The sequence below is a fragment of the Aeromonas sp. R7-2 genome (assembly GCF_040908105.1).
Taxonomy (GTDB): domain Bacteria; phylum Pseudomonadota; class Gammaproteobacteria; order Enterobacterales; family Aeromonadaceae; genus Aeromonas; species Aeromonas caviae.
Genome location: NZ_JBFODC010000024.1, coordinates 123,258 through 171,805 on the forward strand (window position 1 = coordinate 123,258; position 48,548 = coordinate 171,805).

The following is a 48,548-nucleotide window of genomic DNA, read 5'->3' on the forward strand; positions in this document are numbered from 1 at the left end:
AGTCGTTTTTATCAGAGCCATCTGGCTAACGCTACGCCCTCGGCCCGATCAGGCTTTCGCTGGCAGGCTCAGGCAGGCGACCACTTCCACCTGCATCGCGCGAGGGGAAGATCCCGAGCGACGATCAGGCCTTGGCAGGCAGGCTCAGGCGAGCAACGGCTTCCACGTGCATGGAGTGCGGGAACATGTCCACCGGCTGCACCTCCTCCAGCACGAAGCCCTGCTTGGCCAGCCAGGCGAGATCCCGGGCCAGGGTCTGGGGGTTGCAGGAGACATAGACCAGACGACGCGGCGCCATGGCCACCAGGGTCTGCAATACCGCCTTGTCACAGCCCTTGCGGGGCGGATCCATCACCACCACGTCGGCACTCACCCCGTCGGCATACAGGGCAGGCATCAGCTGCTCCGCCTTGCCCACGTGGAACTCGGTCTGCTCGATGCCGTTGAGGGCCGCATTGCGACGGGCGTCGCTGATGGCGCTCTCCACCGACTCGATCCCCACCACCTTGGCGGCCTTGCCTGCCAGGAACAGGGAGATGGTGCCGATGCCGCAATAGATGTCGAACACCGTCTCGCTGCCGGTCAGCTCGCAATACTCCAGCGCCTTGGAGTAGAGCACGTCGGTCTGGCTCGGGTTGTTCTGGAAGAAGGAGAGGGGCGAGATCTCGAATTCGAGCTCGTGGATCTTGTCGCGGATCACCCCGCTGCCCAGCAGCACCCGGTTCTTGTCACCCAGGATGCGGTTGGTACGCGCCTCGTTGATGTTCTGCACCAGGGTGGTGACCGGCAGATCCGCCAGGGCCGCCAGCAGCTCGGTTTCGAACGGCAGCGCTTCGCCCAGGGTCACCAGCACCACCATCAGCTCGCCGCTCTTGAAGCCCTTGCGGGTCATCAGGTTGCGCACGCAGCCGGTGTGGGCCACCTCGTCATAGGCCGCGATGTCGTGCTCGCGCATCCAGTTGCGTACCCGGGCATTGAGCTCCACGTGCAGCGAGTCCTGCACCGCGCAATCATCGGCGGTGATGAGGTCATGGGAGTGCTTGCGGTAGAAGCCGATCTCGGCGCCCGCCTCGCTGCCACGCACCGCGTACTGGGCCTTGTTGCGGTAGGCAAACGGCGTCTCCATGCCGAGGATGGGGTTGACCACGGCCTCACCCAGCCCGACCTGCTCCAGGGCGCTCTGCACCAGGCTCTGCTTGAGGGCAAGCTGGGCCGGATAGGCCAGCGGGCGCACCTGGCAGCCACCGCATTCGGTGTTGGGGCAAAAATCGGCCACCCGATCGGCAGAGGGCTGGGTCAACTCGACCAGCTTGCCGTGCAGGTAGTTCGGTTTGACCTCGGTCAACTCGACCAGCGCCTGCTCACCGGGCAGCAGACCCTCGACAAACAGGGGGCGATCGAACAGGCGACCCTTGCCATCCCCCTTGTCGGTCAGTTCCAGAATATCGATCTGATGTTGGTGTCCCACTAACGGCATGAGCGGCTCCGAAGGCATGAAAGAGAGGGTGACGACGGGGCAGACCCGGCGACCCCGAATAAAGGGTGGCAGAGTTTAGCGGAGATCCGCCCAAAATGCAGGCATAAAAGACCCCGCAAACACAAATAGCGACCCCGGCCACCAGCGGCCCGGTCCGGGCAGCCTGGCCAGTCCGCCCCAATAAAAAAACCGCCGGACGGGGCCGGCGGTATGACATTCATGGCAGCAGGATCAATGGCTGTAGGCTTTCTCGCCATGGCTGGTCACGTCCAGCCCTTCGCGCTCGGCATCTTCCTTCACCCTCAGACCGATCAGCAGGTCCACCAGCTTGTAGGCCACGGCCGAGACCAGGGCGGTCCAGACCACGGTCACCCCCACGCCGATGACCTGTACCTTGACCTGGGCCAGGATGGAGTATCCCTCGGCCACCTGGTTGGTCACATAGTCCCACACCCCGGTGCCGCCCAGATCCGGGCTGGCGAACACCCCGGTCAGCACGGCCCCCAGGATCCCGCACACCCCGTGCAGGCCGAACACGTCCAGGCTGTCATCGGCCCCCAGCAGACGCTTGAGACCGTGCACGCCCCACAAACCGGCCACACCGCTGAGCAGGCCGATGATGAGGGCGCCCCCCACACCGACGAAACCGGCGGCAGGGGTGATGGCGACCAGGCCCGCCACCGCACCGGACACGGCGCCAAGCAGGGAGGGACGGCCCTTCATCGCCCACTCGGCGAAGGTCCAGGAGAGGGCGGCAGCGGCCGGCGCGATCCAGGTGTTGGCGAAGGCCAGGGCCGCCGTGCCGTTGGCTTCGAGGGAGGAGCCGGCGTTGAAGCCGAACCAGCCGAACCACAGCAGGGCGGCACCGATCATGGTCATGGTCAGGCTGTGGGGGGTCATGGGGTCACGGCCATAGCCAACCCGTTTGCCCACCATGAAGGCCCCAACCAGACCGGCCACCGCGGCGTTGATGTGCACCACGGTGCCGCCGGCGAAGTCCAGAGCGCCGTGCTGGAACAGATAGCCTGCGGTGGCACCGGCCGCTTCGGCGGCGGCCGCATCCGTGTAGGCATCCGGACCCGCCCAGTACCACACCATGTGCGCCATCGGGATATAGGCGAAGGTGAACCAGATCACCGCGAACAGCAGCACCGCCGAGAACTTCATCCGCTCGGCAAAGCCGCCGACGATGAGCCCGCAGGTGATGGCGGCAAAGGCACCCTGGAACACCACGTAGATGAACTCGCTGATCCCGACCCCCTTGCTGAAGGTGGCGGCGATGGAATCCGGCGTCACCCCCATCAACAGCACCTTGTCGAAGGAGCCGTAGAAGGCGCCGCCCTCGGTGAAGGCCAGGGAGTAGCCGTAGACCACCCAGAGGACGGTGATGAGGCAGAACAGGGTGAACACCTGCATCAGCACGCTCAGCATGTTCTTGGCGCGCACCAGGCCGCCGTAGAAGAGGGCGAGGCCCGGCACGGACATCAGGATCACCAGGGCCGCCGCCACCATCAGCCAGGTATTGTCCCCCTTGTTGATGGTCACGGTCGCGGCCGCCTGTACCACATCGGCCTGCGCGGCCACCTCTTCGGCCCAGCCCGGGGCGGCCATGGTGGCGGCCAGCGCCAGCAGGCCAGTCATTACGAGTCTCTTGAACATACAGCCCTCTCCTTGTCGTCCCGGCATCCGGGTCCATTTCCTGATATGCATTTCCAACCTGGCCACCTGCCCACCGCACCTGTGTGGCTCACGGAGACATCATGGCGACATGACATGGGGAAAGCATAAAACAGGCCAAGAAAAATAATCCTTTTATTTCATGGCGTTATGTTTTTATCACATTCAACACGCACCATCTTGGCGCACGATGCCCGGTTACAGGGGGAAAATCGCACTTTGGCTGTGCATTGCCGGGAAAATGCACCAGGATGACCCAATCGCCTCACAATGACGGGGCGAACCCCTGGTGATGTCACCCTGGCAGGCTTATCTATCCCGCTAAGGTATTTATGAAATAAATGAAATGGGCCATACCATGGTGAAATCAAATGAGGCTGACGGCCAATATCCCCCCACCCGAGGGGCACAAGCACTTTAAGAGTGCAAACGCGCGCCATTCGTCTGGCCTGCCCCGAAATGCCCGGTCATACTGGCAAGCCATCTTCCCCTGTTCCCAGCGCCGCGAGGAGCCCATGCCCAATCTCAACGTGACCGAAATCAAGGCCTTCGTGCCTGCCCGGGATTTCACGCTGTCAAAGCAGTTCTATCAGGATCTCGGCTTTACCCTGGCCTCCGATGGCGACGGCGTGGCCTATTTTCATCTCGGCAACGCAAGCTTCCTGCTGCAGGATGGCAACCCCCCGGGGCTGGCCGAGCAGCTCATGATGCACCTCCTGGTGGAGGACGTGGCCGCCTGGCAGGCCCAAGTGGAGGCGAGCCAGGTCGCCGCCCGCTATGGCGTCCGGGTCACAGAGCTCGTCACCCAGCCGTGGCGCATGAAGGAGTTCTGTCTGTACGATCCCGCCGGCGTGCTGTGGCGCATCGCACAGAATATCGACTGAGGGGATGGCAGTCCGAGAGGCTGATGGCCTGAGAGCCTGAGAGCCTGTGGGTCTGAAGGTCTGAAGGTCTGAAGGTCTGAAGGTCTGAAGGTCTGAAGGTCTGAAGGTCTGAAGGTCTGAAGGTCTGAAGGTCTGAAGGTCTGAAGGTCTGAAGGTCTGAAGGTCTGAAGGTCTGAAGGTCTGAAGGTCTGAGGGTACACCTCTTCGCACCGCCCGGAAAAACAAAAGGCCATCCGCGAGGATGGCCTTTTGTCATGGAATCTGATGGTGCCCGGGGTCGGACTCGAACCGACACGTATTGCTACGGCGGATTTTGAATCCGCTGCGTCTACCGATTTCGCCACCCGGGCAGCTGCGAGGGATTATACGAATGGCGCTTGGCCATGCAAGGTGTTTTTCTTGCCCCCACCGTTGTTTGCTCATTTATTCAACGCCTTGCCGATGCCAGGCCAGTTACATAGAATGCCCGCATCATATTAATGGAATAATCATCATGGCCAAGCGCAAGACCCCCTCCCCTCTCCAGCCTGCTCCCCGGCATCCGTCTGCCGGTCTGCTGCGCCGTCTCGGCGCCCTGCTCTATGACTATCTGGTGGTGATTGCCCTGCTGATCATCGCCGGCTTCATCGGCATGGGGGTGGCCCACCTGCTGCTGGCCACCGGCATGGCGCACGTCCCCGAGGGCAAGGATGCCGCCTGGCTGCTCACCAGCCCCCTCTACAGCGCCTGGCTGGCCTTCGTCATCTGCGGTTTCTACACCTGGTTCTGGGTCCGCGCCGGCCAGACCATCGGCATGCGGGCCTGGCGCCTGCGCATCCAGAACCTGGACGGCAGCAACATTCGCGTCACCCAGGCCCTGATCCGGCTCGCTACCTCGGCCTTTGGCCTGGGCAACCTGCTGTGTGTGTTCAATCGCACCCGCCCCCGCGCCTTCCAGGACATCTGGGCCGAGTGCGAGGTGGTGGTGCTCGGCAAGACGGAAAACCTGGAGCAGCTCAATCGCTGATCCCAAGACGGCAACGCAAAAGGGCACCCCGAGGTGCCCTTTTTGTTGACCAGAACTGACTGCTTGCAGCCCAGAACCTTGACGGAAACGGTGCATCGAGAGCAATGGCCGCCTTTTGTCAGCAGCCCTCGCCCTTCAGGCTGCTACTGCTTGCGGCTCAGGATATAGAAGGAGATGCCGCCAAACAGCAGGCTGGGTGCGATGGCCGCGAGGATGGGCGGGACCGCATAGACCAGGCTGACCGGGCCGAACACCCTGTCGCTCACATAGACCGCGAAGCCGGTCATGATCCCCATCAGCATCCGCGCCCCCATGCTCACCGAGCGCAGCGGGCCGAAGATGAAGGAGGAGGCGAGCAGTATCATGGCCACCACGGAGAGCGGTGAGAGCAGCTTGCGCCACATCTCCAGCTTGTAGCGTCCGGCATCCTGCTTGTTGGCATCCAGATAACCGATGTAGTCCCGCAGCCCCGAGATGGGCAGGTTCTCGGGATCGATGCTGACCACCCCGAGCTGCTTGGGGGTCAGCTCGGATTGCCAGGCCATCTGGGCATGCTCTTCGTCCTGGATCCGGGTGGGATCGTCAAACCGGGTGATGTGCACCTGTTTCAGCAGCCAGTGGTGATCCTCGAACACGCCCTCCTTCGCCTGCACCACGTCGATCAGGTTGCGGGACGGAGTGAAGCGGTAGAGGGTGATGCCGGTCAGGGCGCCATCGTTGCGCACCCCGTTGATGTTGACGAAGTTGTTGCCATCCCGTGCCCAGACCCCGTAGGCCGAGACCGTAAGCCGCCCTTCCGACATGGCCCCCGCCTTGATGTCATCCGCCATCCGCTTGGCGGCCGGTGCGACGTACTCGCCCATCAGCCCCACCAGCAGCATCAGGGGAATGGCGGTCTTGAGCGCCGCCATGACGATGCTGATCTTGGAGCGTCCCGCCGCCTGCATCACCACCAGCTCGGAGCTGGTCGCGAGCTGGCCCAGACCGATGAGGCCACCGAGCAGGGCAGCCAGGGGGAAGAAGAGCACCGCCTCCTTGGGCATGGAGAGCAGCACGTAGTAGAGGGCGTTGAGCATGTCGTAGTTGCCTTCCCCGACCGCCTTCAACTGCTCCACGTACTTGATGAGCGCGGCGAGCCCGACCAGGGTCAGCTCGCACAGCAGGATCGACATGAAGATGACCCTGCCTATGTATCTATCGAGAATGCCGAACATCAGCAGAGACTCCCAGGTTGCAGCATCATGCTGACTTTCTCTTGAACAATTGCCCTTTGACCCCGTTCCACCAGCTGGTGCCCTGCAGGTTGAGAGGCAACCCTATCAGCAGCAGATAGACAAGGGGCACCAGGAACATCCCGGGCCAGTGGGGCAGACGCCCACTGTCGATGGCCGACCGGGCGGCGCTGAGCAGCAGGAAATAGGAGAGATAGAGCAGGATGGCCGGCAGCAGCTTGGCGTAACGCCCCTGACGGGGATTGACCCGCGCCATCGGCACCACCAGGAAGGTGAGCACCAGGATGGAGAGGGGCAGCGACAGGCGCCACTGCAATTCGGCCATCAGCTGATTGTCCTGGGTGCCGAGCAATGCCAGGGTCGGCTTGGCCGCCGCCTTGCGGTTGGATCGCTCCATCTCCTGTTGGCGGATCACCAGGCTGTATTCACGGAACTCCGAGACCTGGAACTGCTTGCCGGTGAAATGTCCCTCGTAGCGCGAGCCATCCTTCAGGGTCAGCCACTGCAAGCCGTTGCTGTCGGCGGTCACCTGCCCCTCGTTGGCCACCACCACTGACGGGGGTGAGCCACCCTCGGCCCGTTGCAGCACGAAGATTTTCTGCAACTCCGACCCCTTGTCGTTCAGATCCTGGATGTAGGCCACCAGGCGCCCCTTGTCGAGCTCCATGAAGCGGCCGGCCTGCAGGAAAGAGATACCGGGATCGGCCTTGAACTCGTCGATCACCTGGTACTCCCGCTCCTTGGCCTGGGGGGCGACCCAGCCGGTGTTGAACGCCGCGACGGCAGCGGTCAGCAAGGCCAGCACCAGGGCGCTGCCCATGATGAAACGGTGACTGAAACCCACCGCGTGCATCACCGTCATTTCGCTTTCAGCGTACAAACGGCCGTGAGCAAACAGAATGGCTAAAAACAGACTGATAGGCAGCATCAACAACGCCATATTCGGCAGGTTGAGCAGCAGGAGGGTGGATACCAGGCGCGTCGGCACCTCACCATCGGCGGCATCGCCAATGATCTGGATAAATTGCTGGCTGACGAAGATAAGCAGCAGCACGAACAGCACCGCCAGCTGGGTTTTCAGGGTCTCCCTGAACAAATATCGGAAAACGATCACAGTCATTCCCAAGTAAACTTGTGTTTTTAGTCGAATGCCTGAAAAATAGGGCCCTATATTGGATTTTTACCAGTTTGAACTGCGGAGCCTGTGACTGTTCGCTCCGCCTCTGATACCCCAACAAGCACCGCATTATTCAATAAATGGTGCCTTTTGTCTTTAGGATGTAGGAGATTCCATGGAGTTCAGTGTAAAGAGTGGCAGTCCTGAGAAGCAACGCAGTGCCTGCGTCGTGGTCGGCGTTTTTGAGCCCCGCCGCCTCTCTCCGGTTGCCGAACAGCTGGACAAGATCAGCGACGGCTACCTCAGCTCGCTGCTGCGCCGTGGCGACCTGGAAGGGAAACCGGGCCAGATGCTGCTGCTGCATCAAGTACCGGGCGTGCTCAGCGAGCGCGTACTGCTGGTCGGGTGCGGCAAGGAGCGCGAACTCGACGAGCGCCAGTACAAGCAGATCATCAACAAGACCATCACCACCCTGAACGAAACCGGCTCCATGGAAGCGGTCTGCTTCCTGACCGAGCTGCACGTCAAGGGTCGGGATACCTACTGGAAGGTGCGTCAGGCGGTGGAAACCACCAAGGCGGGCCTCTACAGCTTCGATCAGTTCAAGACCAACAAGGCCGAACCACGCCGTCCGCTGCGCAAGCTGGTCTTCAACGTGCCGACGCGTCGGGAACTGACCATAGGCGAGCGCGCCATCAACCACGGCCTGGCCGTGGCGAAAGGGGTGCGCATCTGCCGCGACGTGGCGAACATGCCGCCCAACGTCTGCAACCCCGCCTACCTCGCCTCCCAGGCCCGCCGTCTGGCGGATGCCTATGACAACATCACCACCAGGGTGGTGGGGGAGCAGGAGATGGCCGAGCTCGGCATGAACTCCTACCTCGCAGTGGCCCGCGGCTCCGAGAACGAAGCCATGATGGCCATCATCGAGTACAAGGGCAACGCCGACGCCAAGCCCATCGTGCTGGTGGGCAAGGGGCTGACCTTCGACTCCGGCGGCATCTCCATCAAGCCGGCAGACGGCATGGACGAGATGAAGTACGACATGGGTGGCGCCGCCTCCGTGCTCGGCACCATGCACGCCCTGGCCCAGTTGCAGCTGCCCATCAACGTCATCGGTGTGCTGGCGGGCTGCGAGAACATGCCGGGGGGCAACGCCTACCGCCCCGGTGACATCCTCACTACCATGTCCGGCCAGACCGTCGAGGTACTCAACACCGACGCCGAAGGCCGCCTGGTGCTGTGCGATGCCCTCACCTATGTGGACCGCTACGATCCCGAGACCGTGATCGACGTGGCGACCCTGACCGGTGCCTGCATCATCGCCCTTGGCCACCATACCTCTGGCCTCTTGGCGAACCACAACCCCCTGGCCCACGAGCTGCTCAACGCCTCCGAACAGGCCGGCGATCGCGCCTGGCGTCTGCCCCTGTTCGACGAGTATCAGGAGCAGCTGGAAAGCCCGTTCGCGGACATGGCCAACATCGGTGGCCGTCCGGCCGGTACCATCACCGCCGCCGCCTTCCTGTCGCGCTTCACCAAGAAGTACAACTGGGCCCACCTGGATATCGCAGGGACCGCCTGGAAGAGCGGCAAGGAGAAGGGCTCCACCGGCCGTCCTGTGCCCCTGCTGACCCAGTTCCTGCTCAACCGGGCCGGCGTGGCGGACGTCGAAGACAAGGAGTGATTCCCTTATCCATCGACTCGAAGAGCGATGCGAGAAGGCGTTACCCTGTATCACAAGGAAGAGGCCTGCCTCTTCCTTGTTTCATTGAGAGAATCCGGGAAGTCCGTGCCAGACGCGGCTCCCGAAGACGGCCAATCGCAGTCCGTCACAGCCAAACGGGACCGACCTGATGAGCCAAGTGACCTTTTACCTGATGAGCCAGCCCGATGATGCGGATGCCTCCGCCGTCGAGCGCCTCGCCTGCCAGCTTGCGGCCGATGGCTGGAGCGCAGGCCACCTCTATCTGCTGTGCGAGGACGAGGCCCAGGCCCTGCGTCTGGACGAACTGTTGTGGCAGTTGCCGCCCGATCGCTTCGTGCCGCACCAGTTGCAGGGGGAGAGCGGTCAGGCCCCGGTGGAGATAGGCTATCAGCCGCCACGGCGGCGCTATGCCAGCCTCATCAACCTGGCCCGGCAGACACCTTTGTTTGCAGGACACTTCGCTCAAGTGGTAGATTTTGTCCCCACTGACGAAACGCAAAAGCAGCAAGCCCGCGAGCGCTACAAGCACTATCGCCAGGCGGGCCATACCCTCGAGATGAGGGATCAGCCCGTCCTTGCCGCACCGGATCCGGCGCAGCCCTGACTGTGCCACCCTCGATCCACGACGAATCAACACCAGAATCCATCCATCCAGAATACGGCGAGACCATGGAAAAGACTTTTAATCACAACGCCATCGAACAGGCGCTCTACCAGCACTGGGAAGCCCAGGGTTACTTCAAGCCCCACGGCGACACCAGCAAAGACTCCTTCTGCATCATGATCCCGCCGCCGAACGTCACCGGCAGCCTGCACATGGGCCACGCCTTCCAGCAGACCCTGATGGACACCCTGATCCGCTACAACCGCATGCAGGGCAAGAACACCCTGTGGCAGGCGGGTACCGACCACGCTGGTATCGCCACCCAGATGGTGGTTGAGCGCAAGATCGCCGCCGAAGAGGGCAAGACCCGCCACGATTACGGCCGGGAAGCCTTCATCGACAAGATCTGGCAGTGGAAGGAAGAGTCCGGTGGCACCATCACCCGTCAGATGCGCCGTCTGGGTGACTCCGTGGACTGGGAGCGCGAGCGCTTCACCATGGATGAGGGCCTCTCCGCCGCCGTCCAGGAAGTGTTCGTGCGCCTGTACGAAGACGGCCTGATGTATCGCGGCAAGCGTCTGGTGAACTGGGATCCCAAGCTCAACACCGCCATCTCCGACCTGGAAGTGGAAAACCGCGAGATCAAGGGCCACATGTGGCACCTTCGCTACCCGCTGGCCAACGGTGCCAAGACCGCCGAAGGCAAGGATCACCTGATCGTCGCCACCACCCGTCCGGAAACCATGCTGGGCGATACCGCCGTGGCCGTGAACCCGGAAGACCCCCGCTACAAGGCGCTGATCGGCCAGCACATCCTGCTGCCGCTGGTGAACCGTCTGATCCCCATCGTTGCCGACGAACACGCCGACATGGAGAAGGGCACCGGCTGCGTGAAGATCACCCCGGCCCACGACTTCAACGACAACGAAGTGGGCAAGCGCCACAACCTGCCGATGATCAACATCTTCACCCTGGACGCCCACGTGCGTGCCGAGGCCGAAGTGGTCGATACCAATGGCAACCCGAGCACCGCCTATGACGCCGCCCTGCCGACCGAGTTCGCCGGGATGGAGCGCTTCGCCGCCCGCAAGGCCATCGTCGCCAAGCTGGACGAGCTGGGCCTCCTGGCCGAGATCAAGGATCATGTGCTGCAACAGCCTTACGGCGATCGCGGCGGCGTGCCCATCGAGCCCATGCTGACCGACCAGTGGTACGTGCGCGTGGCCCCCATGGCCAAGACCGCCATCGAGGCGGTGGAAGATGGCCGCATCCAGTTCGTGCCGAAGCAGTACGAAAACATGTACTTCTCCTGGATGCGCGACATTCAGGACTGGTGCGTCTCCCGTCAGCTGTGGTGGGGTCACCGCATCCCGGCCTGGTATGACGATGCCGGCAACGTCTACGTGGGCCGCAACGAAGAGGAAGTGCGCGCCAAGCACAGCATCCCGTCCGTGACCGTGCTGCGTCAGGACGAAGACGTGCTCGACACCTGGTTCAGCTCCGCCCTGTGGACCTTCTCCACCCTGGGCTGGCCGAACAACACCGAGGCGCTCAAGACCTTCCACCCGACCGACGTGTTGATGAGCGGCTTCGACATCATCTTCTTCTGGATTGCCCGGATGATCATGATGACCATGCACTTCATCAAGGACGAGAACGGCCAGCCGCAAGTCCCGTTCAAGACCGTCTACATCACCGGCCTCATCCGTGACGAAGAAGGCCAGAAGATGTCCAAGTCCATGGGCAACGTGCTGGACCCCCTCGACATGATCGACGGCATCTCCCTGGAAGACCTGCTGGAGAAGCGCACCGGCAACATGATGCGGCCGCAGATGGCCGAGAAGATCGCCAAGCGCACCGCCAAGCAGTTCCCGGAAGGGATCGAGGCCCACGGCACCGACGCCATGCGCTTCACCCTGGCGGCGCTCGCCTCCACCGGTCGTGACATCAACTGGGACATGAAGCGTCTGGATGGCTACAACAACTTCTGCAACAAGCTGTGGAACGCCTCCCGCTATGTGCTGATGAACACCGAAGATCAGGATTGCGGCTTTGCCGGTGGCGAGATGCAGTTCAGCCTGGCGGATCGCTGGATCCAGTCCCAGCTGCAAGTGGCCATCCGTGACTTCCGAACCGCCCTCGATACCTACCGCTTCGACATCGCGGCAGGCGTGCTGTACGAATTTATCTGGAACCAGTTCTGTGACTGGTATCTGGAGCTGACCAAGCCGGTACTGACCAAGGGCTCCGAGGCCGAGCAGCGCGCTGCCCGCCACACCCTCGTCAGCGTCCTTGAGACCCTGCTGCGCCTGGCACACCCGATCATCCCGTTCATCACCGAGACCATCTGGAAATCGGTCGCCCCGCTGGCCGGCGTACACGCCGACACCATCATGATTCAGGCTTTCCCGGAATTCGACGCCGCCAAGGTGGACGAAGCCGCGATGGCGGATCAGGAGTGGGTGAAGGAGTTCATCGTCAGCATCCGCAACATCCGCGCCGAGATGAACGTGGCCCCGAGCGTGCCCCTCAACGTGCTGCTCCAGTGCGATGCCAAGGATGCCCAGCGCGCTCAGGGCAACGAGGCCTTCCTCAAATCCCTGGCCCGTCTGGAATCCATTCGCGTGCTTGGCGCAGGTGAAACCGCCCCGCTGTCGGTGAAGAAGCTGATCGGTGCCACCGAGCTGATGATCCCGATGGCCGGTCTCATCGACAAGGAAGCCGAACTGGCCCGTCTGGCCAAAGAGGTGGCCCGTCTGGTGGGCGAGTGCGGCCGCATCGAAGGCAAGCTCGGCAACGAAGCCTTCGTCGCCAAGGCGCCGGAAGCGGTCATCATCAAGGAGCGCGAGAAGCTGGAAGATTACCGTCTCCAGCTGACCAAGCTGGAAGCCCAGCAGGCCGAGATCGCCGCGCTCTAAGCCACAGCGCAACATGACAAGCCCCCGTTTATCGGGGGCTTTTTCATGTCAGGGGTTCAGTTCTCCCTCTCCTGCCCCGCAGTTTTATCCCTCCCGCCGGGACGATATTCAAAAATTCACGAGCCAAATCACCTCCTTTCACAAGCGCAGAGCCCGCAAATTCATTACACTGCCAGCGGTCTTTTCTATCGGGAGTGCTGCTGCAGTATGGAAATATTGATCCTGTTTGGATTGATTTTGCTCAATGGCGTCTTCGCCATGTCGGAAATCGCCATCGTGACGGCACGCAAGGCACGCCTCGCCAAAATGGCGAGCGAAGGGAGCCGCTCCGCCGCCATCGCCCTCAAGCTCGGGGAAGATCCGACCCATTTCCTCTCCGCCGTGCAGATCGGCATCACCAGCATCGGTCTGCTCAACGGTATCTATGGCGAGTCCCTGCTGGCCCAGCCCTTCGCTCTCTGGCTGCAGGAGTGGGGGCTCTCCCCCAAGAGCAGCAGCCTGCTCGCCACCGTCATCGTGGTCGTGCTGGTCACCTATCTCTCCATCGTGGTAGGGGAGCTCGTGCCCAAACGCCTCGGACAACTCAGCGCCGAGCGCATCGCCTGTCTGGTAGCCCGCCCCATGCTCTGGCTGGCGACCCTGACCCGTCCCTTCGTCTGGTTGCTCTCCGCCTCCACCAACGCCAGCCTGCGGCTGCTGCGGGTCGATCAGCGCAGCAGCAACAACGTCACTCAGGAGGAGATCCACGCCATGCTGGTGGAGGGCTCCGAAGCGGGGGTGATCGAGGACCATGAGCACACTATGTTGCGCAACGTGTTCCGCCTCGACGAACGCAGCCTGGCCTCCCTGATGGTGCCGCGCAGCGACATCCGCTATCTGGACCTGTCACTGCCGCTGGAAGTGAACCTCCAACGTCTGGCGGAGTATCGCCACAGCTTCTTCCCTGTCTGTGACGGCAGCCTGTCGGATCTCGTCGGCATCCTCAACGTCAGCAAGGTGCTGCACGCCTACATCAAGGGAGAGCCCATCGATCTGGCGGCGCTGACCCAGGACGGCAGCCTGCTGCCGGAGACCCTCAACGGCCTGGAGCTGCTCAACCACTTCCGTACCCACTCCGAGCACATGGTGCTGGTGGTGGACGAATATGGCGAGCTGCAGGGGCTGGTCACCCAGCAGGATCTGCTGGAAACCCTGGCCGGCGACTTCCAGCAGGAAGATGGGGAGGACAACTGGGCCTTCCAGCGTGCCGACGGCAGCTGGCTGCTCGACGGCCTCATTCCGCTGCCAGAATTGAAGGACTGTCTGGAGCTGGTTCGTCTGCCGGAAGAAGAAAAACATCACTATCACACCCTTGGAGGGCTTATCATGCTGCTCCTTGGCCGCCTTCCCCAGACCGGAGACCTGGTCACCCTGGAACAGTGGCAACTGGAAATCGTGGATATGGACGGCCTGCGCATCGACAAGGTACTTGCCATGCCCTTGACCGACCAACCCAGCTAACCTGCGGAGTTTGCATGTATGGAGCAGTTTTACCACCTGGCTCACGCCTTTATGCATCAGGATCTGGCGACACTCTCTGATCCCAAGATGGTCTTCATGGTCTATGTCGTCCTGCTGACCTTCCTGGTGCTCGAGAATGGTTTTATCCCCACCGCCTTCCTGCCAGGGGATACCCTGCTAATCCTGACCGGCGTGCTGATCTATCAGGGGGTGTTGCCGATGGCGGTGGTCCCGCTGCTGATCATGGCGACCTTCGTCGGTACCTGGCTTGGCTACATGCAGGGGCGTTTCCTCGGCCACACCCGGATGTATCACAGGCTGATGTCCCACCTTGATGACAAGCACAAGGAGAAGGTGCACTACCTGCTCAACAAGTACGGCATCATCACCCTGATCACCGCCCGCTACATCGCCTTCGTGCGTACCGCCTACCCCTATATCGTCGGCGCCAACGAGATCCCCCAGGGGCGCTTCCTGGTGGTCAACCTGATCAGCTCCATCATGTGGATCTGCCCCCTGGTCGGGCTGGGTTACTACCTGAGCCACACCAAGCTGGCCGCGCAGTATGAGTCCCAATTTCTCAGTGTCATTCTCTACCTGCCGGTCGTGCTGCTGGTGGGCGGCCTCATCGCTCTGGTCTGGCGCTGGTGGAGCAGACGCAAGCCCGGCGTCTCCAGAGAGTGAGACAAGCCACAGGGTCGCCCACAGGCGGCCCTTTTTTATGGAAAATAGTGGCGAATTCCCCCTGCTCGCTCTTGTAAAGCAGGGGCAAAAATGAGTGAATCTAGCGCCTTTTTTCGCTGTGGATGGAGTTGGTTGTATGGGGTGTTGGATTCGCGCAATCGCGCTGGTAGGTGGATTGATGGGACTGCTGGGTTCGCAGACAGCCCTGGCGACTCCCGACCCGGCCAAGCTGCAGCTCAAATCGGGCAGTGCCCTGGTGATGGACGTCAACACCGGCAAGACCCTGTATCAGAAAAACCCCACCCGGGTGCGCCCCATCGCCTCCCTCACCAAGCTGATGACGGCGCTGGTGGTGCTGGATGCCCGCCAGAACCTCAATCAGACCCTGACCATCGATCAGAACGACAGGGACAACATCAAGCACACCTATTCACGGGTGCGCATGGGCACCCAGATCAGCCGCCGCGACGCCCTGCATCTGGCGCTGATGTCCTCCGAGAACCGCATGGCCTCGGCGCTTGCCCGCCACTACCCGGGGGGTCGCCAGGCCTTCATCCGCGCCATGAACAACAAGGCCAGACAGCTCGGCATGCGCAACACCCGCTACTATGACTCCACCGGTCTCTCCACCCGCAACGTCTCCACCGCCCAGGATCTAGCCAAGCTCCTCTCTGCGGCCTATCGACAGCCGCTGATCCGTGAATTCACCCAGGACACCAGCAGGGAGATGCGCTTTGGCAAGCCGGCCTACAGCCTGATGTTCAATAATACCAACCCCCTGGTGAAGAACCCGGACTGGGATGTACGCCTCTCCAAGACAGGCTATACCGACGAAGCGGGCCGCTGCCTGCTGATGCGTGCCAAACCGGATCGTCAGGAGCTCGCCATCGTACTGCTCAACTCGGTGGGCAAACGCACCCCTGTCGGGGATGCCAACCGCATCCGCAAGTGGCTGAAAAGCTGATTCTTTCCACGAAGACATAAAAGGATGCCGCGGCATCCTTTTTTATTGCCCGCCAAACGCCACAGCAGACCGCCAGAGGCCGCCAGCCCCGCACAGCATAGATGCGCATGGTTTGGGCACCCAGGCCGCCACAGGCACGGCCACGGGATGCGTCAGCAGCCTGCCAGGCAAGATACGTCGAGAGTGGTGACCCGGGGGCACGTGCAGCCAGGGGGAACCGTCCCCCGTGGGGGCGTCAGGGAGAAGGACACGAGAGAGACAACCCCATGATGGGTAGGAGGATATCGCCCATAAAAAAACAGCCCCGACTGACGTCGAGGCTGTCTGTATGGTGCGCCCGAGAGGATTCGAACCTCTGACCACCTGGTTCGTAGCCAGGTACTCTATCCAGCTGAGCTACGGGCGCTCACAACTTGTTGCACTGCTTGAAATATGGTGCGCCCGAGAGGATTCGAACCTCTGACCACCTGGTTCGTAGCCAGGTACTCTATCCAGCTGAGCTACGGGCGCTCATAAATTGTTGCACTGCTTGAAACATGGTGCGCCCGAGAGGATTCGAACCTCTGACCACCTGGTTCGTAGCCAGGTACTCTATCCAGCTGAGCTACGGGCGCTCATAAATCATTGTATTGCTTGAAATGGTGCGCCCGAGAGGATTCGAACCTCTGACCACCTGGTTCGTAGCCAGGTACTCTATCCAGCTGAGCTACGGGCGCCCTGTTTTCAAACGATAAAAAAAGCTTACTCAACAGTAAGCCTTCTTTAGTGCCGACTTGCTGATGGTCAACACATGACTCCAAGAGTCAAATATGGTGCGCCCGAGAGGATTCGAACCTCTGACCACCTGGTTCGTAGCCAGGTACTCTATCCAGCTGAGCTACGGGCGCAAAATGGCGGAGAAGGGGGGATTCGAACCCCCGATGCGGGTATAAGCCGCATACTCCCTTAGCAGGGGAGCGCCTTCAGCCTCTCGGCCACCTCTCCGTTTGCGGGGCTGATAATACTTCACAGGGATTTTTAGTCAAACACTTTTTTGGAGAAAACAGAGCGTTCGCTCAGCATTTGGCCAAAGAGTGGAATATTCAAGCAATATCGACACTTACCCAGTAGTTACGCGCTCTGCAGGCCGATTTGCAGGCCCCTGAAAAACAAAAGGCGACATCCGGGATGTCGCCTTCAGGCAGCCATGAAATGGCTTAGAAATTCGGTTGGCCCGGGACTTTCTCGGCCTGTATCCGCATGTAGATCTCTTCGCGGTGTACGGAAACCTCTTTCGGTGCATTCACACCGATACGAACCTGGTTCCCTTTTACGCCCAGTACGGTAACGGTTACTTCGTCACCAATCATCAGGGTTTCCCCTACACGACGAGTCAAAATAAGCATTCGCTTGCTCCTGTATCCTGTTTTGTATTTATATCGATATGCGCCATTATCTTACAAAGATACCGATATGGTAAATGGTTGAAACTAAATCAATCAGGGATTGTTTCCCAAGGGCTGCTCATGAGGCTCTTGATCCAACCCGAACGCCGAGTGCAACGAACGCACGGCCAGCTCCAGGTACTTCTCGTCAATCACCACGGATATCTTGATTTCAGAGGTGGAGATCAGCTGCATGTTGATCCCTTCCTCACCCAATACCTTGAACATGGTGCGCGCTACACCAGGATGATTCCACATGCCGACCCCGACGATGGAGACCTTGGCGATCTCTCCGTTGCCCTGCACGCAGGCGGCCCCCAGCTCGCTGGCGGTCTCCTCCAGCAAGGCGCGGGCCCGGCGATAATCATCACGATTCACCGTGAAGGTGAAATCGGCGGTGCCATCCCCCATGGTGTTCTGCACTATCATGTCGACATCTATGTTGGCGTCGCTGATCGGATTCAGGATCTGCGCGGCCACGGTCGGCCTGTCCGGCACACCCAGAATGGTCAGGCTGGCCTCGTTGCGATTGAACGCAATGCCGGATACCAGGGGTGCTTCCATCCTCTCACCTCCATATGTGATTAAGGTTCCCTCTCCGTCGACGAAACTCGACAGCACCCTTAGCGGCACGCGGTACTTGCCCGCGAACTCGACCGAACGGATCTGCAACACCTTGGCTCCGAGACTCGCCATCTCGAGCATCTCCTCGAAGGTGATGGTATCGAGGCGACGCGCCTTGGGTTCGATGCGCGGATCCGTGGTATACACCCCGTCCACATCGGTAAAGATCTGGCACTCATCGGCCTTGATGGCCGCAGCCACGGCCACCGCGGTGGTATCCGAACCACCTCGGCCCAGGGTAGTGATGGCATTGTGCTCATCGCGCCCCTGGAAACCGGCAATCACTACCACCTTGCCGGCACCGAGTGCGGCTTCCACCTGCTCGGTGTCGATACGGGTGATGCGCGCCTTGCCATAGGCGGAATCGGTGTGGATGCGGACCTGATCACCGGTCATCGAGACTGCGGGGCAACCGCGCTTGTTGAGCGCAATCGCCAGCAGTGCAATGGTGACCTGCTCACCGGTGGAGATCAGCACATCCATCTCGCGCCGGTTGGCATCCTGGTCCAGCTGCTGGGCCATGCCCAGCAACCGGTTGGTTTCGCCCGACATGGCTGAGACCACCACCACCACGTCATGTCCCTGGGCACGGGTCAGTTGAACCCGCTCAGCAACTGCCTCGATCCGCTCCAGCGTGCCGACCGAGGTGCCACCGTACTTCTGTACATAGAGTGCCACAGATCACCTCGCCCGCTTACAGGCGCTCTTCCAGCCAGGAGTGAACGGATTGCAGCGCCGCCGGCACCGCCTCAGGCTGGGTACCACCCGCCTGTGCCATGTCGGGACGACCACCGCCCTTGCCACCCACCTGCTGGGCCACCAGATTGACCAGCTCACCAGCTTTGACCTTGCCGGTCAGGTCATTGGTCACGCCCGCGATCAAGTTGACCTTGCCATCACTGCTGGTTGCCAGCAGCACGACACCGGATTTCATCTGATTCTTCAGCTCGTCCAGCATGCCGCGCAGGGATTTGGGGTCGACCCCTTCCATGGCGGCAACCAGCACCTTCTGGCCATTGATGTCGATGACCTGGCTCAGCAGGTCGTTACCCGCCTGCGCCGCCAGCTTGGCCTTGAGCTGTTCCAGCTCGCGCTCCATCATCTTGGCCTTGTCCAGTACCTGGCGCACCTTGTCGGCGATGGAGAACTGATCGCCCTTCACCAGCGCGGCGGCCTCTTCGATCTGTTCACCCAGCTGGTGCATCAGATCGATGGCGCTCTTGCCGGTGACCGCTTCGATACGACGCACGCCAGCCGCGATGCCGCTCTCGGCAATGATCTTGAAGAAGCCGATGTCACCGGTGCGCTTGGCGTGAGTACCGCCGCACAGCTCGGTGGAGTAGTCACCCATGCGTACCACGCGCACATCGTCTTCATATTTCTCGCCAAACAGCGCCATGGCACCGGCTGACTTGGCCTCTTCCAGCCCCATCAGCTGGGTCGCCACCTCGTGGTTGGCACGGATCTGGGCGTTGACGAGCTCCTCGATCCGGCGAATGGTCGCCATGGTCAGCCCTTCGAAGTGGGAGAAGTCGAAGCGCATGCGCTCGGCGCCCACCAGGGATCCTTTCTGGGTCACGTGCTCACCCAGCGCCTGGCGCAAGGCCGCGTGCAACAGGTGAGTCACGGAGTGGTTAAGGGCGATGGCCTGACGACGGTCGCCATCGACCACGGCCTCGACCTCGGCTCCCTTCTCCAGGGTACCCAGTTCCAGATAGCCCTTGTGGATGATCGCCTTGCCCGCTTTCTGGGTGTCGGTGACGGCGAAGATGCCGTCATCCACCTTGAGGATGCCGCTGTCACCCACCTGACCGCCGGACTCCGCATAGAAGGGGGTCTCCGCCAGCACGATCACTGCCTCTTCACCGGCGATGAGGCCATTGACCTCGACACCATCCTTGTAGATACCGACCACCTGGGTGTTCTGGCTCAGTTGCTTGTAACCGGTAAAGGGGGTCTCGAAATCGAGCTTCAGCACGTCGTTGTAGTTCACACCGAAACTGGAAGCCTCTTTCGCACGGGCGCGCTGCTTCTCCATCTCAGCCTTGAAGCCCTCTTCGTCGATGCCGATCTCGCGCTCGCGCACCACGTCGGCGGTCAGGTCGGCCGGGAAGCCGTATGTGTCATAGAGCTTGAACACCACTTCACCCGGGATCACCTTGGCATCACCGAGGTTGGCCAGGGCGTCTTCCAGCAGCAGCAGACCTCTGTCCAGCGTGCGGACGAACTGCTCCTCCTCGATGCGCAACACTCGCTCGACCAGCGGCAGCTGGGCGATCAGTTCCGCCGCCACATCCTTCATCTGTACGGCCAGCTCGGCAGCCAGCTTATAGAAGAAGACGTCGGTAGCACCCAGCTTGCGGCCGTGACGCACGGCGCGGCGGATGATGCGGCGCAGCACGTAGCCGCGACCTTCATTGGAGGGCATGACACCGTCAGCCACCAGGAAGGCGCAGGAACGGATGTGGTCCGCAATGACGCGCAGGGACTGGTTGCTCAGATCCGTGGTGCCGACAATCTCGGCCGCCTTCTTGATCAACGCCTGGAAGATGTCGATCTCATAGTTGGAGTGCACCCCCTGCATGATGGCGGAGATACGCTCCAGACCCATGCCGGTATCCACGGACGGACGGGGCAGCGGCTCCATGGTGCCGTCAGCCTGACGGTTGAACTGCATGAAGACCACGTTCCAGATCTCGATGAAGCGGTCGCCATCCTCTTCCGGTGAACCGGGAGGGCCACCCCAGATGTGATCGCCGTGGTCGTAGAAGATCTCGGTGCAGGGACCGCATGGGCCGGTATCGCCCATGGCCCAGAAGTTGTCGGATGCATAAGGAGCACCCTTGTTGTCACCGATGCGCACGATGCGATCGGCCGGCACGCCGACCTCTTTTTCCCAGATGTCGAAGGCTTCGTCATCAGTCGCGTAGACGGTCACCAGCAGGCGCTCTTTGGGCAGCTTGAGGGTACCGGTCAGGAATTCCCATGCAAACCGGATGGCGTCCTGTTTGAAGTAGTCACCGAAGCTGAAGTTGCCCAGCATCTCGAAGAAGGTATGGTGACGGGCGGTATAGCCGACGTTTTCCAGGTCATTGTGCTTGCCGCCAGCCCGCACGCAACGCTGGGCCGTGGTGGCACGGTGATAGGCACGCTTGTCGGCGCCAAGGAACACGTCCTTGAACTGGTTCATCCCTGCGTTGGTGAACAGCAGGGTCGGATCGTTGTGCGGTACCAGCGAGCTGGAAGAGACAACCTGGTGTCCCTGGGTGCGGAAATACTCGAGAAACGCAGCGCGAATCTCTGACGTGGACATGTACATGGAAAATCCTGCTTGATTCGAATACGGACTTTTAACCGCATTAATGTAAGTTTTCTGCAGGGTAAAGTAAAACGTGGGGACCCTTGGCGGGTGAAATAGCCCCCAAGGGGCCAGCGTTTGGCAGCAACACCCGCAAGCACGTCGCAACAGGGGGGCTTCGGGATGCCTCGCTCGACCACAGGGCCACCATTGACAGACCCGGCGAAGGGCTGATATTCCCCACCAGCCGCACCGCACACCAAGGGAAATCCTGCCCATAGGTCCAGCCTCGGCGCGCCACTATTGCTCACCTTGCATGGCTGAGAGGGCGTAACGGGCTTGCTCCTGGGTAAAACCACGCCCCATCAGATATTTGAGCCACTTCATGCGCAGTTTGAAGTCGGCAAAGTCGGTCGCCTTTGCCCGACGCGATAACAACGCAAGCGCCAGTTCGAACCAGTCGAGCTCGGGTTGATCGAGGGCCGCCTCGATCTGGGTGTCATCCAGCCCCTTGCGACGCAGGTCGAAGCGGATCCTGAGCGGACCATGGCCTTTGGCCGCACCGGCCCGCACAGCCATGGCACCGTAACGATCGTCATTGACCCAGTCATAGCCACGGCAATGGTCGAGTACAACGGCGACCACCTCCTCCTCGAATCCCTTCTGACGCAGGCGTCTGGCCAGCTCGGATTCCGCACTTTCGCGGCGGGCAAGACTGCGCATGGCAAAGGTGCGGGCGGCGGCGACCTGCTCTTCAAAGGTCAATTCGACGGGCTCGCCCGGCTCGTTCACTGATTCATCCACCATAAACAACAAGGCCGGGTATCAACCCGGCCTTTCCTCATTCCTTATTCGAACTCTTGTTCGTTTTCGGCTTCAAACTCGGCGTATTCGGCAGCCGTGGCCTTCTCCTCCACCGGCGCGGCGCCGGAGAGCAGCAGCTCGCGCAGCTTCACTTCCACCTCGGCAGCCAGTGCCTTGTTTTCGGAGAAGAGCTTCATCACGTTGGCTTTACCCTGGCCGATCTTCTCGCCGTTGTAGCTGTACCAGGCACCCGCCTTGTCGATCAGCTTGTGCTTGACGCCCAGGTCCACCAGCTCGCCCTCCTTGGAGATGCCGGCACCATAGAAGATCTGGAATTCAGCTTGCTTGAAGGGTGGCGCCACCTTGTTCTTCACTACCTTGACGCGGGTCTCGTTACCGACCACTTCGTCACCCTCCTTGATGGCGCCGGTACGACGGATGTCCAGGCGCACGGAAGCGTAGAACTTCAAAGCGTTACCACCGGTGGTGGTCTCCGGGCTGCCGAACATGACACCGATCTTCATCCGGATCTGGTTGATGAAGATGCACAGGCAGTTGGCGTTCTTGATGTTGGCGGTCAATTTACGCAGCGCCTGGGACATCAGACGAGCCTGCAGGCCGACGTGGGAGTCACCCATCTCCCCTTCGATTTCCGCTTTCGGGGTCAAGGCCGCCACGGAGTCGACGATGATGACGTCGACGGCATTGGAGCGCACCAGCATGTCGCAAATCTCCAGTGCCTGTTCACCGGTATCCGGCTGGGAGATGAGCAGGTCGTCGACGTTGACGCCCAGCTTGGCGGCATAGATAGGATCCAGTGCGTGCTCCGCATCGACGAAGGCACAGGTCTTGCCCTTCTTCTGGGCTTCGGCGATCACCTGCAGGGTCAGCGTAGTTTTACCGGACGATTCCGGACCGTAGATCTCGACGATACGACCGCACGGCAGACCACCGATCCCCAGCGCCACGTCCAGAGAGAGAGAGCCGGTGGAGATGGCTTCGATATCCATGGTCTTGCTGTCGCCCAGACGCATGATGGAGCCTTTGCCAAACTGCTTTTCGATCTGGCCCAGCGCAGCCGCCAGTGCCTTCTGTTTGTTCTGATCCATGCCAATCTCCGCTGGGAATCGTGAGTAAGAAGTGAAGTTGGGCTAAGTATACTGTTTATGCATACAGTATCAAGCCCAATTTATTTGAGCAGTGCCAGGAGTCCGGACAAGGCCTGTCTGACCGCCTGCTGGCGCACCTGATGGCGATCCCCATCGAAACGGGCGAGCAGGGAGTGGTGACGACCGGTACGATCTGCCCAGGCAAACCAGACAGTGCCGACCGGTTTCTCCTCGCTGCCACCACCAGGCCCGGCGATACCGCTGATGGCCACGCAGATACCCGCATCGGAGCGAGCCAGGCAGCCCCGGGTCATCTCCAGCACCACGGGTTCGCTGACGGCGCCGTGGCGCAACAGGCTGTCGATGCTGACGCCGAGCATCTGCTGTTTGGCTTCGTTGGTGTAGGTCACAAAACCGCGATCGAACCAGGCCGAGCTGCCGGCAGTATCCGTGATGGCAGTGGCAACCCCGCCACCGGTGCAGGATTCCGCCGTGGCGGCAAGCCAGCCTCTGGCCAGCAGTGCCTCGCCCAGTTCCCGAGATAAGCGGGAGATCTCTGCTTCAAGTCCCATCATCGCGTCCTCTTCCGGCCTCTTCCAGGCGAAATATGGCGCTCATTATGCAGTTGCCCCGCTCCTCGGGCAACCGACCCCGGGGCCACTGCGTCAGCAAGTTGTCGTCGCTTAAGCTCCAGTACATGGCTGCTCGTTATCATGTTCCAACACCGCCATGCATGCGGTTTCCATCCCATCAGACCAAGGAGAAAGCCGGATGAAGCATCCGTTCAACGTCGCCATGACAGCCCTCGCAATGTGTATCGCCACCCATGCCTTTGCCACCGAGGGTACCGCCGAGCTGCGGAGCGAGACCACCCTGGCCCAGGAACTGAACCTCTCCAGCGCCCAGGTGGAGCAGATCAAGGGGCTGCGCGAGCAGGCCACCAGGGAGCTGGGCTCAATCAAGCTTGATGCCATCGGCCAGGACGTCATCGTCAACATGATCAAGTCCGGCAAATGGGATGAAGTGGCGGCGAGAAAGCAGTTGCAGACCATCAGCGACGTACAGGCCGAGGCCCGCTACCATCGCGCCCACTACCTCTTCGAGGTGAGCCGGGTGCTGACACCCGAGCAGAAAGCCAAACTGCACGAGATGCTGAGCGGCGACGAAGCCATGTACTGAGGGCGACACTCTCCCCGTCTCTCCCATCCCCGCATCCGTGCGGGGATGCTATTTCTCCTCCCCCATGCCTCTTTTCGGCCAGGCTCCCCCCAGGCCACTCTGGTCAGCATCATCCGGATGCACAGATCCGCGACGGGATGCCGGCTTTGCCCCCAAGACGGAGATTCCTCCTCACCATCTTGCCTCGAGCATGTAGAATGGCCCCCAGATTCAGACCCATGACGGCAGACGTTTGCCCGCAAGAGCACCTTCTGGAATAGCACATGACAGCACAATACCAAGCGCCAGGCGCCAACTTGAGCGCCCACACCCCCATGATGCAGCAGTATCTGACCCTCAAGGCCGAGAACCCGGAGATCCTGCTGTTTTATCGCATGGGCGACTTCTACGAGCTCTTCTACGACGACGCCCGCAAGGCCTCCCAGCTGCTCGACATCTCCCTGACCAAGCGCGGCCAGTCGGCCGGCAGCCCCATCCCGATGGCCGGGGTGCCCTATCACGCCATCGAGGGGTATCTCGCCAAGCTGGTACAGCTCGGCGAATCGGCCGCCATCTGCGAGCAGGTGGGGGATCCCGCCACCAGCAAGGGACCGGTAGAGCGCAAGGTCATTCGCATCATCACCCCGGGCACCGTCTCCGACGAGGCGCTGCTCAGCGAGCGGCAGGACAACCTGATCGCCGCCGTCTACCACGATGGCCGCCGCTTCGGCTATGGCACCATGGATATCGGATCCGGCCGCTTCTTCATCAACCAGTTCGAGAAGGAAGAGACCCTGCTGGCTGAGCTGCAGCGCACCAATCCGGCCGAGCTGCTCTATCCCGAATCGTTCGCCTTCCTGCACCATATCGAGGGTCGCCGCGGCCTGCGTCGCCGCCCGGAGTGGGAGTTCGAGCTCGGCACCGCCCGCAAGCTCTTGTGCCAGCAGTTCGGCACCCAGGATCTGGTGGGCTTTGGGGTCGAGCAGAGCGAGACCGCCCTGTGCGCTGCCGGTTGCCTGATGCAGTACGTGAAAGACACCCAGCGCACCGCCCTGCCCCACATTCGCAGCGTGCGCCTGGAGCAGCCCGATCATGCGGTCATCATGGATGCCGCCACCCGCCGCAATCTGGAGCTGACCCAGAATCTGGCCGGCGGTCACGACAATACCCTCTCCGCCGTGCTCGATTGCACCGCCACGCCGATGGGCAGCCGGCTGCTCAAGCGCTGGATCCACCAGCCGATCCGCGATCGGGTGATCCTCAAAGGTCGCCAGAGCACCATCAAGGAGCTCATCGAGCAGAACCTCTATGACGAGCTGGGGAGCCTGCTGCGCCAGGTCGGCGATGTGGAGCGGGTGCTGGCGCGCCTCGCCCTGCGCAGTGCCCGCCCGCGCGATCTGACCCGGCTGCGGCAGGCTTTTGCTCAGCTGCCCGAGTTGCAGCGTCTGCTGGCGGAGAGCGAGCACGAGGCGGTGCAGCAGCTGCGCGAGCGGGCAAGTACCTTCCCCGAGCTGTTCGACCTGCTGGAGCGTGCCGTGATGGAGGTGCCGCCGGTGCTCATCCGCGATGGCGGCGTCATCCGTGAAGGGTTCAACACTGATCTGGACGAGCTGCGGGATCTGGCCAATGGCGCCACCGCCAGCCTGGCCCGCATCGAGGAGCGGGAGAAGGCGCTCACCGGCATCAACACCCTCAAGGTGGGCTACAACAAGGTGCACGGCTTCTACATCGAGGTGAGCCGCGCCAACAGCCACCTGGTGCCGGCCCACTACATCCGCCGCCAGACGCTGAAAAACAACGAGCGCTACATCATCGATGAGCTGAAGAAGTACGAGGACAAAGTGCTCACCGCCCAGGCCCAGGCCCTGGCGCTGGAAAAGCGTCTCTACGAAGAGCTGCTCGACGCCCTGCTGCCGCACCTCGGCGATCTGCAGGAGTCTGCTGCCGCACTGGCGGAGCTGGACGTGCTGGCCAACCTGGCCGAGCGGGCAGAGACCCTCGACTACCGCTGCCCGACGCTTATCGATGAGGATCAGATCCTGATCGAAGCGGGCCGCCATCCGGTGGTGGAGCAGGTGATGACCGACCCCTTTATCGCCAACCCCATCCGGCTGGAGCGGGAGCGGCGGATGCTGATCATCACCGGCCCCAACATGGGCGGTAAATCCACTTACATGCGCCAGACAGCGCTGATCGTGCTGCTGGCCCATATCGGCGCATTCGTGCCCGCCGACAGCGCCCGCATCGGCCCCATCGACCGCATCTTCACCCGCATCGGGGCGTCGGATGATCTCGCCTCCGGCCGCTCCACCTTTATGGTGGAGATGACCGAAACCGCCAATATCCTCAACAACGCCACCGCCCGCAGTCTGGTGCTGATGGACGAGATTGGCCGCGGCACCAGCACCTACGACGGCCTCTCCCTGGCCTGGGCCTGCGCCGAGCAGCTGGCAAGCAAGATTGGCGCCTACACCCTGTTCGCCACCCACTACTTCGAGCTGACCCGCCTGCCCGAGCTGATGAGCGGGCTGGCCAACGTCCACCTGGATGCGGTGGAGCACGGCGACACCATCGCCTTCATGCACGCTGTGCAGGAAGGTGCGGCCAGCCGCTCCTACGGCCTGCAGGTAGCGGCGCTGGCCGGGGTGCCGAAATCGGTGATCCACCAGGCCCGCCACAAGCTGCACGAGCTGGAGAGTGCCACTCCGGTGGCCGCCGGCGAAAGCCGTCCGGCTCCGGTCACTCTCGCCCCGCAACCCCATCCTGTGGTGGAGGAGCTGGCAGCAGTACGCCCGGACGAGCTGACCCCGCGACAGGCCCTTGACCTGCTCTATCGACTCAAGCAGATGCTGTAGCTAACGACCGCCGAACAGGCATGAAAAAGGGGAACCGCGAGGTTCCCCTTTCGTTTGACCGAACCTGTCATCAGCCCGGACCGATGCGATCCATCAGGCTCAGATTGACCGACCCCGGATGGCGCTTGAGCTTCTGCCTGTATTCGAACTGGTGCTGGCTCTCCTGTTTGAGCCCCTGCATCAGGGAGTAGCACATGGCCAGCATGATGACCGAGAAGGGCAGCGCGGCGATGATGCTGGCGGCCTGCAGGGCGGCAAGCCCGCCGGAGACCAGCAGAATGGCCGCGACCAGCCCCTGCCCCAGTCCCCAGATGGCACGGTGCAGCACGGGGGGATCCTGGTCGCCGATGGAGAGCAGCGTCGTAATCACGAGCGTGCCCGAGTCGCTGGAGGTGATGAAGTAGGTGCAGATAAGCAGGGTCAGCACCCCCTTGGCAATCCAGCCGAAGGTCTCCCAGTGCAGCAGTTCCACCGTCTTGTAGAGCGCCATGGTGACATCCTGATTGACCGCTTCCACCACGCCGCCGCCACCGAACAGCTCCAGGTTCATGGCAGTCCCGCCGAACACGGTGAGCCAGAACATGCCGAGCAGGGAGGGCACCAGCAGAACACCGAGCACGAATTCACGAATCGTGCGGCCCTTGGAGATGCGAGCGATGAACATGCCGACAAAGGGTGCCCACGCGATCCACCAGCCCCAGTAAAATGCGGTCCAGCTAGACTGCCAGGCCGAGGTACCGTTGGCTTCGGTATTGGTCCAGAAGCTCAGCTTGACGATGTTCTGCAGGTAATCACCGATGTTCTGCACATAGGCGTTGAGTATGTAGGTGGTCGGCCCCAGCACCAGGAAGAGGCCCAGCACGAACACGCTCAACCAGATATTGAGTTCGGAGAGGATCTTCACCCCGCGCCCGACGCCGGAGATGGCCGACAGGGTGGCAATCAGGCTGATGCCACCGATGAGCCAGAGCTGGTTCGCTTGTGACACGCCCATGCCGAACATCTGATTGAGGCCGGTGTTCATCTGGGAAACTCCCAGCCCAAGGGAGGTCGCCACCCCGAACACGGTACCGAACACCGCCAGCACGTCGGCGGCATGGCCCCAGAAGCCGTAGATGCGATCGCCAAGAATGGGGTAGAGCACGGAGCGGATGGCCAGCGGCAACTTGCGCCGGTAGCTGAAGAAGGCCAGCGACAGGCCGACGATCACATAGATGGCCCAGGGGTGCAGACCCCAGTGGAAGAAGGTGAGGCGCATGGCGATCTGGGCCGCTTCCGGCGTCATACCTTCGGTGATGAAGGGGTTGCCCTGCAGGTGATACATGGGCTCGGCGATACTCCAGAACACCAGGCCTATGCCCATGCCTGCGCTGAACAGCATGGAGAACCAGGCAAAGTAGCCAAACTCCGGTACCTGGTCGTCGTCGCCCAGCCGGATGCTGCCAAAGCGGCTGAACATCAGGTAGACGGCGAAGAACAGGAACAGGGCGACCACCAGGATGTAATACCACTTGAAGCCAGCAATGATGGTGTCCTTGGCCCCGGTAAACCAGGTGCCTGCGGTATCCGGATCAAAGACGCCGAACAGCAGGAAGAGGGTCACGACGGTGAGGGCCGTCATGGCCATGGTGGGATTGAGGCCTTTCAAAAGCCCTTTGGTTGCTCGCATCGGGCCTCCTTAGTCGTTGTTGAAAAAGTCTTCACCCACGTGATCGCCGGCACCGCCGATGGCGCGATAGGCCAGACGACCAGCCACCTGCTCACGGTGATCCACCAGGGTCACCGACGGCTGGCCGTTCACTGCGTGGCGTTTGCCGAGGAAGATAGCCATGGGCACCCCCAGATTGGAGACACCACTGGTTATCCAGAGGCGGTTGAAGTCATAGGAGCCACCGATGAACTCCAGCTGTGCCAGCCCATTGTCCAGGCCCGCCAGATAAAAGTTCATGGCACTCTCGTCGGGGAAGAGGTGAACCAGCACATAGGCATAGCGCAGCTCATTGACCAACTCCTTTAGACTGAAATAACCTGTGTTGCTGCAAGAGAGCGGCAGCTCGCCATCGTAGTGGTGTACCTTGAGGTTGTTGGGGTCCTCGTCATAGGCAGGTTGATAACGCACAAATGCCGCGGTATCCGGCAGTTCATAGCGAACTCTGACCACGCGCAGATCGGCAACCAGGGACTTGATATCCAGGTCGTCATGCATGATTTCACTCCTCAAATATCGGGTTGGAATGGGGCAATTGTCCGATAACCTAACACAATATTCATTAGAGCTGAAATCATTACATCAAAAACCATATTGACCTTGTTATGGATTAGGCGGAGAATTTCGCGCCTCTCCACAGCCCTGCGATGACCCAGACCCCATGGAAAAACATGATGAAGTGCTGATCGCCCTGCGCCAGATCATCCGTGCCATCGACATGCACTCCAAGCGTTTGATCAAGGAGGCCGGCCTGACCTCGCCCCAGCTCCTGCTGCTCAAGGGGATCGACGAGCTTGGCCAGATCTCCATGCGCCAGCTGGCGGATCACACCAACATGAGCCAGGCCACCGCGACCACCATCATGGACCGGCTGGAGAGCCGCCAGCTGGTACAGCGCATTCGCAGCGAAACCGACAAACGCAAGGTGCATGCGACGCTCACTGACGCGGGACGCGCCCTGCTTGCCCAGGCTCCGACCCCCTTGCAGGAGAGTTTCATTCAACGTTTTCAGGCGCTGGAGAACTGGGAGCAAGGGTTGTTGCTCTCATCCCTGCAACGCATCTCCGCCATGATGAATGCCGACGGCATCGATGCCGCCCCCGTGCTGAGTGTCAGCCCCCTGACCGAAGAGCGGGCCTGAAATCCTGAAGTCCGTTTACATGTTTTCAGTTAACTTCTGGCACTCAGAACCCGATGTACCGCATCGGGGATTCTGCATTGCGAGGCCTAATGCGATCATTCTAGGTTATAACTACCCACCACCTTATGCACCATCTTCCTCGTCTACACCAGGTCCTACGGGCTTTGCTACAGCAACTCTCCTTTCAGTATCCCGTTCACCCGCTCTGCCAGCGCATTCTGATAACAGTCATACCCATCAGTCATCGAGTACTGTACTCCGTACCGTTCATACAGCGTCTGATTCAAGCCTGAGCAATACTGCACCCTGCCGTCCGAGTGATGGATAAACTCCCCGCTGCCACGCCGTTGCTTCAGTGCTCTGCGCCATCACAACCAACTCAGCATGCATCCCTTCGTGCACGTGATGCCCCGCTATCTTACGCGAGAAGGCATCCGTCACCAGGCTCAGGTAGAGTGGCCCGCTCTTTGCCGGCAGGTAAGTGATGTCGGCAACCAAGACCTGCCCTGGCGCCACCGCAGTGATTTTCACCGGGCCGGGTTTGAGCAAGTTGGGATGGCGATAGAAACGCTGAAAACTGTGGAGCGTCTTGTGATAGGCCCGTTTGGGCTGCACCAACAGACGGTGCTCGGCCAATATCCTAAACAGTCTGTCCCACCAGACCGTCAGCCCAGCATCGTCTTGGCCCTGCAGCAGATAATGCTACTTGTGGATGCCCACCCGTAGTGAACTTTGCGCACAAAGCTCACTACCTGCTGCCCTGTGCATGACGCAGGTCGGCGACCCGATTGCGATTGTAGTCAGCCTAACGGTTTATTCCGAGGAACCAGCAAGCACTGAAGATGGTCAGCTTTTCGACATACCGCTGCGAGAGAGCTTACCAGGTCGTTTTTTACGATTGAGGCGCCTTCAAAGAACTGAGCCTCCAGGCTCATCAGCGCCAGCTACTCGAGCTCCTTGATACGCTGTTCAGACATTTGGTTGCCGGGATCAGGCATGATGTGATCCTGCCAGCTCTAATCGATGCTCCCTGGCTCCAACCCTGCAGACCATGCTTATGCAACCATACCAGAATGGTCGAATTGCCCTGAATGCCATATTGGAATTGTGTCTACTGGTAGGTGAGTTCACCTTTTTCAATCTGCTCGACCAGGGACAATTTAAACCTCAGTGAGTAATCGCGCTGTGTGCGTTTCACACCTTGTCCCATCGAGATCTCCATCTATTCGGGGAAGAAGGTATAAGCCATATTCAGGACGGGGACAATGGGAAAAGAAAAAGCCCAGCATTGCTGCTGGGCTTTTTAATTGGCTCCTCCTGCTGGGCTCGAACCAGCGACCTGCGGATTAACAGTCCGTCGCTCTACCGACTGAGCTAAGGAGGAATTATTCGTGGTGCCCAGAGACGGAATCGAACCGCCGACACGGGGATTTTCAATCCCCTGCTCTACCGACTGAGCTATCTGGGCAAATGGTGCCGGCTACCGGAATCGAACTGGTGACCTACTGATTACAAGTCAGTTGCTCTACCTACTGAGCTAAGCCGGCACACTTCAAACCATTGTGCATGAACACGTTTTTATTTCATGGCACCAAAATATGGTGCCCAGAGACGGAATCGAACCGCCGACACGGGGATTTTCAATCCCCTGCTCTACCGACTGAGCTATCTGGGCGTGGGCGCTATTAAACGGATTTTAGGGCAGGTGGTCAACGGGAAATTTCACTTTTCGTCTCGTTCGTCTCTTTTTTGCGCAGCATCATCCATTTTCATCACTTCTGCTGACGGGACCGCTCCCCGGCGCCCCCAGAGGCGGGACTCCTCCCCCTTGAGCAGGCGGGTAATGTTCTCGTGATGACGGATCAGGATGAGACAGGAGAGCAGGGAGACCGGCAACGTGTATTCCGGTTTGAGCAGATAGGTAAAGAGCGGGGTCAGCAACACGGTCACGATGGACGCCAGTGACGAATAGCCGCTCACCAGCAGCACCAGCAACCAGGTGGTGATGACGGCGCCCCCCATGGCAAAGCCGATGGGCAGCATGGTACCGAGGGCGGTGGCGACGCCCTTGCCGCCACGGAAGTGGAAGAAGAGGGGGTACATGTGGCCCAGACAGGCGGCCACCCCGATAAAGCCGAGGTAGACGGGCTTGATCTGCAGATACCAGGCGAGGTAGACGGGGGCCATCCCCTTGAGCACGTCGAGAAGCAGTACGATCAGCGCCGCCATCCGGCCGCCGAGGCGCAACACATTGGTCGCCCCCGGGTTGTGGGAACCATGGTCACGGGGATCCGGCAGACCCGTGATGCGGGAAACCAGCACGGCACTGGACAGCGAGCCGCCCAGATAGGCCAGAATAATCATCAAAATCGTCAGGGCCGTCATCTTGGTCGTTTTTACCACGATATGAATGGGGTATGATGCGGGCCACATTCCCAGGCCCGGGCTTGCCCGAAAGCGTGTCGCCCAAACCGGCCGCCAGCGGCAATCTGCTTGCCGGGCCTGCATCCCTGCGCTGTTTTCACAGCCCATCAAGAGTAAAGAAGAAGTACTGTCATGGACAAGGTGTTTATTCGCGGACTCGAGGTTTTGACCACCATAGGGGTATATGAGTGGGAGAAGGGCATTCGCCAGAAGCTCTGTTTCGACCTCGAGATGGGGTTTGACAACCGCCCAGCCGCCGCAACCGACGATATCAATCTGGCGCTGGATTACGCCACCCTCTCTCGCAAGATCTGTGATCACGCCCAGGGCAAGATAGTGGAGCTGGTCGAGACCATGGCCGAGCAGGTCGCCGCCCTGGTGCTGGAAGACGAGCGGGTACAGTGGGTCAAGGTGACCCTGACCAAACCGGGTGCCGTGCCCAATGCGGCAGGCGTCGGGGTCGAGATCCTGCGCCATCGCACGCCGGCTGCGAGCGCCAACTGATGACCCGCATCTATATCAGTCTGGGATCCAACATCGAACGGGAACGCCATATCCGCGCCGGCCTCGATGCCCTGCACGCCGAATTCGGCGAGTTGCAGGTCTCCCGGGTATTCGAGAGCGAGGCAGTGGGCTTCAACGGCCGCCCCTTCTACAACCTGGTGGTGGGTGCCGATACCGAGCTGCCCCTGGCGACCCTGTGCCAGCGGCTACGCGCCATGGAGTTCGCTCACGGCCGCGAGCCGGATGCCAAGAAGTTCGCCCCCCGCACCCTGGATCTCGATCTGCTGCTCTACGGCGAGCTGGTCTGCGAGACGCCGCTGGTGCTGCCGCGCGGCGAGATCCTCACCAACGCCTTCGTGCTCTGGCCGCTGGCGGAGCTGGCTCCCACATTCCGCCACCCCATTGATGGTCGCACCATCGGTGAGCTGTGGGCAGGTTACGACAAAGCCTCCCAGCGCCTTGACCCCATTCCCTTCCACTGGAAAGCGGGCGAATTGCAGCATCACTGAACAACAAGGGCACCCTCGGGTGCCCTTGTTGATGACTCCGCTGATGATGGATAAGAAACGGTGATTGGGCCTGCGCCGGTGCAAGTGGCAGGATGACCGCCATCACAGGAGAACCCCATGCCACTCGATGCCATTCACGACTTCAACCATCAGTTGCTCACCGACCTGCCCCACCAGCGCTTCGAGCACGAACCCATCCTCGATTACGCCACCGACGAGCGGGTCAAGGCTCGCCTCGGCTGGCAGGCCGAGTTCAGCAAGACCCTTTTCCTCAAATTCAAGGATGGTCGCTTCGCCCTGCTGCTGACCCACAGGGACGGCCGGCTCGACAGCAAGGCGGTCAAGGCGGCGCTCGGTGCCAAACCCTCCATCTGCACCGCCGACGAGATGCAGACCGAGATTGGCTGCCTGCCGGGAGCCGTCTGCCCCTTCCTGCCCCGCGCCGACATCCCCCTGCTGGTGGATCCCGTGCTCATGAATCACCACGCCTTTACCTGGACGCCGGGCCACCCCGAGCAGACTTTCCTGCTGGAGACCACCCACCTGGCCGGACTGCTGGCCCGATTGCCCTGCGACGTGAGCTACCTGCCAGCTCCCTGAGCCTGGGACTCAGCGCTTTTCTCGCGCCAGCTGGGCGAAGATCAGCGCAGCCAGCATGGACATCAGGCCGATGCACAGATAGGTGAGGTGGAACCCCTCCAGCCAGCGGCCACTCTCCTCGGGCTGGCCGATGGAGAAGAGCCCCAGCAGGCTGGCGGCGATGGCCACCCCCAGGCTCATGGAGAGCTGCATTACCACCGACAGCAGACCGTTGCCGCTACTGGCGTGCTCGCTGCTGAGATCCTGCAGGGTCAGGGTGTTCATGGCGGAAAATTGCAGGGAGTTGATGGCGCCAAAGACCGCCAGCCACACCAGCAGTACACCGTGGGGCACCTGGTTGTCGATGAAATAGAAGCTCGCGATCATGGCCCCGAGCGCCAGGGTGTTGCCGATCAGGATGCGGCGATAACCGATGCGCGGAATGAGCTTGTTCACCAGCGTCTTGGTCAGCATGGCGCCGATCACCGTGGGGATCATGGTCATCCCCGCCTTGCTCGGGGAGAAGCCGAGCCCCAGTTGCAGGAAGAGCGGGGTGAGAAACGGCATGGCGCCGCTGCCGAGGCGGGCAAACAGATTGCCCCAGATACCGATAGCGAAGGTGGACGTCTTGAACAGCGCCAGACTGAACAGGGGCTGCTCCGCCGTGGCGGCATAGAGCCAGTAGCTCGCCATGGCGGCCAGACCGAACAATACCGCAAACAGGGCCCAGCCGGTTGAGATGCTGTGCTCCCCCAGGCCTTGCAGACCGACGGATACCAGCACCATGCCGACACTGAACAGCACAAACCCCTGCCAGTCAAACCTGGCGGTGTGCTGGCGAAGGTCGGGCATGAAGTGCCAGCTCGCCACGAAGCCGAGCAGGCCCACCGGCAGGTTGATGAGGAAGACCCAGTGCCAGCTCGCCACCTCCACCAGCCAGCCCCCCAGGGCCGGGCCGATGAGGGGGCCGAGCAGACCGGGGATGGTGACGAACGACATCACCCTCAGCAGCTCATGTTTGCTGTAGACCCGCAGCACCGCCAGACGCCCGATGGGCATCAGCAAGGCCCCCCCGACCCCTTGCAACACCCGGGCGATCACCAGCATGGGCAGGGTGTTGGCGATGGCACAGGCCAGGGAACCCAGGGTAAACAGCAGGATGGCGACCAGATAGACCCGGCGGGTGCCGAATCTGTCCGCCAGCCAGCCGGAGGCGGGAATGAGCAGGGCCACCGTCAGCATGTAGGCGATGATGACGGACTGCATCTGCAGCGGACTCTCGCCCAGGGCCTCGGCCATGCTGGGCAGGGCAGTGTTGAGGATGGTGCCATCCAGGGTCTGCATGAAAAAACCGACCGCTGTCAGCCAGGGCAGCCATTTGCGCTGGGCGGGCGTCACCATCGGGGAGCTGTCAGGCATGGTTCTGTCTCTCCTCATCACATAAGAAAAGACCCGCACGAGCGCGGGTCATATCAGCATATCAGGCATCCGGCTGGCCGAGCATGGCCTTGAGGTGCTCTTCCAGGCTGGGTTCGGGAGCCTTGAGGGTCGAGAGGAACAACTGCTCTATGCCTACCCTGTCCTGGCTCTTCACGATGAACACCAGCCGGGACTGGGCCTTGCCTTCGGGCCACTCCCCCAGCGCCTGCAACGGATAGAGCTGGCCGTGCACGCCGTGGATCACCACTGGCTGGCTCTCCCCCTCCAGTCGCAATATCCCCTTGAGACGCAGCAGGGCATCACCGTATTGCGCCTGTACCGCATCGATGGCGGCCAGCAGGCGGGAGGGCTTGAGCGGCTCGCCGATGCGCAGGGAGAAACTTTCGATATTGCCGTGCTCGAAGCGGGTGGGCGCGGCCGTCCCCACCTTGGCGGCAAACGGCGTCATCTTCGGCTGCATGGGCGAAGCCAGCCCCTGTTTCGGGGATTCGGTACGCAGCCAGGCCAGCAACTGGCGCACGTCGCGCCCCGCCGCCTCGTTGTAGGCGCCGAGCTTCTCCAGCACCGCAGGTGAGAGCACCCCATTGCTGACCCGCTGGATGGGGGCTGCCGGATTGAGGGCCGCCAGTTGGGCTTCCACCCGAGCAAGGGTCTCTTCATCCACCAGATCGCCCTTGCTCACCACCAGCAGATCCGCCAGCGCCACCTGTTTGACCGCCTCATATTGAGCGGCCAGCTGCTGCTCGATATGACCGGCATCCACCACGGTGACGGTCCCGTCGAAGCGGTAGCGCTGGGCGATAAAGCCCTCTTCCCTCAACGTGAACAGCACGGGGGCCGGATCGGCCAGACCAGTGGTTTCGATGATCAGCCGTTTGAAGGGTTTGATTTTGCGCTGGATGGCCTTCATGAAAAGCCCCTGCAGCGCCTCCACCAGGGAGCCCTGCACCGAGCAGCAGATGCAGCCGGAATCGAGCAGCACCACCTGCTCGTCCACCTGCTGTACCAGATGGTGATCCAGCCCCACGGAGCCGAACTCGTTGATGAGCACGGCGCACTCCCCGAGCTCGGGCTGCTTGACCCAGTGGTTGAGCAAGGTGGTCTTGCCGCTGCCGAGAAAACCGGTCAGCAGGGTCACGGGGATGCGGGTGTCTTGCATGTCTGTCATAGGGATGCCCCCCCTCTGATCGGCAGGAGGATGAGTAAGCGAGTGTCTTGCATATCGGTCATGTCAGATCCTTACCGGTTGGCGAACAGGTCGCCGAGCCAGCGGTTTTCGAAACGGCCATGGGGGTCAAGCTCCCGCTTCAGGGCCAGGAAGTCGTGCCAGCGCGGCAACAGGGCCGGGAAGTCGTAGAGGTCCATCGCCAGGTGCTTGCCGAAATGGGGAATACCGCCGAGGGGCACCAGCAGTTGCTGCAACTCGCGCATCTGCTCCATGGAGCCCCCGACGAAGGTCCCGTCTGCCGCCAGATAGACCAGAAAACCTATCCAGCACACCGACTTGTCATGGGCGGCACTGAGCCAGGCCACGGAGGGACCGGTGCAGCGCAGGATGAAGGGGTAGTGCAGCACGCCGGGGTTCGCCTCCTGCCATGCCTGCAGGATTTCAAGGGCCTCCCCCATGCGTTCGAGGGGCACGGCCACCTCGCAGTTGATCTGGGGCGCCGGGATCCCCTTGCAGAGGATCTGGTAGACGTTGCCCACCAGATCCGAGGCGTCCTTGAAGCGGCGCACCGTCTCGAAGTGCTCGCCTGCCCTGGCCTCGTCCTTGGTGTCTCTGGCCATCTTCTGCAGGGTCGCGTCTATGGTGGCATTGAGCGCCAGGTTCATGCGCTCGTCCATGTCTCCCTCCAGCACCAGCGGCTCGCTGCCCCCGGCCCGGTAGCGGGCCACCTCGTCATCGGAGGCGGGATCCACCAGCCAGATGTGGCTCTCGCCGGTCCAGGCGAACCACCAGCTCTTCACGAAGGCGTGCTCCCGGTTGAGGCGCTCGTTGTGTTCCAGCAGGAAGGGGTAGTCGGTGGTGAACTTGGTGCAGCGCATGATGCGGTTGGGCACAGTGTTGAGGGTCACATCCAGCAGGATGCCGAGCATCCCCATGCCCATCACGAAGGCGCCGAAGCGCGGATCGGTGCGATCCACACGGATGATGTCGCCGCTCGCCAGCATCACGGTCAGGGCAGCCACCGCATCGCACAGGGCGGACTGGTGCAATCCCTGCCCATGGGTGCCGGTGCTGAGCGCACCGCCCAGGGTCTGGATGCCGATGACGCCGGGGGATGCCGGCAGCATGCGATCCATGGCGATGAGATCCCCATAGACGGTATCGAGCGGCGTGCCCGCCTGGTAGGTGACGGTATCGACACTCTTGTCGAGCTGACCGCGCAGGTGGTGCAGGTCCACCAGCAGCGCCTGGCTGCCCTCGGCGTAGACGCTGTGGATGGGTTCGAAAGAGAGGCCGGAGCCGATGAGGCGCAGCTTGCGCTCCGGGTATTCCCGCAGCAGTTGCTGCAGCTCGTCGCGGTTTTGCGGGCGCCACACCTGATCCAGGGCGCCGAGCGGGTTGGTCCTGGACCAGTTGAACAGCACCTCCCGATTGCCAATCGCCTTGATGCTGTGAAATGCCTGGAACCTGACCGTCATACCGCGCCTCATCTGACTTCAAAATGAGCGGCAATTCTACCGAAAAGCGCGCGCCAAGGCATGAAAAACAAGCCCCTGCTGTTCGAGGGTGGATAAGGGGGACCCGCCCCCTCCCCCTCAGCGCGAGGGTTGGGTCAGCGCCAACAGCATGCCGAATCCCACCAGCAGACCGCCAAAGATCCGATCGATCCAGTGACGCACCGCCAGCAGACGAGCCCGCACCGACGGGGTGGAGAAGAAGAGCGCCACCGCACCGAACCAGAGGGCGTGCGCCAGCGCGATGAAGGCGCCATAGCCGATCTGGACCGCCAGCGGCGTCTGCGGCTGCACCACCTGCATGAAGAGGCTGACGATGAAGATGGTGGTCTTGGGATTGAGCACATTGGTCAGAAATCCGGTGCGCAGCGCACCCAGACTGGAGAGGGCAGGCTGACAGATGCTCTCTTCATCGGCAGCCGGTTTGGCCCGCAGCATCTTGATGCCGAGGAAGATGAGATAGGCGGCCCCTGCCAGCTTGATGAGGTTGAACAGCCAGAGGGATTGCTGGATCAGCAGGCCCACCCCCAGCAGGGTGTAGGCCACGTGCACGCAGACCCCGGCCGCGATGCCGATCGCCGTCAGCACGCCGGTGCGGCGCGAGAGCAGCAGGCTGTTACGCGACACCATGGCAAAGTCGGGCCCGGGGCTGATGACGGCAAAGAGAGTAATGGCGACAACGGCTAACAGTTCGGTCATGAAAATAGTCCTGATTAGAGGGGATATCGGCTATTTTATTTGCCAACAACACCAATAACGAACGATGATTTCTGACATGAATGGTGAAAAAAACTCACAAAAAGACCTCTCGCTTCCCTCCCTCACCGCCCTGCGCTGTTTCGAGGTGGCTGCCCGCACCGAGCATTTCGGCCGCGCCGCCGACGAACTGCACCTCACCCATGGCGCCATCAGCCGGGCGGTACGACTGCTCGAGGAGGATCTGGGGGTCATGCTGTTCGAGCGGCGCCAGCGCCGGGTCTTTCTGACCGACGCGGGTGAACGGTTCTATCAGGCGGTCAGAGAGGGGCTGGGCAGCATCCGCCAGACAGCGCAGGCCCTGCGCCAGCAGAGCCGCCCTCAATCACTGGTGCTCTCCTGCGAACCCACCCTCCTGATGCGCTGGCTGATCCCGCGCTGGCCCGCCTTCCAGGCCCTGCACCCGGAGCTGGACGTACACCTGATGGCGGGCGGCGGCGCCCTCAGCTTTGGCAGCGGCATCGATCTCGCCATCCGGCGCAACGACTTTCACTGGCCTGCCGAGCTCTACAACCAGTTGCTGTTCGAGGAGCGGACCGGCCCTGTTTGCCCGCCGGGCAAGGTGGCGCACTTTTTTGAATCCAGGGGGGATGTGCAGGCCCTCAGGCCAACGGCCCCCCGTCTGCACACCAAGACCCGTCCGGGCGCCTGGTTGGAGTGGCAGCAGCACGCAGGCATGTCCGCCGACGAGGAGGTGCCGGGTCAGACCTTCGAGCACTTCTATTTCAGCCTGCAGGCGGCAGTCGCCGGGCTGGGAGTCGCCATCGGCCCCTACCGCCAGGTGTGCGACGATATCGAGGCCGGCCTGCTGGTGGCACCGCTCGGCTTCGTCCCCGACGGCACCGGCTATCACCTGCTCGCCCCCGCCCCTCCCGAACCCGGCAGCCCCCACGACATCCTGGTGAACTGGCTGCACAGCCTGGTGGGCGCGGCCTAGCCCTGGGCGGTGCGCCCGGCGGCGACCTGTATCTCTCCCGCCGTCAGCTCCCGGCAGAACTGGCGTATCGGCATGGGGCGGGCAAACAGGTATCCCTGCAGATACTGGACCCCCTTGCCTCTCAGATAGGCGGCCTGCTGCTCCGTCTCTACCCCTTCGGCCACTAGGGACAACCCCAGCCGTCCCCCAAGGTCGATGACGTTGTCCACGATGTGCTCGGAGAGGGACTCCGTCCCGATACGGCCGATAAAGGAGCGGTCGATCTTGAGATAGTCCACGTGGAATTGCTGCAGATAGATGAGGCTGGAGTGGCCGGTGCCAAAGTCATCGATGGCGAGCTGCACCCCCATCTCGTCGAGCTGGCGAAACAGGGAGAGGGTCTGCGGGCTGGTCACCAGCAGCTCCCGCTCCGTGAGCTCCAGCACCAGCACCACCCGTCCCGGAACGAAATGGCCGAGGAAGTCGCGGCACTCCGCCACCAGGGAGAGGTCCCGGCAGTGGATGGCACTGATGTTGAAGCTGATGTGAAATGCCTCGGGCAACTGCTCCTGTACCGGGTGGAGTGTCTTGGCCACCGTCTTCATCAGGTTGACCGTCATGGGCACGATCAGGCCAGACTCTTCCGCCTGGGGGATGAAGAGATCGGGGCGGATCAGCCCCTCGGTGGCATGTTGCCAGCGCATCAGTACCTCGGCTCCCACCATCTTGCCGCCCTTGCTGGCGATCAGCGGTTGCAGATAGGGGACAAACTCCCTGGCTCGCAGCCCGCGTCTCAGCTCGTCCGTCAGGGCCCCCGGCCGCCCAAGCAGCCACCACACCAGCAGTGAGAGCACCAGCGAACTGGCTCCCAGCCAGATCAGCTGCAGATGGCGAGCCTCCCACAGGGCACGCCAGTAGATCGGCATGGCATAACCGGCGTGGATGGTGAAGGGGTAACGCTGGGAGGCGAGTATCAGGGCAAACTTGCTGTGCAGTTTCGGCGGATCGCTTTGGAAGTGGCCGGACTCATCGAGCCAGGCGGACCCCACCTGCAAGAACAGCTCGCTGGGATCGCTGCTCAGGGTGAGCATGAAACTGAGCTGGCTGCTGTCAATGGCGCTCAGTGCCGCATCACGCCCCCGCTCCTGACGCACCACCAGCAAGGGGTGATTCTTGCGCACCAGGTTACCGCTCATCAGCAGCAACTTGCGATCCGTGTAGCGGGAGCCGTCATCCACTTCCCTGGCAGGCCCGAACAGCGAGGTGCAGTTGATGATCCCCTGTCGCACCAGATTGATGGAGCGCAGGAACGGCTCCAGCGCCACCCGCTTGCGCAGCAGCAACAGGTTGTCGCTGCAGGAGCGACCGGCCAGCGGCAATACCTCGAGGTTGGCCCGCTCGGCCTGATCCAGCATGCGCTCCAGCAAGGTTCTGGCCTTGCTGGCTGACGCACTGGCATCGTTTTTCAGCTCCTGCTCGTAGCTGTCATGCACCATCCACCCTCCCACCACCAGGGGCAGGGCCAACACCAGCAGGGCACAACCAAGGCGCCACTTCATGCGGGCCAGATCAATCCGGAACAGAAACATAGCAACCACGCCGCAATGCGCGGGCCCGCTTCGCAGGTACCGCGGTATAAAAATGCCCACCAGGAAGCGGTGGGGCCATCATGGCCAGACAACGAAAGCGCAACGCGCGTACCAGGCAAATCGACGACGCCGTTGCTGGGCATGGCGGGTCATTATCGCGCAGCCCCCTGAAATGGAAAATGCCGCGTCGAGACGCGGCATTGTTATTTTCAGTGGTCAGACCGGCGAGTCTCAGACCGCTTGCTGCAGGATCACCGCATCGGCCTTCTTGGTGTAGGAGGCGATCTCGTTGAAGTTCAGGTAGCGGTAGGTGTCGGCCGCAGTGGCGTCCAGGGTCTTGGCGTACTGCAGATACTCTTCCACGGTCGGGATCTTGCCGATGATGGCGGCAACCGCGGCCAGCTCCGCAGAAGCCAGATAGACGTTGGCACCCTTGCCCAGACGGTTCGGGAAGTTGCGGGTGGAGGTGGAGACCACGGAGGCCCCTTCCGCCACGCGCGCCTGGTTGCCCATACAGAGGGAACAGCCGGGTATTTCGATGCGAGCACCGACCCGACCAAAGATGCCGTAGTAGCCCTCTTCGGTCAGCTGATCCTTGTCCATCTTGGTGGGGGGGGCGATCCACATGCGGGTCGGCAGCTCGCCCTGATACTTCTCGAGCAGTTTGCCAGCGGCGCGGAAGTGGCCGATGTTGGTCATGCAGGAACCGATGAACACCTCGTCAATCTTGTCACCTGCCACGTCGCTCAGCAGACGGGCGTCGTCCGGATCGTTCGGCGCACACAGGATCGGCTCCTTGATGGTGGCCAGATCGATCTCGATGATTTCGGCGTACTCGGCATCCTTGTCCGCTTCCATCAGTACCGGGTTGGCCAGCCACTCTTCCATCCCCTTGATGCGGCGGGTGATGGTGCGCACGTCGCCGTAGCCTTCAGAGAGCATCCACTTCAGCATCACGATGTTGGACTTCAGATACTCGATGATCGGCTCTTTATCCAGCTTGATGGTGCAACCGGCGGCGGAACGCTCGGCGCTGGCGTCCGCCAGCTCGAATGCCTGCTCCACCTTCAGGGTTGGCAGACCTTCGATCTCGAGGATACGGCCGGAGAAGATGTTCTTCTTGCCCGCTTTCTCGACGGTCAGCAGCCCTTTCTGGATGGCGGCATAGGGGATGGCATGGACCAGGTCACGCAGGGTGATACCCGGTTGCAGCTCGCCCTTGAAGCGCACCAGCACGGATTCCGGCATGTCCAGCGGCATCACGCCGGTGGCGGCGGCGAAGGCCACCAGACCGGAGCCCGCCGGGAAGGAAATCCCGATGGGGAAACGGGTGTGGGAGTCACCACCGGTACCCACGGTATCCGGCAGCAGCATGCGGTTCAGCCAGGAGTGGATGACGCCGTCACCCGGACGCAAGCTCACACCGCCGCGGTTCATGATGAAGTCCGGCAGGGTGTGGTGAGTCTGTACGTCGATGGGCTTGGGGTAGGCCGCGGTGTGGCAGAAGGACTGCATGGTCAGATCGGCGGAGAAACCGAGGCAGGCGAGATCTTTGAGCTCGTCGCGGGTCATGGGGCCCGTGGTGTCCTGGGAGCCGACCGTGGTCATCTTGGGTTCGCAGTAGGTGCCCGGGCGAATGCCCTTCACGCCGCACGCCTTGCCCACCATCTTCTGAGCCAGGGTGAAGCCCTTGCCGGTGTCGGCAACAGGCTGCGGACGACGGAACACGGTGGAGAACGGCAGACCCAGCGCTTCGCGGGCCTTGTCGGTCAGGCCGCGGCCGATGATCAGCGGAATGCGGCCACCGGCGCGCACTTCATCGATCAGCACCTCGGTCTTCAGTTCGAACCGGGCCAGCACCTCGTCGGTGCCGTGGCGGGTGATCTTGCCCTCATAGGGGAAGATGTCGATGACATCGCCCATTTCCAGCTTGGAGACGTCCACTTCGATGGGCAGGGCGCCGGCATCTTCCATGGTGTTGAAGAAGATGGGGGCAATCTTGCCACCGAGGCAGACGCCGCCGGCACGCTTGTTCGGCACGAACGGAATGTCGTCGCCCATGAACCAGAGCACGGAGTTGGTGGCGGATTTACGGGAAGAGCCGGTACCGACCACGTCACCCACGTAAGCCAGCGGGAAGCCCTGCTCTTTCAGGGAATCAATGGTCTTGATGGGGCCGATGACGCCATCCTTGTCCGGGGTGATGCCGGGACGGGCGTTCTTCAGCATCGCCAGGGCGTGCAGCGGAATGTCCGGGCGGGACCAGGCGTCCGGCGCCGGCGACAGATCGTCGGTGTTGGTTTCGCCGGTCACCTTGAACACGGTGACGGTGATCTTCTCGGCCAGGGCCGGGCGGTTCAGGAACCACTCGGCGTCAGCCCAGGATTGCAGCACCTGCTTGGCGTGGGCATTGCCCGCCTTGGCCTTCTCTTCCACGTCGTGGAAGGAGTCGAACATCAGCAGGGTGTGAGAGAGGCCCTTGGCGGCAAGAGGAGCCAGGGTCGCATCGTCCAGCAGGTCGATCAGCGGCTGAATGTTGTAACCACCCTGCATGGTACCGAGCAGCTCGACGGCTTCGGCGGCAGTCAGGATGGGGGAATGGGCCTCGCCCTTGGCGACGGCGGTGAGGAAGCCGGCTTTCACATAGGCCGCTTCATCAACACCCGGGGGAATGCGGGAGGACAACAGTTCTTTCAGAAAGTCCTGTTCGCCGGCGGGCGGATTCTTGATCAGCTCAACCAGGGCGGCGACCTGCTCTGCGTCCAGAGGTTTGGCGACCACGCCTTCGGCGGCACGTTCTGCGACGTGTTTACGGTATGTTTCAAGCACGACTAATTCCTCTTTGGTCTTTTTTTTGGGGTTCGCCCAAGCTCGCGGCGATCGTCCTTGCGGGACACCCGTAGGGTGCCCCCCACTATATAAGTTTTAACGACTAATTAAAATCCAAACCCTGTGCAGTTATTCATCAAACCAGCATAACCATATAAACCCATTAGGTTTTTTTAGAGTGACAAACCGCCCACCCAAGGTGAGTTAACAAAAAGGCAGCATTTCGCCCTTATTGGAACGTAGTGCCCAATTGCAGATAGAACATGTCGTGTCCCCCCTCCGCCACGCCATAGCCGAGGAAGATGGGACCGAGGAAACTCTCCACCCCCATATAGAGGGAACCCGAGGTATAGGAGGATTCGATGCTGATGTCCTCTCCCTTGTCCCAGACCCCCCCTTGCTCGAGGGAGCCCCCGAGGAACAGGGGCGCCTTGAAGGCACCGAAGTCATTGTCCGCCACCCGGTAGATGTAGCGCAGCCCGCCGAACAGGCTGTAGCGACCGCTCAACTGGTAATGCTGGAAGCCGGACATGCGGAACAGCCCGCCCAGATCCTGCACGAACAGCGGTACCGTCTCCTGGGAGCTTGAGCCGCCCCCTTCCAGCATCAGGTTGAGGCTGTGCCTGTCCCAGGACCAGGGCTTGATCATCACCAGCCGGTAATTCACCCCCTCGGCCTGCTCGGAGGGCGCGTCCGCGGGATCGAGATCGACGTAGGAGTAGCCCCCCTTGATGTCCCAGTAGACCCCCTGATAGGGGAAGTAGCGGCTGTCGAGGGTGTCGTGCTCGAAGCGGATGTAGGGGCCCCAGGCGGAGGCATCGGCATCCGCGTTGGTGAGGTTCTGGATCTCCACGCTGCCGATCTTGCCCTCCAGTCCAAGGGAGAAGCGACTCCAGGGCTGGCGATTCCAGCCGACGGCAAGATCCACGCTGGTGAAGCTGTACTCGGAGTCCAGATAGCTGACCCCGGACGAGGACCTGCTCTCTTCCGGGAAGAAGACGCGTCGCTGGGTCTTGTCGTAGGCCAGGCTCGTCTCTCCGAAGTAGGTCTGGGAGGGCTCCAGCGGGGTGTAGAAGTCGGTCTTGAGGTGCTTGGCGGTCCCGAGGGACGCCTCGGTCAGCCACTCGCCTCCCCAGTCGTTGACGTTGGTCAGGGTGTAGGACATGCCGACGTTGTAGTTGGAGCTGCTCTCGAAGTCATCAGAGAAACCGAGCTGGAAGTTGAGATAACCCGGCCCCCAGTTCTTCTCGCTGGCGTCCACCACCAGCACGTTCTCCCCGTCCCGCTCCTCCACCTCGTAGGTGATGCGATCGAACGACTCCAGGGCGTAGAGGCGACGGATCCCCGCCTCCAGGCTCTCGTAGGTCTGCACCTTGTCCGGACGCACGTTCAGCATGGCCCGCACCGTGTCGTCGGAGAGGCGCGACTTGTTGATGATCTCCACCTTGTCGATGTAGTAGGCGGGCTGGCCGCTGCGCTCGGCGCGCCGGCTCAGCTTGCCGTTGCGATAGTCGGCGTAGGCGGCGGGCGAGAGAGAGAGCGCATCGAGCCGGGCCGCTGCACTGTTGGCGACCGCCTCCCCGATCTTGATCCCCTCCGGCATCAGGGCGAAGTCGGCGATCCCCATGTTGCCGAACTCGGGGGTCAGCAGGATGTCCCTGGGGCCCAGCAGCGCCTTCTGCTTTTCGGTCCCCACCTGGGTCATGTAGGTGGTGAGCTGATCGATCATGGCCAATCCCGACTTGAGGGACTCCCGGGTACGCAGCTTGGCGCTGATGTCCACCGCGATCACCACGTCGGCCCCCATGGCCTTGGCCACGTCCACCGGCATGTTGTTGACCGTGCCACCATCGGCCAGGATGCGGCCGTCCCACTCCACCGGCTTGAGGGCACCGGGAATGGACATGGAGGCCTGCATTGCCTTGGCGAGGCTGCCGTGATCCAGCACGAAGGGGGTCACCGTCTCCATGTCGGTCGCCACCGCGCGATAGGGGATAGGCAGGTTGTCGAAGCTCTTTTGCGCCGGCAGGTTGGAGGTGGCGTGGCGCAGCAGGCTGGCCATGGACTGTCCCTGGAAGAAGCCGTCCGGCAGCTGGGTCTGGTCACCGTTGACCCCGATGTCGGTGCGCAGCTGGTACTTCTCGGTCTGCTGCTTCTTGCGCAGGGAGAGCTCGTCGCGCCCCACCTTGTCCTGATAGCCCTTGTTCCAGTCGATGGCCAGCGTCGTGCGCTCCACCTCCTCGGCGCTGAGCCCCATGGCATACATGCCCGCCACATAGGAGCCCATGCTGGTCCCGACGATGATGTCCACCGGGATGTGCTTTGCCTCCAGCACCTTGAGCACCCCGATATGGGCCGACCCCTTGGCACCGCCGCCGCTCAGTACCAGGGCGATCCTCGGACGATCCATCTTGGTTGCCCCCGGGTTTCTGGCCGAAGGCGCGGGATCATTGGCTCCGGCCGCCGCCATGAACGGCAGGGTCGCCAGCAGGAGCACGAGCAGGTGGGTCCATCCCCGATGAAAGATGCGCATATGAGAGTCCATAAATCCGGTGCGAGTCGAGCGGGCAGGCCGCCAGTCAGGTGCAGCCTACTATAAGTGCAAGCACTTTAACCGCAAGCCGGGGTGCTGGCGAGGGGTCGCCCCGCTTGCGACGATGTCTCGGCAAAATCGGGCGCCAATCCAGCCCAATCCGGGTGTGAGCGCAAACGTTAATCGACAATAAAGGCCCCCGCCGCCTCAAGAGCGCACCAAATCAGCCGCTATTATGAGTTCAACCCTGGTTCACACTTCCGAGTCACCCTTATGTTCGCAAGCCTGACACTGAAACAGAAAATTCTGGCCACCGTCATCCTCGCCGTGGCCCTCTCCTGCCTGCTGGTGGGCTATTTCAGCCAGCGTTCTGCCCAGCAGCTGATCGAGAACCGCATGTTCGAGCAGGAGCTGCCCAACCTGACCCAGCGCATCGGCAAGGAGATCGAGAAGGATCTCACCTCGGTCGCCAATGCCGCCAGACAGCTTGCCAACGACCGCTTCGTGCTGGACTGGGTCGAGCGCGGCATGCCCAAGGAGCAGGAGTCCATCCTCATCAACCAGCTCAAGGACATGACGAGCCAGTATGGTCTGGTCACCGCCTCCTTCGCCGATCGTCAGAGTGCCGCCTACTACAACCAGGACGGTTTTCTGCGCATCCTGAACCACGAGCAGGACAACTGGTTCTATGACTACACCAAGAGCCGCCAGGATCTGATGCTCAGCATCTTTCGGGAGAGCAACGGCGAGGTGAAACTGTTCGTCAACTTCCAGCAACTCGACGGACGCGGCCTCGCCGGCCTCGCCAAATCCCTCGACAGCATGGTCAGCATGCTCGCCAACTTCCGTATCGGCGACAGCGGCTTCGTCTTCATGACAGACGGCAGCGGCAAGGTGAAGCTGCACCCCGACGCCGCCCGCATCGATCGGGACAACCTGACCCAGCTGGCCAGCGGCAGCAGCACCAACCTGCTCAACAAGCAGCCCTTTGCCGCCACCCATGCCGAGGTCGACGGCCAGCCCGTGATCCTGGCCAGCAGCTACATCCCCCTGCTCGACTGGTATCTGGTGGCCCAGGTGCCGGAGGCCGAAATTTATGCCGAACTGGACAGAGCGCGCCTGCACATGGTGCTGGTCAGCCTGGCCATCGCCGTCGGCATGGGGCTGCTCGGCGTTCTCCTGGCGGGCTCCGTGAGCCGCCCCCTCAACGAACTGGCCCGCCTGTTCCGCGAACTCGGCAGCGGTGATGGCGACCTCACCCATCGCCTCAAGGTCGATGGCCGTGACGAACTGGCCCAGGTGGCGACCGGCTTCAACAACTTTGTCGCCAAGATCCACGGCTCCATCGAACAGGTGGCGAGCAACTCCCGCCAGCTCGCCGCCACCGCCAACGAGGTGGCAGCCAAAGCCCAGCTCACCCAGCACAACTGCACCGCCCAGCGGGATCGCACCGTCCAGGTCGCCACCGCCATCCACGAGATGGGAGCCACCGTCAGCGAGATCGCCGGCAATGCGTCTCTCGCCGCCGACGTCGCCAAGCAGGCCAACGAGCAGGCCGATGCGGGGGCCCAGGTCGTCGCCCAGGCCCGTCACGGCATCGTCGGCCTCTCCGGTGAAATCGAACAGGTCGCCGGGGTCATCGAGTCCCTGGCGAGCCAGACCGACTCCATCGGCAGCATCCTCGACACCATCCGCAGCATCTCGGAGCAGACCAACCTGCTGGCCCTCAACGCCGCCATCGAGGCCGCCCGTGCCGGCGAGCAGGGCCGTGGCTTCGCCGTGGTGGCCGACGAGGTGCGCAACCTCGCCAGCCGCTCCGCCGCCTCCACCGCCGAGATCCAGGGCATGATCAACAGCCTCCAGGAGCAGAGCGCCCGCGCCGTCAGCGCCATGGC

At 61.8% G+C, this 48,548-nt stretch carries 37 protein-coding genes, 11 tRNA genes and 1 pseudogene; 16 read left to right on the forward strand and 33 right to left on the reverse strand.

Annotation, left to right across the window (positions count from 1 at the left end; translation table 11 throughout):
- Window positions 1-124: 124 nt before the first annotated feature.
- Both rlmD and amt read right to left on the reverse strand, forming a co-directional pair.
- Entirely contained in the window at window positions 125-1,477 is a 1,353-nt protein-coding gene (gene rlmD, locus AB5Y47_RS10200) for a 23S rRNA (uracil(1939)-C(5))-methyltransferase RlmD (protein WP_368220202.1), read from the reverse strand.
- Between the two features lie 231 nt (window positions 1,478-1,708).
- Complete coding sequence (gene amt, locus AB5Y47_RS10205) at window positions 1,709-3,136, reverse strand: ammonium transporter (protein WP_010673021.1); 1,428 nt, start codon at window positions 3,134-3,136, stop codon at window positions 1,709-1,711.
- Between the two features lie 533 nt (window positions 3,137-3,669).
- Here amt and AB5Y47_RS10210 point away from each other — a divergent pair.
- Entirely contained in the window at window positions 3,670-4,038 is a 369-nt protein-coding gene (locus AB5Y47_RS10210) for a VOC family protein (RefSeq protein ID WP_041210920.1), read from the forward strand.
- 265 nt (window positions 4,039-4,303) lie between these two features.
- Here the strand turns inward: AB5Y47_RS10210 and AB5Y47_RS10215 are convergent.
- Window positions 4,304-4,388: transfer RNA gene (locus AB5Y47_RS10215), tRNA-Leu, on the reverse strand.
- A 143-nt stretch (window positions 4,389-4,531) separates the two neighbouring features.
- Here AB5Y47_RS10215 and AB5Y47_RS10220 point away from each other — a divergent pair.
- Entirely contained in the window at window positions 4,532-5,044 is a 513-nt protein-coding gene (locus AB5Y47_RS10220) for an RDD family protein (RefSeq protein WP_191967194.1), read from the forward strand.
- Between the two features lie 143 nt (window positions 5,045-5,187).
- Here AB5Y47_RS10220 and lptG read toward each other — a convergent pair whose 3' ends face one another.
- Both lptG and lptF read right to left on the reverse strand, forming a co-directional pair.
- Window positions 5,188-6,258 carry an LPS export ABC transporter permease LptG gene (lptG, locus tag AB5Y47_RS10225; RefSeq protein WP_010672962.1) on the reverse strand — a complete coding sequence of 357 codons (1,071 nt, stop codon included), beginning with the start codon at window positions 6,256-6,258 and terminating at the stop codon, window positions 5,188-5,190.
- A gap of 25 nt (window positions 6,259-6,283) precedes the next feature.
- Complete coding sequence (gene lptF, locus AB5Y47_RS10230; protein WP_029313726.1) at window positions 6,284-7,396, reverse strand: LPS export ABC transporter permease LptF; 1,113 nt, start codon at window positions 7,394-7,396, stop codon at window positions 6,284-6,286.
- 172 nt (window positions 7,397-7,568) lie between these two features.
- Here lptF and pepA point away from each other — a divergent pair, with 172 nt between their 5' ends.
- From pepA to pbpG, 6 genes are all read left to right on the forward strand, one after another.
- Window positions 7,569-9,080 carry a leucyl aminopeptidase gene (pepA, locus tag AB5Y47_RS10235; RefSeq protein WP_010672960.1) on the forward strand — a complete coding sequence of 504 codons (1,512 nt, stop codon included), beginning with the start codon at window positions 7,569-7,571 and terminating at the stop codon, window positions 9,078-9,080.
- 169 nt (window positions 9,081-9,249) lie between these two features.
- Window positions 9,250-9,705, forward strand: a complete 456-nt coding sequence (locus tag AB5Y47_RS10240) for a DNA polymerase III subunit chi (protein ID WP_368220203.1) — start codon at window positions 9,250-9,252, stop codon at window positions 9,703-9,705.
- A 65-nt stretch (window positions 9,706-9,770) separates the two neighbouring features.
- A complete protein-coding gene (locus AB5Y47_RS10245) occupies window positions 9,771-12,623 on the forward strand; it encodes a valine--tRNA ligase (protein ID WP_368220204.1) in 2,853 nt (950 codons plus the stop codon).
- Window positions 12,624-12,830: 207 nt separating this feature from the next.
- Complete coding sequence (locus tag AB5Y47_RS10250; protein ID WP_368220205.1) at window positions 12,831-14,123, forward strand: hemolysin family protein; 1,293 nt, start codon at window positions 12,831-12,833, stop codon at window positions 14,121-14,123.
- Between the two features lie 18 nt (window positions 14,124-14,141).
- Window positions 14,142-14,807 carry a DedA family protein gene (locus AB5Y47_RS10255; protein WP_010672956.1) on the forward strand — a complete coding sequence of 222 codons (666 nt, stop codon included), beginning with the start codon at window positions 14,142-14,144 and terminating at the stop codon, window positions 14,805-14,807.
- 136 nt (window positions 14,808-14,943) lie between these two features.
- On the forward strand, window positions 14,944-15,771 hold the full coding sequence (gene pbpG / locus AB5Y47_RS10260) for a D-alanyl-D-alanine endopeptidase (protein WP_368220206.1): 828 nt from the start codon (window positions 14,944-14,946) through the stop codon (window positions 15,769-15,771).
- Between the two features lie 329 nt (window positions 15,772-16,100).
- Here the strand turns inward: pbpG and AB5Y47_RS10265 are convergent.
- The 12 genes from AB5Y47_RS10265 to pncC form a co-directional block, all read right to left on the reverse strand.
- A tRNA-Arg gene (locus AB5Y47_RS10265) sits at window positions 16,101-16,177 on the reverse strand.
- 27 nt (window positions 16,178-16,204) lie between these two features.
- Window positions 16,205-16,281: transfer RNA gene (locus tag AB5Y47_RS10270), tRNA-Arg, on the reverse strand.
- Window positions 16,282-16,308: 27 nt separating this feature from the next.
- Window positions 16,309-16,385 (reverse strand) — tRNA-Arg (locus AB5Y47_RS10275).
- Window positions 16,386-16,410: 25 nt separating this feature from the next.
- A tRNA-Arg gene (locus tag AB5Y47_RS10280) sits at window positions 16,411-16,487 on the reverse strand.
- A gap of 94 nt (window positions 16,488-16,581) precedes the next feature.
- Window positions 16,582-16,658, reverse strand: a tRNA-Arg gene (locus AB5Y47_RS10285).
- A gap of 4 nt (window positions 16,659-16,662) precedes the next feature.
- Window positions 16,663-16,755, reverse strand: a tRNA-Ser gene (locus AB5Y47_RS10290).
- 212 nt (window positions 16,756-16,967) lie between these two features.
- Window positions 16,968-17,156 carry a carbon storage regulator CsrA gene (gene csrA / locus AB5Y47_RS10295; protein WP_005315760.1) on the reverse strand — a complete coding sequence of 63 codons (189 nt, stop codon included), beginning with the start codon at window positions 17,154-17,156 and terminating at the stop codon, window positions 16,968-16,970.
- Window positions 17,157-17,249: 93 nt separating this feature from the next.
- Window positions 17,250-18,497: an aspartate kinase gene (locus tag AB5Y47_RS10300; RefSeq protein WP_010672822.1), complete on the reverse strand. Its 1,248-nt coding sequence runs from the start codon at window positions 18,495-18,497 to the stop codon at window positions 17,250-17,252.
- Between the two features lie 16 nt (window positions 18,498-18,513).
- A complete protein-coding gene (gene alaS, locus AB5Y47_RS10305) occupies window positions 18,514-21,138 on the reverse strand; it encodes an alanine--tRNA ligase (RefSeq protein ID WP_368220207.1) in 2,625 nt (874 codons plus the stop codon).
- 279 nt (window positions 21,139-21,417) lie between these two features.
- Window positions 21,418-21,924: a regulatory protein RecX gene (locus tag AB5Y47_RS10310; RefSeq protein ID WP_113069576.1), complete on the reverse strand. Its 507-nt coding sequence runs from the start codon at window positions 21,922-21,924 to the stop codon at window positions 21,418-21,420.
- A gap of 41 nt (window positions 21,925-21,965) precedes the next feature.
- Window positions 21,966-23,030, reverse strand: coding sequence for a recombinase RecA (gene recA, locus AB5Y47_RS10315; protein WP_043154135.1), 1,065 nt, complete (start codon window positions 23,028-23,030; stop codon window positions 21,966-21,968).
- An 80-nt stretch (window positions 23,031-23,110) separates the two neighbouring features.
- A complete protein-coding gene (pncC, locus tag AB5Y47_RS10320) occupies window positions 23,111-23,602 on the reverse strand; it encodes a nicotinamide-nucleotide amidase (protein ID WP_029313644.1) in 492 nt (163 codons plus the stop codon).
- A 199-nt stretch (window positions 23,603-23,801) separates the two neighbouring features.
- Here pncC and AB5Y47_RS10325 point away from each other — a divergent pair, with 199 nt between their 5' ends.
- On the forward strand, window positions 23,802-24,209 hold the full coding sequence (locus AB5Y47_RS10325; protein WP_368211902.1) for a Spy/CpxP family protein refolding chaperone: 408 nt from the start codon (window positions 23,802-23,804) through the stop codon (window positions 24,207-24,209).
- A gap of 263 nt (window positions 24,210-24,472) precedes the next feature.
- Window positions 24,473-27,043 (forward strand): DNA mismatch repair protein MutS, encoded by a 2,571-nt coding sequence (gene mutS, locus AB5Y47_RS10330; RefSeq protein ID WP_049636523.1) that lies wholly within the window; start codon window positions 24,473-24,475, stop codon window positions 27,041-27,043.
- Window positions 27,044-27,113: 70 nt separating this feature from the next.
- Here the strand turns inward: mutS and AB5Y47_RS10335 are convergent, their stop codons facing one another.
- Together AB5Y47_RS10335 and AB5Y47_RS10340 are read right to left on the reverse strand one after the other, a co-directional pair.
- Complete coding sequence (locus AB5Y47_RS10335; protein WP_049636524.1) at window positions 27,114-28,712, reverse strand: BCCT family transporter; 1,599 nt, start codon at window positions 28,710-28,712, stop codon at window positions 27,114-27,116.
- A gap of 9 nt (window positions 28,713-28,721) precedes the next feature.
- Window positions 28,722-29,249: a hypothetical protein gene (locus tag AB5Y47_RS10340; protein ID WP_210600923.1), complete on the reverse strand. Its 528-nt coding sequence runs from the start codon at window positions 29,247-29,249 to the stop codon at window positions 28,722-28,724.
- Between the two features lie 163 nt (window positions 29,250-29,412).
- On the opposite strand from AB5Y47_RS10340, the gene AB5Y47_RS10345 reads away from it, so the two are divergent.
- Window positions 29,413-29,892: a MarR family winged helix-turn-helix transcriptional regulator gene (locus AB5Y47_RS10345; protein WP_010672813.1), complete on the forward strand. Its 480-nt coding sequence runs from the start codon at window positions 29,413-29,415 to the stop codon at window positions 29,890-29,892.
- A 267-nt stretch (window positions 29,893-30,159) separates the two neighbouring features.
- Here AB5Y47_RS10345 and AB5Y47_RS10350 read toward each other — a convergent pair whose 3' ends face one another.
- From AB5Y47_RS10350 to plsY, 7 genes and pseudogenes are all read right to left on the reverse strand, one after another.
- On the reverse strand, window positions 30,160-30,528 hold the full coding sequence (locus AB5Y47_RS10350; protein ID WP_223937767.1) for a hypothetical protein: 369 nt from the start codon (window positions 30,526-30,528) through the stop codon (window positions 30,160-30,162).
- A gap of 394 nt (window positions 30,529-30,922) precedes the next feature.
- Window positions 30,923-31,102 (reverse strand): annotated as a pseudogene (locus tag AB5Y47_RS10355) (IS3 family transposase); the annotation flags it as partial.
- Window positions 31,103-31,200: 98 nt separating this feature from the next.
- Window positions 31,201-31,276 (reverse strand) — tRNA-Asn (locus tag AB5Y47_RS10360).
- 8 nt (window positions 31,277-31,284) lie between these two features.
- Window positions 31,285-31,360, reverse strand: a tRNA-Phe gene (locus AB5Y47_RS10365).
- Window positions 31,361-31,363: 3 nt separating this feature from the next.
- Window positions 31,364-31,439: transfer RNA gene (locus AB5Y47_RS10370), tRNA-Thr, on the reverse strand.
- A 52-nt stretch (window positions 31,440-31,491) separates the two neighbouring features.
- Window positions 31,492-31,567: transfer RNA gene (locus tag AB5Y47_RS10375), tRNA-Phe, on the reverse strand.
- A gap of 47 nt (window positions 31,568-31,614) precedes the next feature.
- Window positions 31,615-32,277 carry a glycerol-3-phosphate 1-O-acyltransferase PlsY gene (gene plsY / locus AB5Y47_RS10380; protein ID WP_041211770.1) on the reverse strand — a complete coding sequence of 221 codons (663 nt, stop codon included), beginning with the start codon at window positions 32,275-32,277 and terminating at the stop codon, window positions 31,615-31,617.
- A gap of 171 nt (window positions 32,278-32,448) precedes the next feature.
- On the opposite strand from plsY, the gene folB reads away from it, so the two are divergent.
- The 3 genes from folB to AB5Y47_RS10395 all read left to right on the forward strand — a co-directional run bounded on the left by folB (window position 32,449) and on the right by AB5Y47_RS10395 (window position 33,929).
- Window positions 32,449-32,820, forward strand: coding sequence for a dihydroneopterin aldolase (gene folB, locus AB5Y47_RS10385; RefSeq protein WP_010675798.1), 372 nt, complete (start codon window positions 32,449-32,451; stop codon window positions 32,818-32,820).
- Window positions 32,820-33,329: a 2-amino-4-hydroxy-6-hydroxymethyldihydropteridine diphosphokinase gene (gene folK, locus AB5Y47_RS10390; RefSeq protein ID WP_041211771.1), complete on the forward strand. Its 510-nt coding sequence runs from the start codon at window positions 32,820-32,822 to the stop codon at window positions 33,327-33,329. The genes folB and folK overlap by 1 nt, the downstream gene beginning before the upstream one ends.
- A gap of 117 nt (window positions 33,330-33,446) precedes the next feature.
- The gene (locus AB5Y47_RS10395) at window positions 33,447-33,929 is read left to right on the forward strand and encodes a YbaK/EbsC family protein (RefSeq protein ID WP_368220208.1); all 483 of its coding nucleotides are present in this window, start codon (window positions 33,447-33,449) and stop codon (window positions 33,927-33,929) included.
- 9 nt (window positions 33,930-33,938) lie between these two features.
- Here the strand turns inward: AB5Y47_RS10395 and mdtD are convergent, their stop codons facing one another.
- The 4 genes from mdtD to AB5Y47_RS10415 all read right to left on the reverse strand — a co-directional run bounded on the left by mdtD (window position 33,939) and on the right by AB5Y47_RS10415 (window position 38,729).
- Entirely contained in the window at window positions 33,939-35,366 is a 1,428-nt protein-coding gene (gene mdtD / locus AB5Y47_RS10400; RefSeq protein WP_223919390.1) for a multidrug transporter subunit MdtD, read from the reverse strand.
- 22 nt (window positions 35,367-35,388) lie between these two features.
- Window positions 35,389-36,516, reverse strand: coding sequence for a GTP-binding protein (locus AB5Y47_RS10405; RefSeq protein ID WP_045522139.1), 1,128 nt, complete (start codon window positions 36,514-36,516; stop codon window positions 35,389-35,391).
- 71 nt (window positions 36,517-36,587) lie between these two features.
- Window positions 36,588-37,994, reverse strand: a complete 1,407-nt coding sequence (locus AB5Y47_RS10410) for a D-arabinono-1,4-lactone oxidase (RefSeq protein ID WP_045522140.1) — start codon at window positions 37,992-37,994, stop codon at window positions 36,588-36,590.
- A 117-nt stretch (window positions 37,995-38,111) separates the two neighbouring features.
- Window positions 38,112-38,729, reverse strand: a complete 618-nt coding sequence (locus AB5Y47_RS10415) for a LysE family transporter (RefSeq protein WP_045522141.1) — start codon at window positions 38,727-38,729, stop codon at window positions 38,112-38,114.
- A gap of 76 nt (window positions 38,730-38,805) precedes the next feature.
- Between AB5Y47_RS10415 and AB5Y47_RS10420 the strand changes: the two genes are divergently transcribed.
- The gene (locus AB5Y47_RS10420) at window positions 38,806-39,723 is read left to right on the forward strand and encodes a LysR family transcriptional regulator (RefSeq protein WP_045522142.1); all 918 of its coding nucleotides are present in this window, start codon (window positions 38,806-38,808) and stop codon (window positions 39,721-39,723) included.
- Here the strand turns inward: AB5Y47_RS10420 and AB5Y47_RS10425 are convergent.
- The 3 genes from AB5Y47_RS10425 to AB5Y47_RS10435 all read right to left on the reverse strand — a co-directional run bounded on the left by AB5Y47_RS10425 (window position 39,720) and on the right by AB5Y47_RS10435 (window position 46,653).
- Entirely contained in the window at window positions 39,720-41,291 is a 1,572-nt protein-coding gene (locus tag AB5Y47_RS10425) for a cyclic diguanylate phosphodiesterase (protein WP_041211776.1), read from the reverse strand. The two genes, AB5Y47_RS10420 and AB5Y47_RS10425, sit on opposite strands and share 4 nt — an antisense overlap.
- Window positions 41,292-41,522: 231 nt before the next feature.
- Complete coding sequence (gene acnB, locus AB5Y47_RS10430) at window positions 41,523-44,120, reverse strand: bifunctional aconitate hydratase 2/2-methylisocitrate dehydratase (RefSeq protein ID WP_049636528.1); 2,598 nt, start codon at window positions 44,118-44,120, stop codon at window positions 41,523-41,525.
- Window positions 44,121-44,349: 229 nt separating this feature from the next.
- On the reverse strand, window positions 44,350-46,653 hold the full coding sequence (locus AB5Y47_RS10435) for a patatin-like phospholipase family protein (RefSeq protein ID WP_049636529.1): 2,304 nt from the start codon (window positions 46,651-46,653) through the stop codon (window positions 44,350-44,352).
- Window positions 46,654-46,926: 273 nt separating this feature from the next.
- On the opposite strand from AB5Y47_RS10435, the gene AB5Y47_RS10440 reads away from it, so the two are divergent.
- Window positions 46,927-48,548, forward strand: a 1,622-nt coding sequence (locus tag AB5Y47_RS10440) for a methyl-accepting chemotaxis protein (protein WP_368176074.1), incomplete at its 3' end; no start/stop codon positions are given.

Coding starts and splice junctions, on each gene's coding strand:
- rlmD (WP_368220202.1), bottom strand. CDS start 1,477: ATGCCGTTAGTGGGACACCAACATCAGATCGATATTCTGGAACTGACC.
- folK (WP_041211771.1), top strand. CDS start 32,820: ATGACCCGCATCTATATCAGTCTGGGATCCAACATCGAACGGGAACGC.
- alaS (WP_368220207.1), bottom strand. CDS start 21,138: ATGTACATGTCCACGTCAGAGATTCGCGCTGCGTTTCTCGAGTATTTC.
- pncC (WP_029313644.1), bottom strand. CDS start 23,602: ATGGGACTTGAAGCAGAGATCTCCCGCTTATCTCGGGAACTGGGCGAG.
- pepA (WP_010672960.1), top strand. CDS start 7,569: ATGGAGTTCAGTGTAAAGAGTGGCAGTCCTGAGAAGCAACGCAGTGCC.
- AB5Y47_RS10220 (WP_191967194.1), top strand. CDS start 4,532: ATGGCCAAGCGCAAGACCCCCTCCCCTCTCCAGCCTGCTCCCCGGCAT.
- AB5Y47_RS10245 (WP_368220204.1), top strand. CDS start 9,771: ATGGAAAAGACTTTTAATCACAACGCCATCGAACAGGCGCTCTACCAG.
- AB5Y47_RS10395 (WP_368220208.1), top strand. CDS start 33,447: ATGCCACTCGATGCCATTCACGACTTCAACCATCAGTTGCTCACCGAC.
- AB5Y47_RS10340 (WP_210600923.1), bottom strand. CDS start 29,249: ATGCATGACGACCTGGATATCAAGTCCCTGGTTGCCGATCTGCGCGTG.
- AB5Y47_RS10415 (WP_045522141.1), bottom strand. CDS start 38,729: ATGACCGAACTGTTAGCCGTTGTCGCCATTACTCTCTTTGCCGTCATC.
- plsY (WP_041211770.1), bottom strand. CDS start 32,277: ATGACGGCCCTGACGATTTTGATGATTATTCTGGCCTATCTGGGCGGC.
- AB5Y47_RS10210 (WP_041210920.1), top strand. CDS start 3,670: ATGCCCAATCTCAACGTGACCGAAATCAAGGCCTTCGTGCCTGCCCGG.
- AB5Y47_RS10335 (WP_049636524.1), bottom strand. CDS start 28,712: ATGCGAGCAACCAAAGGGCTTTTGAAAGGCCTCAATCCCACCATGGCC.
- AB5Y47_RS10310 (WP_113069576.1), bottom strand. CDS start 21,924: ATGGTGGATGAATCAGTGAACGAGCCGGGCGAGCCCGTCGAATTGACC.
- recA (WP_043154135.1), bottom strand. CDS start 23,030: ATGGATCAGAACAAACAGAAGGCACTGGCGGCTGCGCTGGGCCAGATC.
- AB5Y47_RS10325 (WP_368211902.1), top strand. CDS start 23,802: ATGAAGCATCCGTTCAACGTCGCCATGACAGCCCTCGCAATGTGTATC.
- AB5Y47_RS10250 (WP_368220205.1), top strand. CDS start 12,831: ATGGAAATATTGATCCTGTTTGGATTGATTTTGCTCAATGGCGTCTTC.
- AB5Y47_RS10405 (WP_045522139.1), bottom strand. CDS start 36,516: ATGACAGACATGCAAGACACCCGCATCCCCGTGACCCTGCTGACCGGT.
- amt (WP_010673021.1), bottom strand. CDS start 3,136: ATGTTCAAGAGACTCGTAATGACTGGCCTGCTGGCGCTGGCCGCCACC.
- AB5Y47_RS10425 (WP_041211776.1), bottom strand. CDS start 41,291: ATGTTTCTGTTCCGGATTGATCTGGCCCGCATGAAGTGGCGCCTTGGT.
- lptF (WP_029313726.1), bottom strand. CDS start 7,396: ATGACTGTGATCGTTTTCCGATATTTGTTCAGGGAGACCCTGAAAACC.
- AB5Y47_RS10255 (WP_010672956.1), top strand. CDS start 14,142: ATGGAGCAGTTTTACCACCTGGCTCACGCCTTTATGCATCAGGATCTG.
- folB (WP_010675798.1), top strand. CDS start 32,449: ATGGACAAGGTGTTTATTCGCGGACTCGAGGTTTTGACCACCATAGGG.
- pbpG (WP_368220206.1), top strand. CDS start 14,944: ATGGGGTGTTGGATTCGCGCAATCGCGCTGGTAGGTGGATTGATGGGA.
- AB5Y47_RS10410 (WP_045522140.1), bottom strand. CDS start 37,994: ATGACGGTCAGGTTCCAGGCATTTCACAGCATCAAGGCGATTGGCAAT.
- AB5Y47_RS10240 (WP_368220203.1), top strand. CDS start 9,250: ATGAGCCAAGTGACCTTTTACCTGATGAGCCAGCCCGATGATGCGGAT.
- AB5Y47_RS10345 (WP_010672813.1), top strand. CDS start 29,413: ATGGAAAAACATGATGAAGTGCTGATCGCCCTGCGCCAGATCATCCGT.
- mutS (WP_049636523.1), top strand. CDS start 24,473: ATGACAGCACAATACCAAGCGCCAGGCGCCAACTTGAGCGCCCACACC.
- lptG (WP_010672962.1), bottom strand. CDS start 6,258: ATGTTCGGCATTCTCGATAGATACATAGGCAGGGTCATCTTCATGTCG.
- csrA (WP_005315760.1), bottom strand. CDS start 17,156: ATGCTTATTTTGACTCGTCGTGTAGGGGAAACCCTGATGATTGGTGAC.
- AB5Y47_RS10420 (WP_045522142.1), top strand. CDS start 38,806: ATGAATGGTGAAAAAAACTCACAAAAAGACCTCTCGCTTCCCTCCCTC.
- AB5Y47_RS10435 (WP_049636529.1), bottom strand. CDS start 46,653: ATGCGCATCTTTCATCGGGGATGGACCCACCTGCTCGTGCTCCTGCTG.